Raw genomic sequence first — 57,671 nt, 5'->3', positions numbered from 1 at the left:
TGATTTACGTATTCTTGGAATGTTACCTGTTGCATATTTTCTTCACCAAGTTCAGGCAATACATGGGATACGTAACTATTAAACATAGAATTCGGAGAAAATAGAATGATTTGATCGGCTTTCAATTTATTTCGATACTTATATAGTAAGTAAGCAATTCGCTGTAAGGCAGAGGATGTCTTGCCACTACCAGCAGCACCTTGAACAATAAGTAGTCGACCACGATCGTGTCGAATAATCAAATTTTGCTCCCGTTGAATGGTGGCTACAATACTTTGCATATGTTTGTTTGTACCTTTGCCAAGTACCTGCTGTAAAATCTCATCTCCAATAGTAAGATTCGTATCAAACATTGATTCGATGACTCCACCACGGATGATATATTGCCACTTTTGTTCCAACAAGCCCTGGACGATTCCTCCTGGTGTATCATAAGATGCTGGACCAGGTGAATAATCGTAGTAAACACTTGATATAGGCGCCCGCCAGTCGTAGATTAGAAAATTCTCTCCAGTTGTATCCATAAGCGTAGAGACTCCGATATAGATACTTTCTACTTCAGAAGTTCCTTTTTCGAGAAAATCAATTCTACCAAAATACGGTATTTCTTTCATACGATGCAATACATTTAATTTATCGAAGGAGTGTCTGTGGATACTTTGACTTACGGACAAGTTTTGAGCCTGTTGTCTTAAGCCAATAATTGTCTCGAGATAATCATCAAAAGTATCTGTGTTAACCTTTACTTCATCCCAAAAGTGTTTTCGGATATTTACCACTTCTTTTCGACGACTGCCTGTATCATCTTTTATCTTGATGATTTGCTCCTTGATCGTCTCCATTACACTATCCAATCGTTCCTGCTCCTGACGAAGTTCTGTGTTCATACCAACCACTCCTTAAAAAATGAAAAGTTTGATTTGACAAAAGAGAATATTTATTGTATAATTAAATTGCATAAGATATATCCTCTATAGAAATAAAAGTGTTTCTATACTAATTTAACACTTTTCCTCAATTTAATCAATGTAATTTTCATTTCCCTTCCTTAATTTTATTCTTAAATTGATCTGAATAATATTCCCCTTCAATTGATTAACACCAAATATGACTAAAATTCAAAATAACTTTAACCATTATTCCCTGATAAAAAAAGAAAATCTCTTTAAGGACCTCCAATTTCCATATTCGAAATATGTATTCAATTAACAAAAAAGAAACCACTAACTTAATAGGGTTTCCACGGTTATTAGATAATTTTTTTATTAATTATTATATGATTCAAATTGAAACACTAGCCCTAGCCCGGTATTTACTGAAACTCTAAAATTTCAATATAGTTTCCAAAAGGATCTTTAATAACATTAAATATCCCTGGTGGACATTTTTGAGGCTCTTCGAATAATAATTCAATCCCTTTATCCTTAAGCTTATTCATTTTAGTTAGTAAATCCTTAGCTTTTAATCCCAAAATAATTTGTGAATGATCGTAATAATCTAAGTTATTCAGTTTTGATACTTCTTCTACTATGATTGGTAGACCGTCAATATTAAGCTCAACCAATTGATCCCCATAAGCTTTTTCAAATTGAAAACCTAAATCTTCACAATAAAATCGTTTAGCTTTTTCGATATCATTTACCCTTATAGAAATCATGCACATTGAAAGACTCATATTTTCATTCTCCTATAATATTTTAAATTTTGTTATATCTCATCTTCACTAAAATCTACCTCTTACTTGCTTTGTTTATATTGAAAATCATTCTGATCTATACTAATTACTAAATAAGCATTGTTTTTTGAACAACTAGATACAGAATAGTCTATTTTACGCTGTTCTTTCTTTTCCTCTATAATCATTGCGCATACATCTTTAACTATTTCTTTTGAACCGTATTCATCATTAGAGCTATCGTGGAAATATTTTATATTTTCCCCATCATAATCTAAATCGATAAAGATCGGATCCCCTTCAACGGTATAACTAGTTACTCTTATTTTGTCTGGTTTTTTACCATGATAATTATTTAAAAATTGTTCGAATCGCTCAAAATTGTAAACAGTAATACCAGTTTGAACTACATCCCCTTTCTTAATAGCTTCTTCTGATCTATAGGACTTATCTTGAGAAATATGTTGAGAATTACTCTGGGTGCATCCAAAACAACCCATTATGATGAACAATAAAAAATAGAAAAAATAAGTATTCCTCAAATATTTGCCCCCTCATAATATTCGTCCAATAATAGAATTATAAATAAATTTGGGTTATTATACAAATATTACTATATTTTCAAAAAACAAATTCAGTTTTGTAACTGATCCAAAATTTATTGATATCAATCATGGGGTGAAAAAATGCTTGATTGTGATATTAAACAGATTCCTTATTTAGAACATTGTAAAGAAATCATCAAAATACATAAGGGTTATTCTTCAGATGAAAAATTTTTAGTACGAATCGATGAAACTCAGGATAATTTACTGCTCAAAGTTTTCGATTTAGAATCGATGGGCGCCAAGATTACAGAATTTAAGATATTACAAAAAATGAATAATTTAGAGGTGAAATGTTCGAAACCCATTCATATTGGAGAGTTTAAAGAAAAAGGGGTTATGGTCACTTCATATCTTGATGGTGTGGATGCAGAAGATTATCTACCACAATGCAGCGTAGAAGAACAATATGCTATAGGTGTTGAAGCTGGAAAACAGTTAAAGAAAATGCACCAACTTAATGCCCCCAATAACACGTCTTCATGGTATGAGAGAAAACTTAGAAAACATCAAAATTATATGGATGCCTATTTTAGGAATGGCATTAAAATAGAGAATGATGAAAAGGTAATCCAGTTTATTGAAAAGAATATTCATCTTATGAAAAATCGGCCAAATGTTTTTCAGCATGATGATTTTCATCCAAGCAATTTAATTATTCATCATCACAAACTAGCTGGAGTAATTGATTTCAATCGCTCTGATTGGGGTGATCCAATTCATGAATTTCTAAAGTTAGGTATTTTCAGTCGACAAGTAAGTGTTCCTTTTTCAAATGGTCAAATTCAAGGATACTTTGGAAATGTAAAACCAAATGATGATTTTTGGAGGCTCTATTCGCTTTACTTAGCAATGTGTGTATTTTCTTCTATTGTTTGGACAATAAAAACAGTACCTGATGAATTGGATGGTATGTTAACTAAAATAAACACCTTTTTAGAGGATCATCGCTATTTCAGCGACATAAAACCCAAGTGGTATATTCAAGGTTAATCAAAATACAACAAATATGGGATGAACAAAAAGTACTCTTCTACAGTTTATTGTTCTCTAGTATAATTTGTTTTTTTCTTAGATGCCAATTTTCTTTTTATATATAGACTATCGAGGCTTATAAAATACAATTTTATGCATAAAAACTTCAATTTAACTCAACCTATTTGTATTAAGTTATTATAAAAGGGTGAATCACGATGAAAAAATTAACCATTGCTGTATTTTCTTTTTATTTGTTACTTCTACAAAACATATATATTGCAAATGCTGCAAATAATGATTTTGAGAAGTACTATTACGATATCGGTTATAAGGATATTTCGAATGCTTTATCAGATAGTAGCAAACACTTTAAAAAGAATATTTCTCTGCCTTCACAATTACCGGAGTTAACCTTCACTCATGCGTTTGGAAGACTTAACGATTTAAAAGGTGAAGTAAATGATAACGTAGAATTCGAATTTCTAAATGAAAATTTACCGAACAACCATTTCAAAATAAACATAACCCCGATCGCTTTTAAAATGACCTTTGAAGAAAAAAATATTGAGCAAAAAGTGAAACTCAAAGATGGAAGTGAAGCTATTTTTAGTACCTCAATTATCGGTTTCAATACCTTAGTTTTCGAGAAAAATGATTTGCAATATATCTTAAGTATCGATGAGAAAAGCGAAGAAAAGATTACTTTAGAGAATTTAATTGCCATAGCTAATTCAGTAAAATAAAATTTAAAAAGATATTGTACTTATTTATAAATGAAAAGACTTGACTCTACGCTTGTAGAATCAAGTCTTTGTTGTAATACCTACCCAAAATTGATAAATCGCTAAAAACGTTTGAAATGTTGAAACAATTAAATATATTCTGTTATTAAAAAATCAACAATCTGTTATGTAAATTTGAAATTATTATATCTCTAAACAAAAGTAATCCTTTTGTAAATCGTTAAAAAACCCACTTGTTAATCTTTTAACTGATAATTTCCGGACTAAAAACACCTCAATTATTTTGTAAGTAAATTAGTAGTTACTCTTCATATTTACTTTTCCAATCATTATAAAAATCTTTGATTGTGGAATGCATTGCATTTAGCGTAATTAAAATCAGGTACAACATCATAACTGTTGCAATTTCCCCAGTGAAAAATGCAATAAATGCGATTCCGAATATCCAAAAATAAAACATAAATTTATTCATTTTTATATTTTGTCCTTTACTATTTTATTTTTTATAATAGAAACTATAAACATTTTAAATATACCATAAATTAGATTTCTTGTTATTTTTTTAAAAACCCATTAATTTTGATATTAGAATAGATGATAATATTCCAAATAAATCGTTCTATTATAATAATGTTTAATATTATGCAATCTAAATAATTAGTTATATCCCCCTACTGCATCATTAACCATTTTTTCAGTTGTTCCAACATAAATATCCGCAAACGCATATGGAGCAAGACCTAGTTTCATTAGCTACTCTGATTACAAAAAGCCGATTTCCTATACGCTAAGGAATCGACTTTTTATGTTCTTTCTTTTCTATCTCTTTAATGTAATGTGTATAATCAGTGTATTTTATTTCTTTACAGCATGAATGTAATGAATAGTCTCAAAGGCTGATAGGTAATCTTCTCGATTGTTAAAATACAGTTCATTAATTTTATCAGGTGATAAATGTTCATAAATGAGTAAACCTGATTTCTCTAACATTTTTTCTATTTCAAAGTAAGAAAAACATGATTTCATTGGTTCCCCGCCTATTGAAGCCATTTTCACCATATTTTCAACTCTATTAGACATTCCTTTTTCTTCAAATAGTTTTTCGTCCGCATAATCAAAAACGATCGAACTTCCTGGTGGAACCTTGGTGAATAAGTAATCTATTAATCTTGAAACTTCCTCTTTAGTTAAATAGTATGAAACACCTAAAAGACTAAAGAATGTCTTTTTGTTATCAAATCCTTTATCTATTAGGTTTTCATAAGACAACTTTTTGGTGAAGTCCATAGAAACAAAATGAAGGTTATTTGGGATATTTAAATTTGCCTCGTCCAATCTTTGCTTTTTAAATTTCTGTGTAGTTGGATGATCAATTTCGAATATTTCTAAGCTGTTTTCCAATTCTGGATGTCGGAAACTAAAAGTATCTAATCCAGCGCCAAGTATGACATATTGTCTTAATCCTAACGCTACCTCATTAAGTAATACATTTTCGCAATACGCAGCACGTGATAAGGCTATTGGAGAAAGTTGGACTTGAGTAATCCATCTTAATATTTCTTCTGTATTTCCCTCGAATCTTTGTGCGATATCTTTGTTGAAGAAATGTATGCCTTGAACCATATTCTCTTTGATATCATTGAATTCTTTCTCAGAAATTAAGTCTTTAGCTATATAATCATTAAAGATTTTAGGGGTATCAAATTGACTATGATAGGATCTGCCAAAAGCTGATATTAGCGAGGTTATACTTGACTCATCTTTCTTCATACAAACACACTCCTTCATTTTAGAACAAAAAAATAGGATTCCCCTGGCCAGGAGAATCCTATTATATATCGAAGAAATATAATTGTAAATTATAGCATAAATAAATTATTTTGTCAATTTTTTGATTGATCTGTTTTCGTATAAATATTGACACCTAAGAACTTTTTTTATTTAGATTGAGACAACAATTTATTTTTTTGCTTTAAAAATAGATAGCATCCAACTAATACCCCAATAAAAGATCCTATAACTCCATATCTTAGCACACGAATAATATACTCAAAAGGAGTCAAATAAGTTGTTTCAATAACTCCATTTCCTATAATTCTATTAACTTCGTTTTTAACAAATAATATAGCTATTCCTAACCCAATAATGAAGCCATACATTGCACCTTTTCTTAATAAAATTTCCACAAAATATCCCCTATACTTTTAAATTATGCTCTCTTCTTTTTAGGCCAAATAAAATAAGAGATAGTAAAAATAAAGTCAATACCTAACACTAGAGTCCAAACCTTTAACACATCAAATAACGCTTGAGTTTGTGAAGGATTATTTACTAAAAATATCATTCCCATTAAAAGTCCAGAACCAATCAGATATGAGAGTACGTGTTTTCCCCATCCTTTTAAATAATTCAATGCATATTGCATTCCGTATAATTTAATTGGTTTTGGTCCTTCCTTTTTTACGAAATAAAGAAATCTCTTATCAGCCCAGTTAATCATACTTTTTCCAAATACGATAGAAACACCTAAGTATATGGCTGCAATCGCATGTGCTTGTGTAGCAGTTGCTCCACGATATAAATCAATACTCGTAGTAATCAATAAAATTAAATCAATTACTGGTGTTAAAGCTAATAAAAATAATCCTAAGTTATTCAGCTTAAAAACATATCGTGTCACCAAACCTAAAACAATAACAATCCAAAACATAACTTCACATGCGACAATCATCCATGCAACAAAATTCAAAAAGCCACCCCTTATTACTAATCTTTATATGTATTCTTTTTCTTTGCTTTAAATATTTTCTTGAGTAACACCTCTAATACAAAAAAACATTGCAAAAATTATGTAAATCCTATACTTTCCTTATTTTAAAATTTCCTATATTACATTTTACAATTATTTGCAATAAATGTAAAATGTAATAATAAAGTGGTGTTTGTAATGAATTTGTCTATAATATGAGTTTTTCTTTGTGCAAAAATAAATTTAGAAAGGATATTTCCTTTGAAAAATCTAAGTTTATATTCATTATTGTTTAGCTTTTTAGGTATTCTTTTTTTATTTGTTAGTCAATATCTTGGAAATGTAAATGGGGATTTGAGTAAAGAAAGAGCCATTGCTACGATTATTGTTGCAATATTGGGATTCATTAGTTGGTTTATCAGCTTAATCCTTGGCATTATGGGATTAAAAAATCAGAAGAAGAAAACCATTCTAAGATATTCTGGTATGTTTATTAGTTTGCTTTTTTTATTTGGAATATTCGTATGGGGATTTTTATTGAGCTTTTCATTTTAACATTTATTCATAAATAGCTAATATACCATCCCAGAAGTTACAGATATTCAACCTTGAAGAAATTACAATATTAAAAGCCCGATTTCTCAGTATTAAATTGAGAAATTGGGCTTTTCATTACTACAGAAGAAAACTTTACCAAAATTAAATCATCAAAATTTCTCGAATATCCTCTTCAGTTAATGTTGCTGAAATTTTTTCATCCGAATCAATAATATTTGAGACGAGATCTCTCTTTTTTTCTTGCAACTCATTCATCTTTTCTTCAATCGTGCCACGTGCCATGAGTTTAATCACTTGAACTTCATTTTTCTGCCCAATTCGATGGACTCGGTCAGCAGCTTGTTCCTCAACAGCTGGGTTCCACCAAAGATCATATAAAATAACTGTATCCGCTCCTGTTAAATTCAACCCAGTACCTCCTGCTTTTAAGGAGATAAGAAATATGTCTCGCTCATAATCATTAAATCGATTGCATATTTCCACTCTTTCTTCTGAAGGAGTTTGTCCATCTAGATAGAAGAATGTCTGCCCTCTCATTGTGAGTTCTTTCCCAATTATCTTCAACATTTTCGTAAATTGAGAAAAGATCAGTACTCTTCTTCCAGAAAGTTTAGCTTCCTCTACAATTTTCAGAAGCTGTTCGAATTTTGCCGAGCTTCCCTTGTAGCCTTCTACAAACAATGCTGGGTGGCAACATATTTGTCTTAAACGCGTCAATCCAGCTAAAATTTTAATTCGATTTTTGCGAATGGTTTCCTTATCAAGATGTTTTAAAGTCTTATGTCGGAGCTTTGCTAAATAGGCCGCATAAAGTTTCTTCTGTTCAGGTAATAGTTCTGATGTCTCAAGTGACTCAATTTTTTGGGGCAACTCTGCTAACACGTCTTGTTTTAATCTTCTTAATAGAAACGGTCGTACTCTTCTAGCAACTGCTTTATTGGAAAGGTAGCTATATTCCCTTAGCCCTTGGAAAAGTTGTGGAAAGACAATATGGTATATTGACCAGAGTTCTTCAAGTGAATTTTCAATTGGTGTACCAGTTAAACCGAAAAGATGATCTGCTTTTATTTTTTGGGCTGCACGCGCTGTTTGTGTTGTCGGATTTTTAAAAGCCTGTGCTTCATCAAAGAATACAGTATGGAAGGTTTTGTCTTCATACCACTTAATATCATGTCGTAGTAACGAGTAAGATGTAATAATGACATCTACACCTTTGATATTCTTTTGAAGATGCTCTCGATCCACTTTATTCCCATCCATTACAATGACTTGAACTTCAGGGGCAAATTTCATTATTTCATGTAACCAATTGTAAGTTAGAGATGAAGGACAAACTATGAGAACAGGGAGACTTTTATCACGAATGCTTGAAAGTTCAGAAACAATGTATGTAATACTTTGAACAGTTTTTCCAAGTCCCATATCGTCTGCTAAAATTCCACCAAAACCATAACTAGCAAGTGTCTTCAACCATTTATATCCATCTTTTTGATAGTCTCTTACTACATTACTTAAACTTTGTGGAACTTCTATATCCAATGAACTTGGATGAACTAATTGATCAATAAACTGGCGGAAGGATTCCTCTATAGTGAAGATTTCCCCATCAAGAATATCAAGGAATTTAAGACCTTGAGTAACAGGCAGATTAAGACTTTCTTCAAAACCATCATCCTGAATAGGTACTTCATTTAAAAACGATAAATTTCTTCCATTTCCTTTGTTTCAAGCGATAATAGTGATCCATCACGTAGGCGATAATATTTTCGTTTTTCTTCAAGAGCTTCTAAAATTTCTCGAATCTGATCATCAGCAATACCATTCATCTCAAATTTAAATTCCAACCAATTCATTCGATCTTTTTGATGCTTGACTCTAATTTTAGGGAAGGCATTCTTTGTTACGATTCGATTTCGTACAGCAGTTGTCGCATATATTTGTACCAATTGTTGAAGTTTTGGAAGAACATGATATAAAAATTCATACTCTAGTTCCTCATTTTGCATATAATAGCCGCCCTCTGTTTTAGAAAAGCTGCTGTTCTCCATGAGTTCAAGTATTTTTTCTTCCTTATCTAAATCCCTAACTATCATTGGCCCTGTTGAAAAATTATGGCTTTCTAGTGGTTGAATCATGGCATTTTCATAATGGAACTCTAATCCAGCTAGTAAGCGATTGTGCACTCGATCCAAGTAAAGCTTAGCAATTAATGGCTCTTTCAAGGTCTTCTGAGTAACTTTTTTAGATACTTGTACTTCGCCAATTTTTTTTAAGCCAGGTACTATCTTGTTTAGAAAAAAATCAATCTGTTCATGTGAAATCGAAATGTGGTTTGAATCAATAGATGGTAACATTCTCTTAAGTTCAATTAAACGTTCCGTATCATTATCTTCTAAACAGAATACATTTCCTTCATATAATATACATTTATAAGCATCCATTATGGTCAGTTGCTCAAAACCTTTTATCGTAAGTTGGTAACCATTACTTTTCATTTCTTCTATTGTAAATTGAAGTGGTGGTGGTCCATTCAGTACTTGTAAACTCTCAAAAGATTGCCCATTATATTCAAGTTTGATCGGGGTATATTCGATTGATCTGATGAATCTGTCCCAAATGGATGGTGGAATCAGTAGTGTTTCATTACTACCTCTCCAATCAAAATCGTTTGGAAATGAATTTAAAAAGGTTTTTTCATCCTCTAAAATCTCGATAAGTTGTTGAATAACTTCATCTGATTTGTTTATAAAGCAATGAATGTTTGGATCATAACAAGTTATAGGAGATAACCTACTAGGTTTTCCTTGTTTTACATCTTGCAAGAATGCTCGAATATTTTGTACCTTCAAATGCCCAATATTCAGTTCTATTCCAAACAAATGCTGATCCTTACTAATAGATAATGGTTTAAGTATAAACAGGAGATCCAATACTTCTCTATTTTCAAAATGACGTTGATGTCCGCTAGATCTTTTTGTTGGATGATTAAAGATTTTCATGAAGTCTTCTGTAATTTCACTATTTTTAAATTGTTTTTTATTTGCATCGATCGGACTTGTTCCAAGTCGTTGATATTCACAAATGGCAAATAAAACAGCAGCTATGTGTTGACAACTTTTTTGAAAATTTTCTAACTTAGGACAGCTGCATGCTGTTTTCATTTTGCCCGCTGAATCTTTTTCAATCGTGACTTGAAAATCTTCCGTTCCATTTACTATTGCATCACAGTAATCATTTCTATATTCATTAAACGTAACTTTATTTGATCGATAAAAAGAGTCTCCTCTTTTGAAGGCAACGGTACCGCACATTTCTTTGATCATCTTGTGAGTTACTTTTATGTCCATGTACTCCCGCTCCTTTCTTAAGTCGATGGTAATTTTCTATTCTAACTTTGACTATATTTCTGTAGACGTTCCCATTTTATCATTTATTAAACATTCAAACTAACTATATCAGCTCATAAGAATAAATAAAAAGGTGCCTTCTACAATTTTAGAAAAGCACCAGAAATATTAAACTGTAATAATCCCTTCAAAAACGGTAACTGCTTTTCCTGATAATAAAACGCAATCATCTAAAACTTTAAGTTTTAAAATTCCGCCTCTTTCTGAAGCCTGATAAGCAGTAAACTCCGTTTTTTGTAACTTATTTTTCCAATATGGTCCTAAACAGCAATGTGACGAGCCATTTACATAGTCTTCCATAATTCCTTGAACTGGGGAAAAGAAGCGAGAAACAAAGTCGAATTCATTTGTATTAGATTGACTAGTAACAATCAGACCCCGAACTGGTAATTGAGCGATTAAATCAATATTGGGATTTAAATTTCTTACTATATCCTCAGATTCCACTTCAACGATATAGTCGAGCTTGCTTAAGCCTACATATTTAGGTGTTACTCCTAATGCCCTAACTAATACTTCAGGAGCTATTGTCTTTTTATCAATCATTATAGGAAACTGCAATTGAACCCAATCATCGATTAACTGTGCTTCAAGAACTCCGCTTTTTGTTTTAAAAGTAATATATCTCTCTTTATCTATTAATCCTTTTTCCCATAAAAAATATGCACTTGCAAGTGTACCATGCCCACAAATCGGTATTTCTGTGGTTGGCGTAAACCAGCGGAGATAATTCTCATTATTGAAGGAATGGATAAACGCTGTGGTAGGTAAATTTATCTCTTTTGCAACTTGCTGCAACCAACTACTCTCTTTTTCTTCTCTCAAATAACAAACAGCAGCCGGATTACCTTTAAAGGGCTCCTCCGTAAAAGTATTGATAATTGATAATTCCATGAATACACCTTCTTTCTTTTTTGAAGAACATTGTATGATCAATCACATATAAAATGTAATTTCGTTAAAATCAAATGTATTTAGTTTTACATTTTTATCTGGTATTTCCTCGTTGATGCTAACTAAATCATGTTTATACATTATTTTAAAAATGGAAAGTTCAACAACCTATTTAAATTTATACATATAAAAAAGTCTGTCTACTTTTACTAGAGGAAATTTAGATGGCAGTTCTTCCTGATCAATTTGTATAAAGCCGTTTTTCTCATAAAAACGATGTGCTGATAGAAATTCTGGTGTGGTACCTAAATAAATTTGCTTTACGCCCTTCTCACTCGCATAATCCATTGCTCTTGTTAATAAAGAAGATGCTGTTTTATATAATGAACCTCGGTACTCTTTTTTTACAAACATTTTTCGAAGTGCAACTTGATCGTTTTCTATGTCGAGAAGACTGATTGTACCAATAACTTCATTATTTCTTATCGCAACAAAGAAATTACCATTTCCTTTTTGGTAAAAACTTTCGATTTCAAATAGGTCGGGTTGATCCTCTTTTGTAATTTGAATCCCATATTCTTGTTGTTGAATTTGTAGAATTAATTCTACTATTTCTTGTTGGTACTCTGCTCGATATTCTTCAATACTAATCTTATCCATTTAAATTTCCTCTTTTCATATTTTTGTATTTTCTTCGCTTACATATTTTTTTATTAATGTAAAAGCGTCTCTACATTTTTGTAAAGACGCACTAATAATTTGTTGAAATATCTATAATAGTATTTTAATTAATTTCAGTATAATATTGTGAAAATGATACAAATCCTATAATAATAAATCCAATAAAAATAATCTGAATGCACACTCCTACGATACTGCAAACCATACCTGATATAGCCAAACCTTTTCCATTTTCACTTGAAACTTTTATCTCTTTTAAACTTATATTTGATAAGATAATTCCTATAATACCTAGAATTAGGCCTGCTAAAGGTATGAATATGGATAATACGCCCATTATGAGTGATGCTATCGATTTAATATTTGTATTGCTCATTTTACCCCTCCTTAATAAAAGGATACAATAATTTACCATATTATACATTAACTTTTGTAAATACATTTATACATTTTTAACCAAATTCTAACTTTAACGAATAAATGCCAACTCTTGATCAGCTAGAGCATCCTCTAACCATCGAGGATGCATTTTCAATAAATCTTGAGGAAGATTTTGCTGATCAAAGAATTTTATATCGAGTGATTCATCTGAATTACATTTCAGATCACCACCCGTAATTTCTGCAAGAAAACAAGTTGTTATAAAATGTACTACTTGACCATTTGGATATTCAATCACCTGAGAATTTGGATCAGAGTATACACCAATTAGTTTTTTAATCTTAATATTTAAATCGGTTTCCTCTTTTACTTCCCTAATTGCTGCTTCAGAAACACTTTCCCCAATTTCTATATGACCAGAAGGGATACCCCATTGTCCTACATCTGCTCTTTTCTGTAATAAAACTTGATCCTCCTCATTGAAAATAATAACTGCAACACCAGCGCCTAATTCATCAATTTTCTTCATCTTAATAATCCTCCTTTAAAATAAAAAAGGCCGAGGGGAAAGATTTCAGCGCATAACAAACACGCTGAACCTTTCCCCTCGGACCTTTTATGTCAATAGGTGCCTCTTACTTTCGTAAAAGATGTAGACCTCGGTCACAGACCTTTAAAAATAGCGGAACCCTATCTACAGTTTTCCAGTTCATAAACAATAATTATTATTTTTTAGTACACTTCAACATTATACACAAATAGTTTAAAAATAAAAGGTCGACCTTCACCAAATCTGATGGAAACGACCAATGACGTTTTGCGTTGTAATCACACTGACAAAAGCATGTGGATCAGCTTTCTTTACAATATTTTTTAATTGAGCCAACTCTCCTTTAACAATAACACAAAATAAAACGGTTTTTTCTTTATGGGTATAACCACCACTAGCTTGCCAAGAGGTAATACCACGATGTATATCATGGGTTATTAATTCTGCTACTTCGTCTCCTTTATCTGTAATAATCAATAAAGTAATACGATTAACATGATTTAAAATAAGATCAGATGTTTTCATAGAAAATGTCATCGAAATAATGGTATATAAGGCGATTTCGCTCCCGAATATAAAACCTGAAATCGTCACAATCACGATATTAATAATTAAATTTATTTTTCCAACCGAAATATTTTTATATTTAGCAATGATTCTTGAAGGTATATCTAAACCACCCTGCGAACCACCGAAACGAAGGACAATTGCACTCCCAATCATGTTAATCACACCTCCGAAAATAGCTGAAAGTAAGATATTATTTGTCAAGATGGGCCGAATAGGGATAAAAACAAGGAAAACAGAAACTAATGTAATGGAAAGTATAGTATAAATACTGAATTTTTTCCCTAGAAATTTATATCCCAAAATCATGAGTGGTATATTTAATATAAAATAAAAATACCCTACATTGATGGGAATGAAATGTTTAATAATTTGAGAAATCCCTGTTACTCCACCTGATAGAAGTCCTGCTGGAATAATAATCATATTCAAAGCGAATGCTGAAATTAATGTTCCGAGAATTACGCATACTACCTCAAAATAAATAGGCACATCTTTTTTTTGTGCAATAAATGTCATAATTTTACTCCTTTTAATAGGTCAATATAATAAGATGAATATTATTAAGAAAATATCGTACTCATTAAATACTCCACTTTCAGAAATCTTTTCCCATATAGTGCTTCTATATTCAATCTCTTTATATACATCAACCATAAATCACTTGCTCCATTTTAAAGCTTCTTGATTACCCTACTTTTAAAGGAACATTTCGTATAGTATTTGAAGTTAAGTTTGTAAAAAAACACCTGATTCTGATAGATTCTTATATACCTCTATTACTTAACAAAAAAACGCTTCAAACCCTTTACACTAAAGGATTTGAAGCGTCAAATATACATTTAGTTTTAAATTACGTAATTACACCTTAACAGCCTTTTTCAGATGAATCGTTATCAATTATGATTTTTATAATACGCTTCATCCACATTTTATTGCCTGCTTCTTTCGTATAAGTGTATTTTTTCACATTCTTCATAGCAGCATTAACATTTATATCCAAAAAGAAATCTATAGAAGTGATATGATCTATTTCGTCATAAACTGTCTTGCTCCTACTATACCTGAAACAGTCTTACATATTACCGCATCTTACTTTTAGATGGTTTGTAATCATTGGTCATGCGCTTTGCCTTCTAGTCTCTCTTGGTGTCTAAATCTCGGCTTTAATTCAGCAACAAGTATCGCCACTAAAATTAAAATCCCTCCAATAATCATACGTCCTGTTAAAATTTCATGTAGGATCATGACAGAGAAAATTGTCCCAAAAAGTGCCTCTGTTGATAAAAGAAGCGCTGATTTTGTTGGGTTAGCATACTGCATCCCGATGTTTTGGCAAACATATGCAATGGTAGTACAAAATACGCCTAAGTAAAATATGACAGATATTTCTTCTGTTGATATAGTTGTTGGTACCTCTCCTAATAGTATGACTGCAGTGATACTTAATATCGAAGCCGTTAAAAATTGAACAATTGTTAATGCTAATGCATCTTCCGTTTTCACAAACATATTTGTATAAAAAATATCAAAAGCAAATCCTATTGCACTTACCAGAGATAGGAAATCCCCAACATTAATCGTCATTGAACCTTGTAATGATAAAAAACCAATCCCTACAACAGCTAACACAGCCGCTAGTATTTCAAAACGATCAAATTTTCTTTTATAGATTATATAGGCAATAACAGGTACGATAATTACATTAATTGCCGTTAAAAATGCATTTTTTGACGGTGTTGTATAGACAAGCCCCATTGTTTGCACGGTAAATGCAATAAATAGAATTCCTCCAAGTATTGCTCCTTTCAATAAAACCGATTTGCTTATCAGCTTTAATTTCTTCCAAAAAAATAAACTTAATAAAATGGTCGCAACTATAAAACGCCCCGCCATTATTTGGAATACCGTTAGATGTTCTAGCCCAATTGCCATCCCGATATATCCGCTTCCCCATATAATAGCAGTTATTAACAAAAGTATTTCCCCTATGTACTTCTTCATGATGATCCTTCTTTCTATGTGTTGTGATTTACGGAATTATACTTATACCCCTATTCAATAAATAGCAGCTTTAAAGGAAAAAGGGAACCCTATTATCGGAATTCCCTTGTTTTATTCTTAGAAATAAACTGCTTTATTTCCTACTTGTTAAAAAAGTTGCTGGAGAATCAACACTTTTTATCCAGAGTCGTTCTACTCCATTTTTGCTTTCTTTAACCCATACCTCTCCCTTGTTATGCTTTTCAGTGTTACGATACCAAGTAATTTTATGACCAACAACTTGAGGTGCATCATCCATTTCATTTTTCTTTGGATGAGTAATCTGCGTTTGTTCATTTGATTTTAAATTGATGACATAAAGTGAAGTAAACATAGTTGGAACTGCCCCCAATTTCCACTCCTTATTTTCTTTTGCTCGGGCAACAATTACCTCTTCTGGTGAGAGCCAATCCAAATCAAGATCAACATATCCTTTAGGCGTGTATACCTTTTTTTCGCTCACTGTAGGAATATCGGTAACGGTCGTATTTTTGTTATCAACATAAAATCTACCTTCACCAGATATATACGCTAGCTGATTTTTTGTAGGTGCCCATTTTATCCAATCACCTTTCTCTAGCATCTTACCTATTACTTGAAAGTCACCGCCCACTGATGAAAGGACACACAGGGTATTGCTATCCATTGACCAAGATGCAGTAGGAATTGCCAGAAAACTAAGCCAATTTCCATCACTACTCCATTTAAACGCTACAGCATCAATGGCAAATAAATCATTTGGATTTGTTTGAATCGTATAAAACGGCTTAATTTTGCTTGTATCAAGATTGGCATCTACAGGAACTTTAAAAAGATGAACAGGTTGCCATCCAGTAGGAAGCAGGTTTGCTTGAGACGAAACGATAAAATCTTTTCCGTTCGGAAACCATTCGAAATCACTTACCCCCAGAGAAACATTATCAAAACCTTTTGGTTGACCATTCTTTGTTTTTGTGACGTTTAGAACACCATCGTCAGTGTAAGCAAGTTGATTTGATACCGGTGACCATTTAAAATTTCTTGTCTCAACTATATAAGGCTGATAATTTTCCTTTTTCTTCAAATCATAAATATACAAATATGGCTTTTCATCACCATCTAAATAAGCAATAAACCTTCCGTCGTATGACCACTTAGGATAAGAAACATTTCTGCCTACTGTTAGTTGTCTTTCTATATCTCCTTCTTTTAACCACAACTGATGATTTCTAATAAAAGCTGCTTTAAGTGGGGCTTCAGCTGAAGCTACCATTGAAAAATTCAAACTAATTAGTAAGACCACAATTATAGTTCGAATTACCATTCTTAGACCTCCTTGAAATTAGGATGTCCTTATGAATGATAATAATTCGATTACAAGATAAATCAGTATTAGGGGGAAAAAACTCACTAATACTGATTTATCCCAAACCACTTTCTTTATTTCCAATCTACAAAATTTCTTACTTGAGTAAAACTCCTCAAATACTAATTATTTCACCAATTATCTAATTCGAGGTAAATAAAATTATTCAGCTCTTTTAAGACTCCCAAATCAATCCTTTAAATCAGAATTAGACTTTTGAACTTTTTGTCCAACAGTTTGATCTATATTATGCATTTTTTTCTTTTGTAGTTCAAAATATTTCTCAATGGCTTGTCTTGCAATAATATTATTCGTGTATTCGGTAATTGTACCTGATGTCGTAACCCACGGAATTACAACTGCATATGCAATTTCAGGGTTGTTATATGGTGCAAAACCTATATGTGTAATTGTTAATGTTTTTGTACCATATGCTGATTTTTCTGGACCATAGTATACTACTTCAGCTGTACCGGTTTTCCCAGCTGCATCAAATTTAGTGTTTTTAAAGTTAAACGCTGCAGAACCTTGATTTCCATAATATACATTGTGCATCCCTTTTTTCACATGATCAATTTCTGTTTTTGAATTATTAATTGTATTTAAAACTTTTGGACTTACTTCATCGATAATACTTCCTAACTTTTTACCATCCTCAGAAGGTTTACGAACTTCTTTTAATACGTGGGGTTGTATTCTCTTTCCTCCATTTGCAATGGTTGAAACATATTGTGCCAATTGTAAAGGAGTAAAAGTATCATATTGGCCAATGACTAAATCAAGAAATTTACCTGAAATAGTTTCCTGTCCTTTTACACCTGTTGTCTCGCCAGGTAAATCAATTCCTGTTTCTACACCCAGGCCAAACTGTGCAAATGAATTTCGGACCTTTGTAAAATTATTGGAATCTATACTTAATGCAGCACCAGGTACATAATTAACACCAGCTATCCTAAATGCAGTCTGGAACATATAAACGTTAGATGATCTTTCTAATGCTGTTAAGTCATTTAAATACATAGCACCTGATGGATTAAAAATCGATTTTTTTATCGTACCAGCAATATTAATTGGGGTATCTAATAAAATTTGGTTAGGTGTAATCGCACCTAGAGAGTAACCTGTTAACAATGTAGCAGGTTTAACAACAGAACCAACTTCATAGGCAGAAGTAAATGTTCCAATTGAAAAATCATTAACTGTGACTTTACCATTATTATCTCGATCAAGTTTTTTCCCTACCATAGATAAAACTTCACCAGTATTTGGATTCATCATTACTAAAAATGCACGGTCAAGTAAGCTAGAACCCCATTTAGATTTTGAAGCAAGTAATTGGCTTTCTACAATACCTTCTAATTCTAATTGCAATTCACTGTCAATAGTTAAAACTAAATCATTACCTGGAGTCCCATCAAATACTGTAGTTGTATCAACTACTTGTCCAGTACTATTTGTTTTACTTTTTATAACAGCCTTTTTCCCCTGTAATAGCTCTTCATATTCTTCTTCAATATAACTTTTTCCTACTCGATCATTTCTCGAATAATTTCTAGCTAAATAGTAATCTAACTTATCTTTTGGAATACCTTCTATTGGCGTAGTTGTTGAACCTAAAATACTTAAATCAGACTTTTTCACACGTTCCCAGTCTGTTGTTGTATTTACATTTGGTAATTCATGTAAGTGCTCAGAAACAACAGCAAATTCCTTACGGGTCACATTATCACTTTTAATAATTTGAGGCGTTAAATTGTAACCTGCCACCATTTTGCTGAAAATAGCTAATATTTGTAAATCTTTCTTCGACAAACTATTTAGTTCTGCATCACTTATACGTTCACGTACTAATTCGTCGAGCTTTGATTGTTTTTCTGAAGAAGTTAATTTCCCATTATTATTAATAGCATCCTCTTCTTTTTTAAAAACTTTTTTATATGCTTCTTTTTTATGAAGTAGGATCCAATAATTTTGCTTATCAAGTAACGCTATTTTACTTGTATCCATCTTAATGAGTTTTGATAATTTTTCAGCAGTATCAAGCATTTCTTTAGTCATCGTTGTTGGAAACTTGGTATATGTAATTGCATTTTTAGGTTTATTGTCAACTAAAACACGACCTGATCGATCATAGATTCGTCCACGAGGCACATTCGTATTCACTGTTATTTCTTCAGCTTTTTTCAACTCTCTAACATATACTTCACCTTTCACAATTTGCATATAACCTAGTCGTAAAATTAAGATAGAAAATAGGACAAAAATAGTAAAGAATAGAATATTCATACGAAAGGAAATTTTTTCATTTTTTTTGTTTGTTTGTTTTCTTTGATGCAACCAAAGTCACCTACCTCTTTTTACAAATACAATTTTATGTCGAATTATGTACTTTAAAAAATAAATTTGATGATTGTAACTTTATACAATAATATAGATATAAATTATCACAATTCCATAATTTATACAAATTACCATTTTTGTAATAATTAAATATTTTAATGGTTATTCAAATGTCAGTCTTTTTAATTTGTAAAAGGCTCTGTTAAACGATATTGTTGTTTTTTTGACTAAGAAAAAAGGGACATCTTAATTTAGATGTCCCTTTAAGTTTATTTTAATTCACCAATAAACCATATTTCACCTTCATAGTAGTATCCGTCCTCATCAGTAATTAGTTCTTTAAAACCTAATATTTGCAAGGCATTTGGTACAGATAATCCCCATTCAGTTTGAATGTTTCTATTGTCAGGTAGATAAAGCCACTTTTGATATTCGTCATTCCTGTTAAAGAAATCATTAAAATGGGAGTCACCTTTAAATACAATAATTTGCGAACTCCATAATTCAGGTAAATCAACAGCAACCACAATTCGATATTTTTCTTGGTCATTTGGCTTCAATCCAATTAGAAATTCAGCTCTATCTAATAGTATATGAATACTGAGGCGTTTAATTTTTTTTGGTGTTTTGTAGGAACTTATAAAGTCTTGAGCAACTGGTAGGTGTAGATGCCAATAACCATTGTAAAATTCCGTTGGAAACTCAGTAGTGTTTTCTTCAATTCGTTTAATAAAATTATTAGATTTCCGATTAATTCCTCGAACTTTTTTCTCACGCATACTATGTCTCCTCTTATATTTACCATAAATTAACGTCTAAGTTTTTAATAGGTTGTTTTATTAGAGAATAAACAACTATTAAAGCTACTTTCATTAACAAGGTTATAATTGTTTAATCATAGTTTTAGATGTTCCAACTACTTCATAATCTTTAAAACCTAATTTTTTATAAATATTGATCGCATTACGATTTTCAAGGTCAACACTAAGCGAAATTGAGTTATAGCCATCATTCTTTGCTTGTTGAATTATTTTACGCATAAGCAAAGTTCCTACCCCCATCCCTCTTAACTCGTTTGAAATCGCAATTCCTATTTCAGGAGTATTGCAATCGATATAACCATAACCCTTATTATTTTCGTCGAATAATCTGTACCATGCTGCTCCAACAGGTTGAGGTTGAGTTTCAGTATTAAATGCAATCAATACCCTATCTCCCTTTCTTCCCCAATCTTCATGGTATTTTCGTATATTTGATGAGTTAAGTAATTCTTCTTTTGAGGGCTTATTCTCAGGAATAAATATAGACTCGTATAACATATCTTTAAAAAATTCAAACTCCTTTTCATTTTTTTCAAGATTTCTAATTAATAACATAATCTAATCACTCCAATTATTTTATTGAATACAAATATTCTAAGTAAGCATTTAATATAATTGAAATAAGACTGAATCAATATCGATTCAGTCTTTAATTCGTTTTGATAATTACCTCTTTACCAATTTAAGATGATCTATCTTCCCAATCACGAGTTATTTTAAGTCCATCAACTGTTAATTGACCATTTTTTTCAATTTCTTCAGAGGATTGATCATCATAAAGTTTCAATTTTATTGTGTAATCGTAATCAATTGTTCCATCTTTATTTTCTTTTGACTTCTTAAGCTTTACATTTTCTAATTGGATACTTTTATTTGAGGCTTTAGCTATTTCAGGTGCAATTTGAAAAACTCGATTAGCCATTTGTTTTTCATACTCATCTTCTCTAAAGTAACCTTTTACTTTTTCTCCTATTTCTGTTCCAGATGGCGGGTTCAATGGGTCTTTAATGTTATACTGTACGGTCTTGTAATCTTTTAGAAGCTCCAAAACTTCTTTATCACTTGCTTGATCTTGACCACAAGCAAATAAAGTTAACGCCATGATACATAAAAACAATAAACCAACTATTCTTTTCAAATTATCCCCTCCTCAATCTATATGTATTTGTATTTTATCTACGTATATTTTATTAACAAAGATTCATCTTTCTTACAGTAAATATTTACTCAAGAATTATCAAGATGAATGATAATTGCAGCACACTTTAGATAATCACATTTTCTCTTAAATTTAAAAGCACAGTTTCCAAATTTATGAGGACTGTGCTTTTCATCAAATGTTATTAAAATGGTGTTGTTGGTACAGAACCATGAGCATTCGGGATATTATGTGGTCCAAATGAATGGTTTTCACCATTATCATAAGATGCATCATGCATGTACTGCTGAGATTCTTTGAATTGATTTCTAAGTGATTGTTCAAACTTTTTTGGCGTCATATCTTTTACTTTGTTATATAATTTTTCTTTATTTTTATTTTCTACATAAAAAGTGATTTCAAATTCCTCACTAAGATTATCCAGAACTTTTTGATAAGGTATTAGTAAAAAATCAATATCGTCATTTTTCTTAGCAGTAGAAGTAGATGTCCCAAAAACAAAAAATAATACAATAGACAATGCTAAAATCGAAAATTTCCTTACTTAATCCCTCCATTTAATTATTTTGTATTACGTGTGATGACTATCCAGTTTTATCCTAGATCAACACTCTTAATATAATATAAAGATTTTTTTATCAGAATCTAATGTTATAATACTAAGAAAAGAATGATTGCTATTAATATCCATTTTATCAAAAAAATGATTATTTTCATATCTTTGTTTTGCGTCATAGGGGTTATTTTCCAATTGTATTCTACTGCTGAAAAGAAGAACAATAGCTTAATTTTTCATTCATCAACAATGAATGCCAAGATATTTGAGAAGTATAAGAGTACAGAAGGAAAAAGAACATTTTATTTTAAAGCGGAGAATTTATTCAGTCCATATCAAGAATTTTCTATTAAAGTTGATGATGAAAAGCTATGGAATTTAATCGAGGTAAATAATACTTACTTTATAAATGTTAGTTGGAAGTCCCCTAATTCCGAGAATGTTATAAATTACCAAACTACAAATTTACTTCAAATTGAGAAATTAGATCCCTGATAAATTTTTTTATTTCTATTTACAATTATCTCGATAGAAGGGTTGAGGAAAATGAAGTTTACAACACGTAAAATGAGAGTGGAAGATATCCCCCAAGTTCAAGATGTTGCTAAAGTTAGTTGGCATAGTACATATGATGGGATTATCCCACGTAAAGTTCAGGATAACTTCTTAAATACAGCATATAGTGATGATAATCTGAAAAAACGAGTGGAACGTACTATTCTATTTGTCGCTGAATTTCATGATAAGATTGTTGGATTTGCTAACTACTCTCCTATTAAAGAAGATGGAATAGTTGAATTAGGAGCCATTTATCTTTACCCAGAGTATCAAGGAAATGGTATTGGTACTGCTTTGTTGCAAAAAGGAATAGAATATTTTAATAATGTTAAAGAGATTTATATCAATGTAGAAAATGACAATGTAATTGGAAAAAACTTTTATCATGCAAAAGGATTTAAAGTCGTTTCTGAGTTTGATGATGAATTTGATGGACATATTCTAAAAACAGTTAGGATGGTATTGAAAGTTTAGATTTTTTAACTTAAAAACCTTTATTGTTTAGGCTCTGTTTAACTTTAATGTTGTTTTTTTGATTAAAATTAAGTGAACCTATAAAAACAAGGTTTCCCTCACTAAATACAGTTTTATTTTAGGTACTCATCAAGTTTCACAACATAGTTGATTGCTTTTAATTCATTGTTTAAATCGTATAAATAATTTTTAACAGCTTCCACTAATTTCGCAGTAGTAATGAATTCTTTTGACTCAAAATCCTGCCAAATTGAAAAAATATTCCAATTGTCATCGGATTCATATAGAAAGTTAAGAACTACCTCGTTGTGGTCAATAGTCTCATAGTTCATATTTACTTTAATTCCTTTTTGAACTTTTTGGAGCCACTCTCCTAATTGAATTCCCAGCTCTGCAACGTTGATGTAAGGGTCATAGAAAAATACTCTTTCTTTTAGTAAAATCTTTAACTCGCCTTCAATTAAACCATTGGCATAAGCGGAATACTGTGGTTCAGTTTCTTTTGGCGTATATGTATTTAAAATAAACGAGAATTTAATGTCCAAATAACCACCTATCCTTTTGATATAGATTAAATTACGTTTTTAGAAAAGGAATTAAACAATGAACTTTGAGAGGCGTAAACTATCATAAGTATCCGTCATTTCAAATACAAATGATGTTAATAGAAATTCTTTTAAATGCTGTTTTGTGCTTTCATTACTGCGACTATCGACAATCAAGAACCACGCAAGGTAGTTGTCGAGATACTTTGTTGCTACACCTTTAAAGCGGTCTATCCATTGTTTTAGACGGGAATGGAGACCATTGACATTTTGAATATGATATAACCCTTTAATAACGTGTTTGCCACCGTCTGATTTAATACGGTAATGCTCTAAACCTTTTTCTTTCGCATAGGTTTTGTAAGCCCTCCAAGCATCGGTTACAATCACGTTTTCTTTGGACAGTTTAGAACCAATCAAGGCATCGACTTTCGGTTTTACAATACGCCCCATACAGGCAACTTTGGAGACAGTTGCTTTTGTTCGGTCTCTGGCAAAACGAGGACACAAACCTGTTCGTGGCTGATTCCTCTGTGTTTTGATTTTCCTCCACGTTTGCGGGGTTTACGTTCCGTAATGCCACGTTGCCCCTTTTGAGAGTAAAGGAAATAGGTTTCGTCCATTTCAACGATACCTTCAAAATGTTCAAAGTCCATTTGTTTCAAGGCGTTTAACAGTTTATGTCTCCAATAAAAAAGCGTAACCCAAGTAACCCCTACGATTTCAGCCGATTTTCGCAGGGAATAACCTTTGAACATACAATCAACAAATGTAATCCATTCGTTACCTTTTCGAGAACGGTACAAGACGGTGTTGGTTGTATCAGTAAAGGTTTTACCACAACATTTACATTGATACCGTTGCCGACCATTGTATTTTCCGAACCGAACAACGTGTTCCGATGAACAATGAGGACACTCGAATCCTTCTTTGAAGCGGGTTCCCCTCATTTCATTGATTAATCGACCACCAACAGAGGAAGAAGGTTCAACATAGCGTTTAACCCATTGGTAAACTTGTTCTTTTTTTGTGTGCGGTAATTTGTCGATTTACTTTAACAAGTTACTAAACGCTTTGCTCACCGTTATAACCTCCCCCCCGAATATTTGTTCTTATAATGATTATATCAACAATTTGGGCAGGTCTCAAATATCAACATTTACCTTTAACAGAGCCATTGTTTAAGTAATCCAGCACTATCTGTGTTGATTTTATCAATTCTATATTACCTTTTCTTTTTCGAATTTTTAGAGCTGTGTTTAGATATTTCTTGGCTAACTCTATTTCACCCATCTCCATTAAACATTTACCTTTATGCTGATATATAAAGTCATCATAATTTGTCATATTGAATTCGATTGAAAGCTTTAATGCATGATCGAATAGCTCAAGGGCTTCTTTATGTAAATTCGCGTATTTATACGCTTCTCCTAAACGAATTAACGTTATCATTTTCAATTTAGGATTCCGTTCAGTTAATGTTATACATTCTTGAAAGTAAAAAATAGCTTGTTCTGCTTGATTTATCACCCGATATGCATATCCTAATACACTATACAAAAAATACTTTTCATCATTTTTCAATGAAAATTGAATCATTGGTTCAGTATCTTCTATGAATTTTTTTATTTGTTGAATCGAACTAACTTGTTCACGAAAACATTGATTTTCATCAAAAAATATATAGTCACTTAGCTTATTAAATGCAATTTTTAGTTTTTCAATTTCCAATGACCATCACCTACTTTTTAAGCATGACTCATCATCTATAATTAGGAATTTCTTTAAATATCTAGTGATAATCTAATCATATCCTTACAATGTATACCATTTTCAAAAATTTCTTGTTCATAGTGTCTTATGAAAAAATTTTGGTCAACACCAGTTATCCTGAATCCACACTTTTGATAAAGAGCTAGTTGGCCAATACTTGAATTTCCAGTACCTATTTCAATTGTCTTGTATCCTTTTGATTTTGCTATTTGGATGGCATGAAAAATTAACTGTTTTCCAATCCCTTTTTTGTGGAAAGATTCTTTTACAGCAATATTTACTAATTCTACTGTTTCAGGTCTTGTGGGAAGTAGTACATAGACTCCAATAATTTGATTATTCATTTCCGTTACAAAACAATCTCCCCTATTCAAATATTCTTCAACAAGTGATTCAGATGGATCTGCCAATAGCAATAGATTGATAGGCGGTTTTTCATTAGGATACAATTTTCGAATATTCATTTTAATCTCTCCATTCGGATTCTATATAATAAAATTTCATAATGCATATCAATAATACTTCCTAAATTTGATTGACATGGGAAAAAGTTTAATTTTGTGACTATCAATATGTCAGTATTCTGTTTATGATTGTATAAAAAAACGCGAAAGGAGCACAAATAATGGAAATTCAAATACTAACCTTGGATACAATTGATGATGCAGCATATTTGTTCGATCAATATCGTCAATTTTATGGTAAAACAAGTGACTTAATAGGAGCAAAAGATTTTTTAATTTCTCGATTAAAACAAAAGCAATCTCATTTACTACTTGCTTATATTGATACCATACCAGTTGGTTTTGCTCAGTTGTATCCTACATTTTCATCCGTAGCAATGAAGCAAGCATTTATCTTAAATGATTTATTTGTTTCCAAAGAAGCTCGAAAACAAGGTGTTGCACAAGCCTTAATGGAAGAATGTTATCGCTATTGTAAAACAAATGATGCCCGGTACATAACACTAGAAACAGCACATGATAATCTATCTGCTCAATCACTTTATAAAAAAATGGGCATGGAAAATGAGCAAACAATGCTGCACTTTACAAAGTATTGGTAGAGTGTTGAAATTATGTGAAAAAAGCTTCAGTTATAGATGTAACTGAGGCTTTTTTATGACAAAATGAAATTGGTTGTAAATTCACAATTTAATTGTATTCTATGTCAAAAAAGATTTATTTCCCCATCCATTTAATGTTTTAAGCTCACCATGTTGTTGTTGAATTTACTGATTCTAATGTTTCAAAATATTTACAATGATAATAATTATAATAGTTAAAATAACAATCATTCCCCCGATTGTCGGACTTCCATACAGCGTTCGATTAGAAAGATCATTTGTTTCTATTTTGCTTTTCTTCTCATCTAGCCACTTTTCTCTATCCTTTTCAAAATGATCCATTTTTCCTTTACTCAATTTAAATCCTCCCTTGCATTAATTATTTAACAAACATCCCATACTCTACTTTTTTCTTTGCAGGTTTCCTTAAATTTTTTGAATTTATAGAAAAAATAAGCTAATGAAATCCAATTAATCATCATATTATTGAATACAGACTGAATTACTTCCACTGTCCATTAAGTAATTATCCTAATATGAAATTTCCGTTATTAAGCTAGTTGTATTTATTTTCATGATGTTCGACTGAAAGAAGAGGAAATACAATTAAAATGGGGGAATCCACTTGGATAAAAGGAAGTTTATCAAGATTTCAATCGGTTGTTTTATTGCTTCAATTATCACGTTTGTAAGTTGCTTTATGTTATGGCAGAATGTAAGCAGCTCAAGTAATGAGTATAGTCAAACAGGTTTTTTGGGGTATATATTTTTCATTCTTGCTTTTAGTTCTCCATTAATTGGTCTACTTTTTGCAATTAAAGGAGAACGAGGGTTTTTGAAACCTGTTTTAATAATTGGAAATATAGTTACTTTTTTAACACTTGCATTACCGATTGCGGTTATTGCTTTCCGTGATTATGTTTAACAATGCGTCTATTTAATTATTAATGTATAACACCTTCTTTCGTTTGAAGGTGTTTATTTTTTTGGATGATCTTTTCACTACTCTGCATTTCTTCAATAGTATTTGGAACCGCCTTTGTTATAAAAAAGCACCAAGTAACACTAAAACTTTATATCATTTCCCACAATTCTCCCCTATATTCACCCTAAAATTTCCCTTTACTACATTTTATAGGTTTTAAAAAGCACTGTCTATATAAAATAGCAGTGCCATAAACAAGAGTTTGTTAGAAATAGATTAACTCCACAATATTAAGTTTTATATCAAAAGGTATAGCGTATCAGCCTTTTTAGAAGATTAGAGTAGTAATTTTTGCGACAATCTTATATTTACAAGGAAGTGAATCAATTAATTCATCTAGTATTCTTTAATGTCGATTATATACTAAACTATTATTTGATTTATTTCTGTTTTTCTTCATTTACTAACCATTCTTTTTTTCGACCAAAGAATGCACATAAAAATACGAAGAGATGTAGAAGTAAAAATACATTTTCGTTAAAGTACCAACTGTTTGTATAATAATTGAAAGGCCCTTTTTGATAAATCACGGATTGAGGTTCATTCCAATTACCATGTAAAGCTTCCAATGAGTTATGGACAAGCTGATATTCTCCAGGAATGCTGACTAAAAGAATAAGAGCTGAGACAAATAGTAATAACCATGGTCTCATTAAAGGTTTAATTGCAAAATATTTTCTACCAACTGTCCATGTTATATATATACTTAACATGATAAACGGAGTAAGTATCACGATGGGGATGAAAGCTTCATTTCCATGAGCAGCACTTTTTGTTGGGTCTTGCGTGAAAAAAAATTCAATAATAATACATCCAAAAAACGTAATAGCTAATGATATGTACCATGCTAAATTTCGCAAAAGTATTCTCCTTTCAAAGACTAAAATCTCCAAATTTCGCAAATAGCATAGATTTTATATGAAAATTTATTTCTAAAACATTTTATTTAGAATTTGGGGAATTCCTTCAATAATAGTGTTCGGTGTTACACCGTAATGTGATAGTTCTTTTGCCTGTAATTCTGCAGCTCTTGCATGTAAGAAAGTTGCACAAACTAATGCTTTTTCTATATTAGCACCTTGGCATAATAATGATAGTATCACACCTGTTAAAACATCACCACTTCCACCCTTACCAAGGGCATCATGGCCAAAAGGATTTATCCAAGTATTACCATTAGGGGTTGCTACGATTGAGCGATGCCCTTTTAAAAGAACATAAACATTATATTTTTCTGCAAATTGTTTTGCAATTTCTAATCGATGCTCTTCAACTTCTTTTATGGTTGTATTCAGTAATGTTGCCATTTCACCTGGATGAGGTGTAATTATTACTGGTCCTTGATAATCTTTTACTAATTGCATTTGATTTCTTAAGAAGTAGAGTCCGTCTGCATCAATAATAATTGGTTGACCTTTCAATTGATTAAATAATGCCTGAACTAATTTGTCTCCATCTTCAAATCTACTAATACCTGGACCAAATGAAATCGCATTAAATTTTGAGAAATCATGTTCGAACAAAGCAGTTTGTGTAATATGACCATTCTGATGATTTAACGGTAAAAATAGTGCTTCAGGAAGTTGAACAGCTGACATAGGATAATTACATTCTGGTATTGCAAGTGTAACTAAGCCAATCCCTGTATGAAATGCAGATTTTGCTGAATAGATAGGTGCTCCAACATATGGTTTAGAACCACCAATGACTAAACCATGTCCAAATGTTCCTTTATGTCCATTAGCAGGACGTTTAGGCATTTGTGCAAAAACATCAGAATATGTTATCAGTTTAGGTAATGTTAAATTTAACTGTTTCACATATTCCGTCGGAACAGAAATATCCACTACTTTCAAATCACCTATATAGTTTGGCCCATCTTGTAAATAGAATCCTATTTTTGGCATCACAAAGGTTACTGTTTGATCTGCCTTTATTGCAAATTCTTCAACATGCCCGTCATCTGCTTGAAGTCCTGATGGGATATCAACTGATAACACAAAAGCTGTAGATTGATTGACCATTTGAATAACAGAACGATATGGTTCTCTTATACTTCCCTGTGTACCAGTTCCAAGCATGGCATCCACAATAATCGTTGCACAATTCATTTTTTCTTGTAGTTTATAAAAATTTGTTTCTGTCAATTGGAAGAATGGTAATTGCCGTTTACGATAAATAGTAAAATGTGTTAAAGCATCGCCCTTAATTTTTGATTCATCGACAAGGAGACAAAGTTCAACGTTAAACCCACGGTCACATAACTTTCTAGCAATAACAAAACCATCCCCACCATTATTCCCTGCACCTGCTAAAACGAGGATTTTCGCTTCAACATCTTCATAGTCTTTTAATAATGCTTCTACAACTGCATTTCCGGCGTTTTCCATTAGGACAGTTCCAGGTAGACCTAATGTTTCAATCGTATATTGATCTAATGCATTTAAATCTTTTTTTCCACCTATGTACACTTTTATTCACTCCTAGTTATAGCCAATTTTCAACTAATGTTACTTTTTTCTCTGTTGCATTAAGTTCGACTTGCCGGCCAAAAGGCATTGAATGAAGTGGATGCGTATGACATGAATCAAAATCCGCTAAAATCGGAATATCTCTTCCATCTATTTGTTCTAATAATATCTCATAAGGTTTTCTTCCTGTACCCATATCATCATATTGTTCATGTTTCCCCAATATAATGCCTGATACTTTATCCAAAATCCCATGAAGCTTTAACATCGCAAAGTTTTTTTCAATAACTGCAGCAGACTTTGTGGTATCTTCTATTAATAGAAGATCACCCTCTTCAATTATTGGAAAATATTCTGTGCCAATCGTGCCATATATCGTATTGACATTTCCACCTATAAGTCTACCTTTTGTCTTTCCTTTCTGTACACAAATCCATTCGTTTTTATACAACTTTTTTTCATCAGTTTTTTCTAACCAATTCACCAAATCATCAGACCAAAGATTAGAAATTGGTATATCGTAAGGTGCCTGTAATTCATTCATAAACATCCTTTTAAAATACTTTATCGTATCTTCTACTAATGGTGGGAATTCTCCTAAGGTTGAAGTAACTGATGGTCCATAGAATACAGGAATTCCTGTTTTTCTATATAAAGCAAGCAAAATTGCTGTTACATCCGATAAACCGACTACGATTTTTGGATTTTGTTGAAATGCTTTATAGTCGATATATGGCAAAATGCTATTCGCATTTGTACCACCAATAGATGGCATAATCATCTTCACTTCTGGATCATGCAGAAGTTGATTTAATTCTAAAGCACGTTCTTTTGGTGTACCAGACCTATAATAATCCTCTTTTCCAGTTAACATTCCCTCTTTAACTACTAAACCAAGCGATTCAAGTACTTGCTTCCCTCTAAGATAGCGGGCTTGTGCAGCTACAGAAGCTGGTTTTGAAGGAGAATATACTCCAACAACATCGCCTTTTTTCAATGGTTGAAACATACAACCCCTCATTTCACTAATACTTACATTTGCTACTATTATAGTAGGAAATAATATACATGGCAAAAAAAGTTTTATTATTTCTTGAAGTTTTTAGGTTTTCTGTAAATTAATTATAACTTAAAATAGCTATTTTTCTATTTGAATCAATTTCATAAAGTCATTTTCTGTCATTAAATACAAACATTTCAACACATTAAATTTTCATAATGAAGGTTACGACACAGACGGTGCTTTTCACGGGCTTAGCTTCAATCTCTTGATCAATATGTTGAGGGTACTGAAAAAGTGTTTCAATACAAATATTAATAGTATTAATCTCTTTCTGCATGATGTGGAATTAGCTTCGCTTTCCGCGGGCGAGCGCTGAGCCTCCTCGGAAGCCCGTACCGCGCTTCACTGTGGGGGCTCAACTGTCTCGCTTTCCCTCAGGAGTCTTCGCTAATTCCACATCAACAAAGATAGCTATACCAGATTTTCATTATAAATTTTCATCTTTTTTACTTTTTCATTGACTTCATTACATTCCTGCAGGGCTTTCAACTAAAGCTTTTCCTATAGGACAATGAATAAGCATCAATGAATAAGCATCACTAAATGAACATCACACGAAAGAAATGCGAATGCATTTTCGAGGAGTCGCCGTCATTCTTTAAACTGATTGAGTAAACCATCATTCTGTATGTCCTCTAATACAAGGGGAATTTTACATGCAGATAATTGGTTACGTATAATGAAGACATGGATAATATATTTAACGCTCTTTCAGATTCAAGAAGAGGACATCTCTTAATCCTCCAATCGCAGAGATATATAATCGCTGTATAGGAAAATATGAACAAAATTGGTTTTAAAGCACTACAAAAACTTAAAAATAATCTTGAGGATGATAAAAATGACTAACACATCATTTGTTTATGTGACATACATTGCAACAACTCCTGAAAAACTGTGGGAAGCTTTGACGAACAGTGAATTTACCGAGAAATACTTTTTCGGTTCCAAAATTGATTCCGATTGGCAAACAGGCTCAAAGGTTGCTTATTCGAGAAATGAACAGATTACTGATTACGGGGAAATACTGAAGAGTGAACCGTATCACTTACTTTCTTTTACATGGAACCACGTAAATGATCAAGCCTATCGTGAGAAACCATCATGGGTTACGTTTGAATTAAAACCGATGGAATCGACTGTAAAATTAACGCTTAAACATGATAATCTGTTACCTGGTGACATTGTTGATAAGGAAGATACCTTTGAAGGATTTAACAACGGATGGCCAGCCATTCTAAGCAACTTGAAAAGCTTGCTAGAAACAGGAGAAACCCTGCCTCCTATTTCAATTTAATCAACAGTATCTGACAACAAACAAAACACTACTTCGAATTGACGTAGTGTTTTGTTTCTAATGACACAGACAGACTGAATCTGTTAGATTAGTTAAACTTGAATCTGGAAGAACAAAACTATATCTTCTTATGTAGGGTTTCTAGATGAGGTGTCAAAGAATCATGCTGAATATACATTGTCACTAATAATAAGACAAGATATTGATACATAGTTCATTTATGGAATGAGGTTATTCAAATAAAGTCAACTCTATTTCAATTTATTTTTTTCGATGATATAACCTTTTCTAAACCATTAAATATATGATATTGTTTAAGAATATTTTGATTTTTAAACCAGTTAAAGCTTCTTTCAAGTCCTTCTCTTAAGGTAATAGACGGTGTTGATAAATCAAAGTCATGTAGCTTTTGGATATTTAACAAATAAGTTACATCTCTAAACGGAAAAAAATCTTTACTTGAAATATCTAATCTATCTATTTCATTTTGAGAAATCGGTAACACTGGAACATTCTCTTTCGTAACTGATTTAAATGTTTGAATTAACTCATCCCATGTGAAAATTTCTGGATTAGTTATGTTGAATGCTTCTCCATTAGTCTTTGCAGTTTTAACTGCTTCCATAGAAATCTTGACTAAATCTTCAATATGGATATATTGAGCTTTTCCTTTATTTGTATCTGGATAAGGAATTGGTAAATGATCGTTGAATCTTTGGAAAAAGTAGGATTCTCTATATAAATTATTTCCTTCTCCATAGATATACGTTGGTCTAAAAATTACGATTGGTAAATTTGTTAAAGTATGTTCATTTATTAATTCTAACTCTACATTTCTTTTATCAACGCCATAGTTTCCCCAATTTTTGTTATAACCAATTTCATCTTCTTCGTTCAAAATCGAATCAGATGGTGTATATACTCCCCCTGAGCTCATCAAGAAGTATTTTTTTAATTTCGTTCGATTGAGCACATTAATAATAGGCTTAATATCCTCTACTGTATATGCAGAAATATCAAAAATATAATCATATGAACGATTTTCTAAAAGTTCAGCTAAATTTTTTTCATTTTTCCGATCACATTTAATATGGTCACGATATCCTTTTACGGTAATCGGCTTAATGCCTCTTGTAATGACATCAACTGTATAGCCTTCATTAATTAACTTTTTTAAATAGGCTCTACCAACAAATTCACTTCCACCAAATAGTAATACATCCATCTGTAATCCTCCCTAATGTTCTTTTCTAAAAACGAATCCATGCTACGAGAAATTACCCATCTTGTATACTTTGTTATTAATTAATTTTTCAATTAATTCATTTTCGCTCATTTCCTTAGACAGTAAAATTTTAACTTTAAATACCATAAAAGTATACATTTCTATTCTAACTAAAATCACCATATAAAAAACAACCTAATTTCTCAATATTATTGAGAAATTAAGTTGTAAAAAGTTGAATATAAATATAATTCTTTTAGCTGTTCTTTTTAATATTTTCCATTAATCCGCCATCATCCAAATATGTTATTGCACCAATTTTCCCTTCCTCTGGGATCGTTGCAAGTCCTGTAATCTGGTATTTTTTTTCAGGGCTTCCCACTTTTTTATATTTCACATCGACTACAAAATCATAGTCATCTTTATAATCTTTATTTTTCGTTATAGAAATATTAGCTACTTTAATTTGAACGTCTTTTGAATGCATTGTATATGAGAATGCAGATCCAACAAAAAATTTATCGAATCCAGTGTTGGTAAAGTAAGGCTGATATAGCTCTTCTATATATTGGTATAACTCACTACCATTTGATGCATTTAATACTTTCTTTCCGTCCATATTAATGAGATTTTGTGGATTTTTAAGGATTTCATTGTATTTTTGCTTCGGACTTGTAAATTCTGATTTAAGCACATGTGTAATTGAATTGATACTTTTATTATCTCCCTCAACGTTATATTCTACTTTGACAGTTGTCTCATCCCCAGATTGTTCACTTTGAGAACACCCCACAAGGGTTAGAAGCAGTAGAAAGAAGACTCCAATTGTCATCAAACTTTTAGTTATACTTTGTTCTTTAATAGTCACCATTTTTTTAGGAAAATTCCTATTAATCACTATACATCACCTTTCTTTTCGATTATTTTTTGAAATAGCTGCAACACGAAACCAAATGTTCTATTTTAAATTTTTCAAATTCTTATTCTTTAATTACATTAATATAGCCTAGCTCATCTCTTCTTCATGTGAACTATCAAATTAGCTATTTTTGTTAGTACATCATATTGAGAATTAAGAGACATTATTATTACAGGTATTTTAAAATATCAGATGGATTTGTAACACATTTGTTACACAAATGTAATTTATACCAACAAAGCCCGTTATATAGGGGTTTTAATTCGGAATGCATGGCTTTCGTTACAACAATTAATATTAGGATAAGAAACTAAGACTTTAATAATATCGTTATTATTCAACACAGGACATATGATATAGTTGCTTTTTTAAAGAATGGGAGGTTCCAATTATTAAAACAAATTGAATAATTACACCTGATATGGAGAATCTAATTTATATTACAAAAAAACGAATTATTTAAGGTAGAGGTGTGAGATGAAAGAAGTAAAACCTCCAAAGAAATCACTTTTATATTTCTATGGCATTACGTTACTGGTCATTGTGCTCTTAAATTCCTTTATATTCCCAGCCGTTATTAATTACTCCACAAAAGTAGTTGATTATGGAACATTTTTAAACATGGTTGAACAAGGGAAAGTAAAAAAAGTAAATATTGAAAAAAACGATATTGTTTTTACGCCAAATGATACGTCGAAGGTGAAGCTTTATAAAACTGGTATCGTTGAAGATCCTAAATTAGTTGACCGTTTGCATGAAGCAAATATTGAATTTTCAAAGGAAATTCCTAAGGAAAATTCACCTTTAATGAGTTTTATTTTTGCTTGGATAATACCATTCTTAATCTTCCTCGCTATCGGTCGATGGCTATCAAGAAAAATGCAAAGCAAAATGATGGGTGGAGGAAATTCTTTATCACTTGGTAAAAGTAAGGCCAAAGTTTATGTTGAATCTGAAACAGGTGTTACCTTTGCAGATGTTGCAGGTGAAGATGAAGCAAAAGAGGCATTGCAAGAAATTGTTGAATTTCTTCATAACCCGAAAAAGTATAAAGAAATTGGCGCAAAAATACCAAAAGGTGCTTTATTAGTAGGTCCTCCTGGTACAGGTAAAACACTTCTCGCAAAAGCAGTTGCCGGTGAATCTAAAGTTCCATTCTTCTCGATTTCAGGTTCTGAATTCGTAGAAATGTTTGTAGGAATGGGTGCAGCAAGGGTTCGTGACTTATTTAAACAAGCACAAGAAAAAGCACCCTGCATCGTTTTTATTGACGAAATAGATGCAATTGGGAAAAGTCGTAACACAGGAATCTCTGGTGGAAATGATGAAAGAGAGCAAACTTTAAATCAGCTATTAACTGAAATGGATGGTTTTGATGCAGATAAAGGTGTTGTCATTTTAGCTGCCAGCAATAGACCTGAAACACTAGATAAAGCGCTCCTTAGACCTGGTCGTTTCGATCGAAGAGTACCAGTTGAATTACCGGATTTAGCCGGTCGTGAAGCGATTTTACGCGTCCATGCCAAAAATGTAAAACTTGACGAGAATATTGATTTTAATGTGATTGCTAGAGCTACTTCAGGTGCATCTGGTGCCGATTTAGCAAATATTATCAATGAAGCAGCACTAAGAGCTGTGAAATTGGGCCGTCGTAAAGTAAACCAAACTGATTTGGAAGAATCTGTGGAAGTAGTCATCGCAGGTTATCAACGGAAGCATGCAGTAATCGCGATGAAAGATAAATTAACAATCGCTTATCATGAGATTGGTCATGCCTTAGTTGCTGCTAAGCAAAGTCATTCCTCACCAGTTCATAAAATAACTATTATTCCGAGAACTTCTGGAGCATTAGGTTATACGATGCAAGTTGATGAGGGAGAAACCATACTAATGTCTAAAGAACAGGCATTAGATAAAGTGACCACATTAATGGGTGGCCGCGCTGCAGAGGAAATTATTTTTAAAAGAATCACTTCTGGTGCATCTAATGATATTGAACAAGCAACGAAACTTGCCAGATCTATGGTGACAAGATATGGAATGAGTGATGAGTTCGATATGATGGCTCTAGAAACAGTGAATAATGCCTATTTGGGTGAAGATACTTCCCTTTTAGTTTCTACAGAAACAGCATCTAAAATTGATGATGAGGTTCTTAAAATCATCAAATCATGTCATAAAAATGCTATTGATATTTTAAATGATAATATTGATAAACTACATGAATTAACAAAGTACCTCTTAGAAAAGGAAACAATCACTGGAGAGGAATTCATGGAAATTTTATCTAATGGAGAAAAAAATGAATGATATGGTTTAAAAATTAATTGTTACTAACCTTTGCAGTATCTGGCACAATTAATTAGAAAAAACCCTCACATTGAATGGTTAGCTTCAATGTGAAGGTTTTTTTAATGTAACTCATTTAGATTTTGGAAAAACAAAGGATAAAAATCCCCTTCTCTACTTATTAATCAACAATATTGATACTCCTTATTACAGCGTATCCATTTCTTACTCTGATTTCTGCTTTTAATTTACCTTTTTGAGACTGTTTTTCTAAATGTGTGCCCTTATTATCTTCTACATAGTATCGTTCAATGGGAATATTAACATGAGCTACTTTCGGTGACTTATCGTTATCCCAATCTGCTTGGTCAATTGAGGAATCTAATTCACCTTTGATAAATACTCCTGTTTTTGGCTTAGTTTCCGTCACTTTTATGGCATCGTAAGTATTTGTTTTCTTGTTTTGCTTTAGCTTAATATATACGGTTTTGGCATTATCAAAATTGAAATATTCTTTATCATTGCTTAATTGTTTCTGTAACCCCATATCTAAGAGATTCAGAGGTATAGTTTCGATTTCAAACTCTAAGTCTACATAGTCTCCATAAACTATATCAGATGGGTCAACAGGTGTAGTTTGTAAATAAATTGTTTCACCTGTTAAGACAGTTAAAAGTGGTTTTACAGTCATTGCAATTAATATGATTACAGGAACTAAAAGAGAGAGGAAGAATTGTTTATTCCTTGTCAGTTTTCTCATTCTTCTTTCCTCCTTTACGTGTACGTTCAAACCAATAACCAAGAACAATTAGGAGAATACCCCCTAAGATGAAAGCAATTGATTTACTCATAAATTGAAGTGATAAATCAACATAGAATCTGAAAACAAAGATACTTATGATGAATACCCCTAGTAGATTGTTCTTCGCTACTAAAATCAGTGCATAGATACAGTACGCTACGCCAAGTACTAGACAAATAACTGCGGGAATAGATGAACCTGATAGACTAGGATAACTGGATTCCCATAAATCTGGGAAGCTTAAGGCTAAAGCAGAACTGAAGTGTATGATTGCACCCATAATTTTCGAAGCTGGATCGTACTCTCTGAAAGGTTGGTAGTATAAAATCATACCTAAAACAAACAAAATAGCTAAAAGAAATACTGAATTATTTGAGTGGACAAAATAAGTGTAAATGGTGATAACGGATATTAATAAAGCTAAAGTGTTCGTCGTAAATAAGATGATGGACTTCTCATAGTAACGGTGAGTTACATAATACAGTGTTGGAAGAACCACAATGAAGGTGATTAAACCAAATGCTATTTCCATTGTGTTACTGATATTTGAGTCTTCGGAATACAAAGAAGTAATAGCCTCAATAACTAATGCAGTATTAATGATAAATAGTATAAGTGATTTATTATAGAAACGATGCCCTATGAAGAATAATATTGGGATACTAATTAAGAATATCCACGGGAAGTGATGATCTCCTATAGGGATGTAATAGAACTGGAATTGAATATATTGATAAACAAAGAATAAATTTACCCATTTCAATATGTACTGATATTCCTTTAACATATAATGTCCAGCTAGGAACAGAAGTGGTATTACGATAATTGCCCCATATGGATATGGACTGTCGATTACAATAAATTTCATTTCTACAAAAATGTAGACTAAAGCTAAACTGAATCCCTTTAAATACTTATCCTTCAAGTAATACGCAAGTGGCAAGGTACCAATCCCCCATGCTAGGAACATATCTGATGCGTGAATGCCTAAGTGAAATAACTGGCCTATATAGAATAGTTCTCCCCCAAAAGCGAAAACACCAATGTAATAAGAGGTTTTTGAAAGTGTAGGTTTCTTTACTTCTAGCAACTTACCTACTATGAAGAAGATGATTAAGATTGCTAATAAAATAATATATTTCGTGATACTTGTTAGGTGTGACCAGTTACTCGCAACAAATGTAAGGATGCCTAAACCAATGAGAATCGAACCAATTGTGAGTAGAACATGAATAATATTAATATTAATATCATTTTTTGACTGGCTTTTGTTCGGATTATCATATAACTGCATCAAATCGTTTGCTTGACCTTTTTGTAGTTTTCCAACCGACTCTAGATACTTTAACTCTTCAGATAAAAAATTATAAAATGACTGCGGGATTATTCTTTTCAAGTGGTACACCTCCAATTTTTTTTACAATTAAAACGAATGATAACAAACGTTTCGGTTGCACATAAAAATGTAATTTTTCCAATCACTCTTCTTTTTTTGCCCTAAGTCAATACCTAACACAAGTGACCCACGTTTTATAAAACTAATTTATGCTTCCTTTTGTGAGGGAATTATTGCACTCTCTTTTCTACAAATAGTAATATAAATGTAGCTAGTGGACCTAAAAATAAAGATAAGCAAAACCAATTGAATCCAGTTCGATTCTTTCCTTGGGCAATTCCAGCGTTAATTAGCGCTAAAGTTCCCCAGCCAATATAATAATCTTCTTTCATTTTTACACCTCTCTAAATTTATACGCTTTTCTTCGAATGCATATATTTTTGAGTTAGTAATCCACTATTAAATATGTTTAAAATCAAAGCAAAGAAGAAAATGATTTGTACAAATCGATTTCCATCATTTAACTCGAATCTAGAAAAAATTAAATAAATAGAACATCCTGATACGAATAACGATAAAATTAGCTGTCCCTTCAAAGATTTAATCAATTTATTCCCTCCTCATAAAGAGTTATTCCCCTTTATTTTTACGGTTTAATTTTTCTTCAATTGATTTCAAAATTGTATTATTCTCTTTTTGTAAATTCACCATATTAACCATAAACCAAATTACAAATATAATTGGAATAATATAAATAAACAAGATAAGCAAAGGCGCAAATGAAGCAATCATAGTCATTTCTCTTAATCTTCCTTTCTATTTCATAGGTAGGCTTATATACATTTAATCCATCTTTTTATTTTACTCATATCATCTTTAGTAAATTATAACTTAATTCAAATCTTAATATCCACATATTCCCTATTATTCAATTTGCTAATCAACAATCACCTTAATTTGGAAAATTATCTCCTTTTTGCTTTTCTAAAATTTCTTTAAGTAGAATACAATGTAATAGATAATTTTGGATTGAATATTTACGACAAAAAGGATGTGAAAGATTGTATAGCAAAATACTACGATTTATATTCTTTTGTATCCTACTATTTTGTTTTTGGTATTCATTCGATATTACTAGATTTAAAGATTCTGTGTTTCAAAAAAGAATTGAAAATAGAACTGTATTTAGTGTAGATTCATTCGATTCATTACCTACTAAAGAAATTACGATACAGCAAGCTATCGATCTTGGAATTCAACAAGCGAAAGAATATGACAAAAATCCTCTATTGATTAATATGGCAAGTGTTGATGATGGGAAAATAAGTGGTCTTGATGGAAAGAAAGCTAATTGGAATGGAATGTTTAGTTTACCTAATGCAAAGTATCGAATGGCTACTGAAATAAAAAATGGAAAATTAAAAAAATATATTATATTGGATACCTCGAGTGACATTCCATTTAAAAGATCAGATATTACTATCAATAGCAATGACATTGTCAATTTAGCTGTTAAAAGATTTGCTCTTAGACCTAGCTTTAAAAAACCACCTTTTAAACTAGGCTATCATTTTCAAATTTTACGTGACGATGAGCAAAGACCTTTTTTTATAATAGAAGGACAAACTAAATCCGGAAAGTATATGGAAATTTATTACGATCCATCTGCTGGTGAATATTTAGGGAAAGGCGTTCAAGAAAACGATAATAATTGAAATTAAAAGTAATATTAGAAACTTTTCTATCGTTTTTAGATTAAAAAGACAAATATGATGAACACAACAAAAATCATTGTAAATAGCAAGACAAATGATGATTGTATTCGAATAAATCTGCTTTTAGTACTTTGCTGTTTAATCTCTGCAACTTTTTTCGCTACTTTTATATTGAAGGGAACAAAGTATAAAGAAAGTAGGATACCAACACTAAGTGATACGACAATCAACTGGATATACACAGGGAATTCTAACTTGAACATCCAACCACTTATTATAAAAACAGGTACGCCAAACCAAATGAAAGATGTAAAAAATATTAATACAAACACAATAATCAGTAGCATAAAGTCTTTTTTCAGTATGAATTTGTATGCATTTCCGTATAACTTCATCATATCTCCTTTATCCCCGTATTATTTCAATAAGAAATTCTTTATTATTTCATTTGCTTTTATGTAAGACTCCCTATTAAACTCCTTTGAGTAAGGATTCGCAAAACCATGAGTACCTGTTAGGAGCTGCGTTTCAACATCCTTCTTTTCTAATTGATTAACTAGTAACGAAACATCAAATGATTTTTCGGTCTCACCATACATACATAAAACTGGGCAAGCTGGTGACATTTCTAAATAAATACGAATACGTGATCCATAAACGCAAACGATTCGATCAACTTCCTTCATTTCACTGCATAACCAAGCAACAGTAGCCCCGATACTAAAACCCACGATATGTACTTTTTCATATTCTGAACTCAATTCTTCAATTAATTTCTTAGTTTCTGTCGCAGCTTCTTCAAATCCAATTTTTTCTGTGAAAAATTGATATGCTAATTGTTCACTATCATAAGTAAATGGACCATCCTTCTTAAGCAAATCAGGACATACTACATCGTAACACCCCAATTCACAAAAAAGATTAGCATAATACTTTATATGATCATTTATTCCATAAATTTCATGTAATAATACAATGACATTCTTTCGATTATGTTTAATTTCAAATATATTCATGCACCTCATTTATAAATGAATTTTCCCTTTTATTATATTAATACTATTCTAAATATTCCCTTGCTAATTCTTCATTTTGATAAATTGCCATTCCAGTCTTTAACTTTTTAAAACCGAATTTTTTGTAAAAAGTATCATTTCCAGTTGTTGCAATTAGTTGAATACAAGAAACATGTTCTAATTGTTTAAGTAAATCTTCTACTACAATTTTTGCAACACCTTTATTTTGAAAATCTTTATGTACGACAACATCATAGATTGTTGCATTAAATACACCATCTGAAAGAGCTCTAGCAAACCCTATAATTTTTTCACCTTCCATCACAAACACTTTATGAGTACTCGCATCAAAGACCTTTTGGATGACCTCTTCATCATGTTTCATCCAGCCTACTGATTGATAAATATTCTTTAAAATAGGCAAATCATCGGATTCTAATTTATACTTAATTGAAATCACTGTATCTCCCCTCTCCTACCATTATTACTATATATTATAATTAATTTCCATAATTATTGTAAAAAAATATATTCTAGATTTACCACTCAAAATATTGAAGGATAACAAACCTTAAAATCTAAATATTACTATGAGAATCAATTTCTTAAATCCATTTTCGGTTATTCAGATTTGTTTGTTCCGCTTCAGACGGCGCTTTCTACGGGCTTGGCTTCAATCTATTTTACCTACGTTTAGGGTATTTAAAAGTGTTTAAATATAAATATTAATAGAATTAATCTGTTTCTACTTGATGTGGAATTAGCTTCGCTTTCCGCGGGCGATCGTTGAGCCTCCTCGGCAGCGCTCCTCGCTGCCTGCGGGGTCTCACCTGTCTCGCTTTCCCGCAGGCAAAGATTGCTCCTGCATCGCTTCGCTAGCTTCGTCGCAGAAAATTCTTCTTGCTCTTACAGATCAAAAAGAATTTTCGCTAATTCCACATCAACAAAGATAGCTTTACAAGATTTTTATTATAAATGTTACCTTTTTTTACTTTTCAGAACTTACTATGTTCCTGAGGGCTTTCATTCACGCTTTTCCCTTAGAACTATGAATGAGCTTCATTGAATTAACATCGCACGAAGGAAATGCGAATTCATTTTCGAGGAGTCGCCGTTTTTCGCTCCACAATGAACAAAATTGGATATCATTTAATGTTCAAAGATTAAAGATTGACGGAAAAACTGAATATCTTGATAGAGTACAAGGTCTTTTTAATGATAATTATTTTAATGCTGTATTTTTTGGGGAATTGATTAGTTATTCTTTATGAGTCTTCCAATACTCTTCCATCAAGGTGATAGACCATTTTGGTTGAATAACTTCTTCCTTAGGCAAAAATTCTTTCATTACAGGTTTTATATCAATGATTGGTGTACCGTCAATTGCATCCAAACCTTTTACAACGATTTGATTTTCTTTAACTTGTAAAAGCTTAACAATTGTTACGCCTAATTTATTGGGCCTATTTTTACCTCTTTGGGCAAAGATGCCAACTTCAGGGAATTCTTTATTATTTCGTGGATGTCTAGCTTCATATTGGATTTTATCATCAGATACTTTATCAAAATAAAATATGATTTCTATATGAGAAAAATCATCTAGCCCCATAATGGCTGCTGGACTAATACTCGGATCCAGTTGAATGGTTGAAATAATGGATCCCCAATCATCATCTTCTAAGTTAATTCGAGTATTATGAACAAATGCAATTGGACTTATTGTAAACTGCATAATGATCCCCTTTCTTATGAATATTGTTCTTGTGTACATTTTATAGAATAATCATCATTAAGAAAATTAATATTATTATTAACATTTCCATAAGTAATTCTTATGGGAATGTTAAGTTAAGGAGCTATTTATATATGTAATCATAGGGTAATTGTTTATATTGGAATGATGTGTTTTATTCCTACTCAAGAGTAAGAATTAAACACAAATCTCAAATCGCAATTTCAAATTAGTTCTATATGTAAATATTCTCCCCTATCACTAACATTAGTATATTCATATTAGTTGTTATAATATTAAAAGGCTTTAACAATTTTAAAACCTTTCCCACATTTTATTGTAGGAAAGGTTTTACATTTTTGAGATAGAATTTGATTTACATTTTTTGTATTAAATATGAACGGAATATCTAAATTTCAGGTATTCTGCACAATTTAGAATTTCATATTTATTAATTGTGATCATGGTGATGCTCATGATCACAGCCACATTGTTCAGGAATAATATATCCATCTAAAACAAGTTCGACTTCATCACCAGTATCATCAATTCCAATTGTGACATCCTTTAAATCATCCACTACAGCCGGTTCAATTGCAATTTTCACATTGTCGACGATTTCAATTTTATCATCAGCTTGAGCTGGTTCAAACTCAGCAGTCAAAACTGGTTGACAACACCCTGCCAAATTATAAAAACGCAATGTATCTTCATTCTTTTCTGCCATTTCCTTTTTAAAAAATGCAGCAGCTTGTTCTGTCATTTGCATCTTCATCGCCTCCAAATATTGAAAGTCTATTTACAATAGAACTAGTGTAGCCACTACCATTTCCCTTCATACATCAAAATAAAGACCGCTTAGTAAATTTAATACACTTAATATTCTTCAAATTCTTAACCGATTATTTATAAATTTTAGACATCAAAAAGTGAACTTAGCCAACGAATAACTTAAATCAAACTAGTTAAGACTAAAATTAAAGTGATACATTGTTCTTTTAGTGGCCTTTTTTAAAGGAGGAAGAAATATTGAAAAAGAAATTAATGTGTGTAGTTTCTATAATTTTAGCCATTTTCCTTACAGCTTGTGGAGATACTCGAGTAAAAAAAGCAGAAGGTGATTCAACTACAAAAGTTGAACAAAAAGCAGACAAAAAAGAGAAAAATAAAATTCACACAGTTGGTGAAACAGTAAAAGTAAATGGTGTTGAAATTACTATTACTAAAGCAAAAATTGTAAAACCTGACAAAAACAATAGTCCACATAACGGAAAAGTACTTCAGGTAAACATAAAAGTTAAAAACGGTAGCAAAAATAAAATATATGTAGATTCAAGTCATTTTAGTTTATATAAGGGTGATAAAGCTCAAGATGAATACTATGGTAAAAAAACACCTATTTCTGGAGATATAAACAAGGGCAAAAAACTTTCTGGTTTCATCAAATATGACGTAGCTAAAACGGGTACCTATAAATTAATTTTTACTCCTGCATTTAGTTTAGATCATAAAGAAATAAAATGGAAAATTGACGTTAAAAAATAGTCAGAGAAAGGTCACCAACAACATGATTATCTAAAATGGTATTATCAATGGAGTTCATAAAAATAGTGATAGGTATTTCCTACCTATCACATCTTAATGTTTCAAAATAATAAGTCGTATAGATGAGCATTCTCTCGACTCATGCTTATTACAGTAATTACGTTAAATTTTTTCCATTTTAATTTTCACATTCCAACCACACTTACAAGTCCGTTCAAATGTTCCTAATTTTCCATCAAAATCCATTGAACCAACATTTTTGTTACTTCCTATACTACTATTTCCACATTCTAGGCAGGCTCCATAATCTTTTACAAGCTCTTGGACTAAATTCATACTGTTAAAAATGTCATCCTTATATTTAAAACTCAATTTTTCTCTCCTTCTCATTTTGGATTTCCACTTTCAGCATATTCCAACAACCATACATTTTGTGCTTGTTTAATGTATAAATACTTTATGTACAACCTTTTTCATGTATAATCACTTAAGCGTCATTCCTTTTAGAATGCTACTAATACTTCTCAAACAATAAAAAAATGTATTTGTAAGATCTAAATACATTTTCACCTTCACCTTCTTTTTTAATCTTTCCTATCAAAGAATAATTACTTTTTTATACTGATGCACATCATATTCTGAATACGACATAAAAAACATACTTACAATTGAGGTGCAGATAAAACTATCAATGCTTTTTAATTTTTTTAAGTTTTATTAAATCTTTCATCCAATGACTTTCCTGTTCAAAAATATTTTCTGTTCGAACTAACCCAACATTAGGTGCATAATACTCATCATACCAATCTTCATACCCTAAATTTGCAGATTGATACAGTCTTACTTTTATTACATGTTTAAAGGTGCCAGCTTTTGTTTTAACAGTTAAATTTGTTGCTATTATTTTCTTTTTATAGGTATCTATATATCCCCATGTTTTTCCTACTTTTATTGGATAAGAAATTTCTTTAAGCGGTTTAGTTTCTACTGAACAGGGAGGGGCTTCTGGGGCATCTGTACAGAAAGAATGAAATAGTCCATTTTTTGTCTCTTTATATGCATCGTAATTATGCGAAAATACAAGATATCCATTAACCTTTTTTATATATTTGTCAGTAAATGTTGAGTTAAATTCTTGGCTATCTTCGTCAGTAAATTTAAATTCATAAGTATAGATATTATTTTTACTTAGCATATAACTTGTTTTTGCGTTTGCATCATATCTATTAAATATTAATATAGAAGTAAAAATAACAATTATAGAAAAGACTAATTTAATTATTCTTCCCATTTATTAACATTCTCCAATCGTTTTTTATTTATAATTTTATAACATTTGTACCAATTCTAACACAAACCATAGTTCAATAACCTTATAATTATTCCTTTTTTTAAATTTTTACTAATACACATACATTCCTTTTAGATACAAATAAAAAAGAGACCAATCATTTTTGATTGATCCATGTTCAAAAGTGGAACTAATATCTGTAATATAATCTGCAAACTATCACATATCAGTTTAATCGTTACTTATATTTAAGCTAGGTAATTGTTATCTAGTTACCGCATAGTAAATTACGTATATCCAGCTTAAAATACCATGAAATATCGCCCATAAGATTGATTTGTTTACGCTCCAAGAAATTGTAATCGCTAAAGCTGAACCGAATCCAATACCTGTTTTCACAGTTTCTTTCTTCTTCATCCAAATACCTCCCTTATTTTTCAAATACATATTACACGTTCATCTTTTGTGGACTTGTTATATTTATGCCCTGACGTATAACCTCAAGCGTCTTTTCATTTACATGCTATTTATAGTATATTATATTCAATAAATCAAAGTTGATGAAATAACAAGTAATCTAAGCAAGGACAAGCTTAAATTAGCAATCTTAGATCTTAATGAAGATTTAGTTAAAAAAGGATTAGCCCGAGTTGCTGATGTAACGTTGAGTGTAATGTGTAACAAAAATTTGTAACATCCCTCAAAAACAACCATAGTCCTATATACACTCAAGATAACTTTGACAAAACAAAAATCCTTACAAACGATGATATAAATCAACATTCATAAGGATATTAATATTTATAAGTAATACTATATTTGATATTAATGCCGACTAAGAGAATCGAACTCTTATCAATGGATTACGAGACCACCGTTCTACCATTTAACTAAATCGGCAATGAGATGATAAAGTATATATCAAGTACAAGAGTCATTGTAGCACTTCTCAGGGAAACTTTCTAGGTATTAGAATAAAAAATTTAACCAATATATTAATTTTCAATTCTTCATCATCTCTAGTTATTCTTAATGAGTAGCTTTTTTTAATTTGTATCGCAATTGATTTATTTGGAAAAAGATAAAGCAACCAATACAAAATCCTAAGATTGCGATGCCTGATGCCGCTGCAACCATAATGGTAAAGGTATAGCCTATTATTGATTTATCTAATTCAAAGCCTATAAATCCAAGGAATAAAAACGCGATCGCTATACATGAATTGAATTTTTGTTGTACGACATCTTCAGGAATGTAATCTGAAGGCTTTTTTTTCAAAAACAATCTTGCAAATTTCATAAATGGGTTAAAATTGAAAAAAAGCCCTAGTAAATTTGCAATAAGCGGAATTAATAAAATAAATGGTTGATGAAAAAACCACGTAGCTGTTGTGCTTAATAAAATAGTCCATTGATTAACTCGTACTAAAGGTCTAGGTATAGATACTATTTTATCCACTTCAAAACCCACCTTTCATATAAGAATAATTATAATAATACTCTAATATATGAAAAATCTAAAGGGTTTTGTTCATATTATTTTCATTTCAATTTATCGAATTTTGGTTAACAAATTCTTTCCATACTATCAACTTTGTAGCAAATACGTTATGATTAAGAAAAATAGTTTGTGAAAGAAGGTACTGACATGAAAAAATGGAAGCTCTTATGTTCAATCGGATTAGCAGCTTCTTTAATGGTTGCTTGTAGCAATGATTCTGCAAAAACATCAAAGGAACCGGCAAAAACAGAAGCATTTACTACTGAAAAGCATTCGACTGATCAATCAAACAATACAAATGAAAATTCTACATCAACATCTACAAAGCAACAAACAGAAACTTCTTCTAACAATATCGTGGTTTCTGGACAAAAGATGACAGATGCAGAACAACAAAAACTTTCTGATTTTATTGCAATGTATCCAGTTGTATATGCGAAAGCAATTGAAACTGGAGATTTTTCTCCTTTAGCTAACGAATATATCATGCATGATACAAAATTATACGAAGATCTTTTAGCAGAAATCCCTGAAAAACATAAACAAGGGTTTATTGAAGAAGTAAGTAAATTAGAAATCAACTCCATTAAACGTGATTCAGATACTGATTTCACTGTTAATACAAAAGAAGTCATTGCCGAAACACAAAATGGCAAGAAGGATACAAAAGTATACCATCGCAAATATAAGGTCTATTACAATTATGTTGAAGGCAATGATGCACAAAGTTTCTTCCAAATCTCTGAAATTACAGATGTAAAATAAACTTATTATACAAAAAAGGAATAAGCAAATAGCTTACTCCTTTTTTATTACTCTATTTATAGCTTCCTAAAATCTTTACAGCCTCTTCAGTAACAGACGTATCAACGGCTTTATTAAAGTCGAATTCACCTTGCGTTGCGCCATTAGCTTTGTACATTTCATATTGGTTTTTAATATCATCTACACGCATTTTGCCATCTGGATCAAGCCCAGTTACATTTACTTTATCCCATAAAGCAGGATCCTTTAACGCAGTGTATTTCGTCATAATATTAACAATTTCTGCTTTTCCCTCACCTTTTGTGAAAGCATCGTTATAATCACGAACACCTTTTAAATATGCGAGCATGAAGCGTAGTGATATATTCTTTTCCTCTTTCATAAACTTTGGAGAAGCTAATACTAATGCAATCTGTGAATCTGGAGCAAAATCAGTTGCATCCCCAAAACGAGTTAAAATCCCTTTACTTACTCCTTGGGCAATTAATGGCTCGATGCTAAGTGCTGCATCTATTGATCCATTTTCTAATGCACCAAGCATGCTACCGAAATCATTCATGATCACTGTTTTTACATCTTTTTCAGTTAATCCAGCATGTTTTAACATTAGCTGATAAATGTAACCGTCAATTGAATTCTTAGATGAGATGGCTATTTTCTTACCTTTGAAGTCCGAGTAATTTTTAATAACATCTTTCATCTTGTTGCTAATTACGAAAGTAAAATAGGATTTTCCTGGCATATTATGCCCCTTATCTCCTACTATCTTTACATCGATACCTTGGGCAATCGCATTAAAGAAAGATGCTGTAGAAATACCTCCTGCAATATCAACCTCACCAGCAGCAAGTGCCGGAAGCATATCGTCGCTATTTGCAAATTGGGCAAACTCTACTTCTATATTGTAATCAGCAAAATAGCCTTTTTCATTTGCAATATAAAACCCAGCCCCTGAAGCTGCCCCGTCTTCAGCAATTACTACCTTTGCTTTCTTGTCTAATGGTGCTAAATCACCTGATTTATTATCCTTACTTACTTCATTGTCTACCTTACTGTTATTTGAAGATGAGGTACCATTATTTGTACATCCCATGATGACCATCGCAAGTAATAGTAATGGCATCATAAGACCGCGTTTCAACCATTTCCCCATTAAAATCCCCCTTTACATAACACAACTACTTCCTAGACTTTTGAACTTCTTCATGCAAGTGCTTTAATATTTCAATAAAACTTTCTGTTGTTTGTTGATTTGCACGAATTTGTTCGATATTTCGTGGTCTTGGCAAATCATTTCTAATCTCTTTGATTATCTTTCCTGGCTGAGCACTCATCAGTAAGATACGGTCACTTAATAGTAACGCCTCATCAATACTATGCGTGATGAACAATACTGTTTTCTTTGTTTCTTCCCAGACAGAAAGTAATTCTTCTTGAAGGATAAATTTGTTTTGCTCATCAAGTGCTGCAAAAGGTTCATCCATCAACAATATTTCCGGATCATTTGCAAATGCACGTGCAATACTTACACGTTGTTTCATTCCACCAGATAGCTCTTTTGGATAAAGCTTTGAAAACTTTTCAAGTCCAACTTTTTTTATATAGTAATCTGTTCTTTCTTTAATAATGTCATGAGGTAAATGTCTCATTTTCAAACCAAAAGCCACGTTATCTTCTACTGTTAACCAAGGAATAATACCTCTTTCTTGAAAAACCATTGATTGAAGAGGTCTATCTTCCTTGCCCTGCTTAATCTCAAAATCACCTACACTTGTTGTTTCTAATCCCGCCAAAATTCTTAACAATGTCGTTTTTCCACAACCACTCGGGCCTATAAGACAAACAAACTCACCTTCTGAAATATCTAATGACACTTGATCTAAAGCTGTAACACTACTATTTTTCTTAAAGAATACTTTAGTCATATCTTTAATAGATATTTTCATTTGATCCACCATAGCCTCACCTCCAAGGCAGAATTTTCTTCTGAAGATATCGCAGTAATAGAGAAAATAGATAGCCAAAAAACGAGATGAGAATGAGCCCAACAAACATTTCCTTCAATAAAAAGGCTTTGTAGGAGGTCCAGATTAGATAGCCTATACCTGAAGTAGCTCCCATCATTTCAGCTGCAACAATCGTTAAAAGCGCAATTGCCTGCCCCATTTGAATTCCTTCCATCATGACAGGAAGTGAACCTGGAAGTGCAATTTTAAAGAAGAAATCCTTAGAATTAGCCCCATAGTTTTTTGCAACATCTAAGTAAATGGAATCGATATTGATAACACCTGCAGTTGTATTTATCACTACTGGAAAAAATACACTACCTGCGATCGTGACTACTTTTGAAAAATCACCGATACCAAATAATATGATAATGATTGGTAATAAGGCTAATGTTGGAATAGGCATAAGCGACATCACTATTGGCGATATAAAATGCCTAATTGGAGAATATAATCCCATCAATAATCCGATGACTACACCAGGTATTACGCCTAGTAAAAATCCAGCAAATATTCGGTATAAAGAGATCCAAATATGATGAAATAATTCTCCAGTTACAGCCATATTAAAGAAAGTACGAAGAATTTCTGTTGGCGGCGGGAAGAAACGTACATCAATTAAATCTGTTCGGGATAAAAACTCCCACAAAAGTAAGAGAAAAATAGGTGAAGCGATTGTAAGCATCTGCTTCATGCGTTCATTTAACCGTCTTTTTTTCCATTCCTGCTGTTCAATTTCGACAGGATTATGGGTTTTAGTGATTTTATCGTCTCTCATACTTCACCACCTCTTCCATAAATGATATGTCTATGTGCTTCAAAGTGTGTCGATTGCCTACAAAGAAGGAAAAATGAGGTGGTAAATTTACATTATTATAGCTTTAAAACAAATACTGGAAACCTCTATAAGATAATATGTAAATAAAATATATATTTTTTATATAACTTATTTACTTAGTTCATAAGTAGCTATATAATACGATTGTTATATGTCTTTTATCATATAAATACAGACTTTTTAGGAGTAAAAAGAATGAAATTAGATAGAGATATTGTATTTTTAGAAAAAAGTATTGCAAAAAGTGATTTCTCATCAGCACGTAAATTAATTGAGCACAATATAGAGAAACTATCGAATCCCCGCGTTCGATCAAAACTAAGTATGGAAGCTTTAACCTTTTATAATTGTGTAATTCAATTAAATAGTGAAAGCGATCATGACTTGTATTCAAGAGAAACACAACTGATTATCAGACATATTAATTCTTTAGCATATGGTTGCAAGTTTGCAGAGCTTAAATCTTATGCATTTTTACAAAAAGATTTGTTATCTAATCCAAAAATTTATAATGCACTTTGTGAAGATGCGAAGATATTTCTTTCGAAACCCCAAAATACTGAACTTGAAGTTAAAGATAGTACTTGTATGTAATTAAAAGAAGTCACATCAGTGTTTTAACACTAATGTGACTTCTAAATTGATTACACCTTATCCTACACGATGATTAAAATTGTCGCGCTTTCGCTTCACTTTTCAAAATACGGTTATGGAGAGTCAACTGCGACTGTCCCTTCACCTGCGATTTCGAATGTTTTAACCTAGTCCAGAGTTGATGAACTTTTTGAGATTTTGGGTCTAAGTAGTCCGGCTTTCCCATTGTCTTCACCCTCCTGATCATGTTGGATTTCAAAAGTGAAATCTAAAATAGTATGGCTTGAGGATTAATTTTTATACTCAATCTAAAATAAGATTTAGTAATATTAAATCCATAATATAAAGAGAATTGTCATCTGATATTTTCTCACTACTTCATTTTCACACTATCGATCATGATATATCCAAAAATAATTCCAGTAATAGTAGTTAATGTTGTAGTCGTCTCCCCTAATAACATCGCTTCTTCAGCAAAGAATAATTTTTCACCATATGATGTGTAAATTAAATAAGGTAATAAGGCAACATAAAGAGCTGGACATGCAATGATTATTAGTTTTAACCAATCAAAACTCCATTTCTTTTTTCCTTTATTTTCATCTAAAAATTTTGGTATTCGCAGTAATATACCAATGATCATAGGAAATAAAATTGTAAAAATCATTATCGGAAAGGAATTATATGTAGTTTCAGCTTCATTTCCTAAATAGACACGAAATCGTAATCCTAAATATATGGCTATTGCAAGAATTATTACCCAAATAAAATAACTAAGGAAGCGTTTCATAACAATTCCTCCAATTTTTGTTAAGTCTTTTTATACTAATAACTTTCTCTATAGAAACCTAATTTTCCTATAATGAATTCATAAAAATATACTTTTTATATACTTTTTATGTTCAAAAAGCGAAACTAAAATTACCATGGTTATTTCGTGTATTATTTTTTCTATTTTATGTAGTTTTTTACTAATGTAATGAGGATATAGGACTCAAAGTATCGAATCTCTATTTTATTCCTACAAATAAAAAACCCGGAAAATTAATTCCGGGTCTGATTTCACTTTATCCTTCATGTTGATTAAATTGTTAAAGCTTTGCAGTACTCACAGACTCATGCCTCAAAAGGCTTTCACCTGAGATTTAACTTTTTAATTGGTTGCACACAGTAGATGAACATTCATGAGAATTAAGAAACGAGTTCTGGTTACTCATTGTTATTCAACATCCTGATCATAAAAGTTTATATCCTTTTATGATGATTAAAACGTTAAGCTTTCGCTTCTTACTCAGACCTGATCCACGGGACTTCACTCCGTTTCTTAAGCTTGAGAATTTAACTTTTTAATCTTGCCCAGAGTAGATGAACTCTCTGAGTAATTAACGCTTTTTTGGCGGATCACCCATTGAATTCTCCCTCCCAAATCATGGAAGATTTACGAATCCTTCATGTTGATTAAAATGTTTTGCATTCGCTTTATTACTCAGACCTGATCCACGGGACTTCACTCCGTTTCTTAAGCTTGAGAATTATTAACGCTTTAATCTACTTTGAGCTATAGTGCTCACCTGGACTTGGTTCCCCCATCGGTTAACCCCTCCTGTGTCATGAAAGGATTTCTTAAGTGAAATCTTTTATAGTATAGCTCGTACAACTTCTTTTATACATCTACTTAAAAACTATTTAAATTTAATCAAACATGCGGCTTAAATTAGCCATTTCAATTGCTGAAACTGCTGAATCATATCCTTTGTTTCCTGCTTTTGTGCCAGAGCGTTCGATAGCTTGTTCAATATTTTCTGTTGTAACAATACCAAACATAATTGGAACACCAGTTGTTAATCCTACATTGGCAATACCTTTTGCTGCTTCATTACAAACATAATCATAATGAGAAGTTGCGCCTCGAATAACAGTGCCTAAACCAATAATTGCATCATATTTTTTTGTTTCAGCCATTTTTTTTGTAATAAATGGTACTTCAAATGCACCTGGGACCCAAGCGATATCAACATCTTCTTCAGACACACCATGACGTTTTAAACCGTCCATAGCACCACTTAATAATTTTGCTGTTAAAAATTCATTAAATCTTCCAACTACAATCCCAATTTTTAAACCTGTACCGATTAATTGTGCTTCAAATGTTTTTGCCATTTCCATTCACTCCTATGCTAATATATGTCTCATTTTAATTTTTTTTGTTTCTAAATATTTTTCATTTTCCGGCTCTGGCTTAATTTCTACTGAAACACGCTCCATCACTTCAATACCATATTTCGCTAAACCCTCAATTTTAGCAGGATTATTTGTCATTAATCGAATTTTAGTAATACCAAGATCTCGAAGCATTTGAGCACTTAATCCATAATCACGCATTTCAGCAGGGAAACCTAAATGAACATTGGCTTCCACTGTGTCATATCCTTGTTCTTGTAACTCGTAAGCTTTTAGTTTGTTGAGCAGGCCAATTCCTCTGCCCTCTTGACGCATGTATAATATAACGCCTGAACCTGCTTCTTCAATCATTTCTAATGATTTATGAAGTTGAGGTCCACAATCACAGCGTTTTGAGTGGAAAATATCACCTGTTAAACATTCTGAATGAATACGAACAAGTGGTGCTTCATCAATTTTGGGATTTCCTTTAACAATTGCAAGATGTTCTTTATTATTTAATCGATTTGAATAGCCAACCATTTGAAATTCACCAAATGAAGTAGGTAATTTTACAGATGCTACACGATCAACCAATTGTTCATTTTCATAGCGATAGTTTATTAAATCAGCGATTGTAATGAATTTCAAATTATGCTCTTTAGCAATTTCGTGCAACTGTGGTACTCTTGCCATTTTTCCGTTATCAAGCATGATTTCACAAATCACACCTGCGGGTTCTGAACCACAAATTTTAGCCAAATCCACTGCGGCTTCTGTATGTCCCTGTCTTTCCAATACACCATTATCTTTTGCTACTAACGGAAATACATGACCTGGCCGGCGAAAATCAGAACCTTTAGCAGTAGCACTAATCAATTGTAAAATTGTTTCAGAGCGTTCAAATGCACTAATTCCAGTTTCCGTCGTTTTGTAATCAACACTTACAGTAAATGCAGTTTGATGATTATCAGTATTATTTTCAACCATCGGATTTAGTTGAAGACGATGGGCTAATGTTTTAGACATTGGCGTACAAATTAAGCCACGTCCGTACTTCGCCATAAAGTTAATGTTTTCAGGTGTTGCATATTCTGCTAACACAAGAAAATCTCCTTCATTTTCACGGTCTTCATCATCTACAACGATGATCATTTTACCGTTTTTTAAATCCTCAATTGCTTCTTCGATTGAATTAAACATTTAAATACACCCACCTTATATCAATGATAACTCGGTATTTTAGTCCAGATATTGATTTTTATTTGCACAGTTTTCTTTACAAAATATTTGATGTACGCCGGGGGCCAATACTTTTTACAACAAGTGTTTATTCACTCACTGAAAGTAGCCAAAATCTATTTTCAAATTACACTAACAAAGTTAGTAGAAATGTACTGAAAGAACTTAGAATCCATTTTCTTTTAGGAAGTCCAAAGTTATCGTTGAATTTTCTTGTTTTTGTTCTAAATGATTGATCACATATTTTCCGAGTAAATCATTTTCGATATTTACCATATCATTTTCTTTTTTAATACCTAATATTGTTTGATCAAATGTATGAGGAATAAGCGATACGGTTAGTTGACTTGGCTTCACATCGAAAAGAGTCAGGCTTATTCCATCAATTGCAACTGAGCCTTTCAACATGCAAAACTTACTTAGCTCTTTGCTTATTCCTATATCCACATAAACGGCGTTTGCAAATTTTCTTTTTCTTAGAATGACACCTGTACCATCAACGTGCCCTGATACAAAATGTCCTCCGAATCGTCCGTTTGCAGGCATTGCTCTTTCTAGGTTCACATATTCTCCACTTTGTAGTGATTGAATATTTGTCGCTTTTACAGTTTCAGGCATGACTTCTACTGTGAATTGGTTGTTTGAAAACGAAATAACAGTTAAGCAAACACCATTAACTGCAATACTGTCACCTAAATGGACATCTTCTACGATTTTTTGGGATTCAATCGTTAATTGCATACTATTTGGTGCATTTTTGATAGCTTTTACATTTCCTAAATCTTCTACAATTCCAGTAAACACTTGTTTCACCTCATTTCGAAACAGAAGGTATCTTGATATCTTTGCCAATCATTAGAACCTCTTCCTTGCAATCTTCAACGTAAAGATTCATAACATTTTTTCCATTTCATTTATTACTTCTTCTATAGATATAGTTGGTTTAGAAAATTTGAAAATCAAAACATGATCTTGTTGGAAACTTTAATCTCACCTACAAGCTTTGACCTCCGCGACTTGTGCAAGGTTAACTGCCAGATTCATAAAATAATCATCCGATAAGTAAAACCTTCTAACTGGATAAAATTTTTACCAAAAAGAAAACTCCATAAGGAACAAAACCTTTAGGAGTTTGTGGGAGAATATGTAGTAAATGGTATCACTAAATAAGCCTATTGAAATCTATTGTTCAAAAGCTCATACCATTGCTCATTGTCCTTCTCCCATCCAGACTATACTGTCGGCTTTGGAATTGCACCAAATCCTGCCTATAAAAGGCTCACGGGCTTAGAATTTCTTCATCACCGTCGATTGGGATTTTCACCCGACCCCGAAGGACTACGAATATTAAATTATTTATGGTTTTCTAAATAAAAGAAAACCCCATAGATTTTTATCTACGGGGTGGGTTGGAAGGTTGATTTTAATATCATCAAATAAACCTACGGAATATTATCGTATCCCATAAGTAAATAAGCGTTCCATACATCCTTCTCTCATCCAGACTATACTGTCGGCTTTGGAATTGCACCAAATCCTGCCAAAAAGGCTCACGGGCTTAGAATTTCTTCATCACCGTCGATTGGGATTTTCACCCGACCCCGAAGGAATTATTTATCTATGGGCAAAGTATAACACTCTTTTAATGAAAAATCATTAATATTTTATAATTTGTCTTCTCTTTATCAGAAACAGTGTAATTCACTATAAAATCAATAAGTTTAGTTAAAAGAACTATACAACTTTATTCGAATTTTCATAACGCTTAATTACGACTTTATTTAAATTATCATGGCGTTTTATTAATACACTGATCATTTGATGCCATTTTTTACATAGCTTAGCAGCTTCTTTATATTCATCGGAATCTTTTGCAACAGGTTCTTCAGGCTCTAAAAATACATATTCTATTATCGGATTAGATAAATCATCTACTACCACTTTCAAGCTTAGTTTTGAAACTCCTTGTTCTTCACTCTTATCTGATTTTTCTTCAGTATCCTCATCTTCATCATTTTTTTCAGCCTTTTCTGGTTCCATTAAATAAACCAAGGAATTTCCTCCCCCATCAAGCAAGGATCCCCCTAGTAGACCACCCCTTGAGATTAATGCTATTTGATTTCCATCTTCTTCAATCGACGTTTCGTAAATCTCGTTAAATAAATATTCCTTTACTTCAAAATCAGAATCTATGTCTTCTCTCTTCGCAACAAAGAAAGTTTGCGATGCCTCACCTAACATTAACGCATTTAAATAGTCTGCAGAAATCGTCGATTGGCTATGAGGATAAACTTCTAGCATTTCTTCCACTTCACTTTTAATTTCTTTGTCTCTTTGCATCTCTATCAACTTTAACTGATGAGAACCCCATTTATACACTAAAAAAGAAAGTAATAAACAAAATAATTTAGT

The 57,671-nt window shown here is 31.8% G+C and carries 63 protein-coding genes, 1 tRNA gene, 2 pseudogenes and 2 riboswitches (2 of these 68 cut by a window edge); of the genes and pseudogenes, 13 read left to right on the top strand and 53 right to left on the bottom strand.

What is annotated here, in order from left to right; genetic code table 11:
• From helD to ABE048_RS04660, 3 genes are all read right to left on the bottom strand, one after another.
• Positions 1–887, bottom strand: the 5' end (the start) of a protein-coding gene (helD, locus tag ABE048_RS04670; RefSeq protein ID WP_430309487.1) for an RNA polymerase recycling motor HelD. Its footprint begins 1,453 nt before the window's first position; the window shows 887 of its 2,340 coding nt (coding positions 1–887); the start codon lies at positions 885–887; the stop codon falls past the left edge of the window.
• 425 nt (positions 888–1,312) lie between these two features.
• Positions 1,313–1,675 (bottom strand): VOC family protein, encoded by a 363-nt coding sequence (locus ABE048_RS04665; protein ID WP_430309486.1) that lies wholly within the window; start codon positions 1,673–1,675, stop codon positions 1,313–1,315.
• Between the two features lie 62 nt (positions 1,676–1,737).
• On the bottom strand, positions 1,738–2,217 hold the full coding sequence (locus ABE048_RS04660) for a DUF4362 domain-containing protein (protein WP_430309484.1): 480 nt from the start codon (positions 2,215–2,217) through the stop codon (positions 1,738–1,740).
• Positions 2,218–2,361: 144 nt separating this feature from the next.
• Between ABE048_RS04660 and ABE048_RS04655 the strand changes: the two genes are divergently transcribed.
• The gene (locus tag ABE048_RS04655) at positions 2,362–3,273 is read left to right on the top strand and encodes an aminoglycoside phosphotransferase family protein (protein ID WP_430309483.1); all 912 of its coding nucleotides are present in this window, start codon (positions 2,362–2,364) and stop codon (positions 3,271–3,273) included.
• Between the two features lie 200 nt (positions 3,274–3,473).
• Entirely contained in the window at positions 3,474–4,001 is a 528-nt protein-coding gene (locus ABE048_RS04650) for a hypothetical protein (RefSeq protein ID WP_430309482.1), read from the top strand.
• Between the two features lie 855 nt (positions 4,002–4,856).
• Here ABE048_RS04650 and ABE048_RS04645 read toward each other — a convergent pair.
• From ABE048_RS04645 to ABE048_RS04635, 3 genes are all read right to left on the bottom strand, one after another.
• Positions 4,857–5,771 (bottom strand): class I SAM-dependent methyltransferase, encoded by a 915-nt coding sequence (locus ABE048_RS04645; RefSeq protein ID WP_430309481.1) that lies wholly within the window; start codon positions 5,769–5,771, stop codon positions 4,857–4,859.
• A gap of 167 nt (positions 5,772–5,938) precedes the next feature.
• Positions 5,939–6,187, bottom strand: coding sequence for a hypothetical protein (locus ABE048_RS04640; RefSeq protein ID WP_430309480.1), 249 nt, complete (start codon positions 6,185–6,187; stop codon positions 5,939–5,941).
• Between the two features lie 23 nt (positions 6,188–6,210).
• The gene (locus ABE048_RS04635) at positions 6,211–6,750 is read right to left on the bottom strand and encodes a hypothetical protein (protein WP_430309478.1); all 540 of its coding nucleotides are present in this window, start codon (positions 6,748–6,750) and stop codon (positions 6,211–6,213) included.
• A gap of 261 nt (positions 6,751–7,011) precedes the next feature.
• On the opposite strand from ABE048_RS04635, the gene ABE048_RS04630 reads away from it, so the two are divergent.
• Positions 7,012–7,305 carry a hypothetical protein gene (locus ABE048_RS04630; protein ID WP_430309476.1) on the top strand — a complete coding sequence of 98 codons (294 nt, stop codon included), beginning with the start codon at positions 7,012–7,014 and terminating at the stop codon, positions 7,303–7,305.
• A 144-nt stretch (positions 7,306–7,449) separates the two neighbouring features.
• Here the strand turns inward: ABE048_RS04630 and ABE048_RS04625 are convergent.
• The 13 genes and pseudogenes from ABE048_RS04625 to ABE048_RS04565 form a co-directional block, all read right to left on the bottom strand.
• A pseudogene (locus ABE048_RS04625) lies at positions 7,450–10,655 on the bottom strand (SNF2 helicase associated domain-containing protein).
• Positions 10,656–10,823: 168 nt separating this feature from the next.
• The gene (locus tag ABE048_RS04620) at positions 10,824–11,609 is read right to left on the bottom strand and encodes a PhzF family phenazine biosynthesis protein (RefSeq protein WP_430309474.1); all 786 of its coding nucleotides are present in this window, start codon (positions 11,607–11,609) and stop codon (positions 10,824–10,826) included.
• A gap of 168 nt (positions 11,610–11,777) precedes the next feature.
• Complete coding sequence (locus ABE048_RS04615) at positions 11,778–12,269, bottom strand: GNAT family N-acetyltransferase (RefSeq protein ID WP_430309472.1); 492 nt, start codon at positions 12,267–12,269, stop codon at positions 11,778–11,780.
• Between the two features lie 124 nt (positions 12,270–12,393).
• Positions 12,394–12,666 carry a DUF4190 domain-containing protein gene (locus ABE048_RS04610; protein ID WP_430309471.1) on the bottom strand — a complete coding sequence of 91 codons (273 nt, stop codon included), beginning with the start codon at positions 12,664–12,666 and terminating at the stop codon, positions 12,394–12,396.
• Positions 12,667–12,759: 93 nt separating this feature from the next.
• On the bottom strand, positions 12,760–13,200 hold the full coding sequence (locus ABE048_RS04605) for an NUDIX domain-containing protein (protein ID WP_430309469.1): 441 nt from the start codon (positions 13,198–13,200) through the stop codon (positions 12,760–12,762).
• A gap of 255 nt (positions 13,201–13,455) precedes the next feature.
• Complete coding sequence (locus tag ABE048_RS04600) at positions 13,456–14,307, bottom strand: YitT family protein (protein ID WP_430309467.1); 852 nt, start codon at positions 14,305–14,307, stop codon at positions 13,456–13,458.
• Positions 14,308–14,901: 594 nt separating this feature from the next.
• Positions 14,902–15,792 (bottom strand): DMT family transporter, encoded by an 891-nt coding sequence (locus ABE048_RS04595; protein ID WP_430309465.1) that lies wholly within the window; start codon positions 15,790–15,792, stop codon positions 14,902–14,904.
• Between the two features lie 133 nt (positions 15,793–15,925).
• The gene (locus ABE048_RS04590) at positions 15,926–17,134 is read right to left on the bottom strand and encodes a translocation protein TolB (RefSeq protein ID WP_430309463.1); all 1,209 of its coding nucleotides are present in this window, start codon (positions 17,132–17,134) and stop codon (positions 15,926–15,928) included.
• Between the two features lie 231 nt (positions 17,135–17,365).
• Positions 17,366–19,513, bottom strand: a complete 2,148-nt coding sequence (locus tag ABE048_RS04585; protein ID WP_430309461.1) for a peptidoglycan D,D-transpeptidase FtsI family protein — start codon at positions 19,511–19,513, stop codon at positions 17,366–17,368.
• A 272-nt stretch (positions 19,514–19,785) separates the two neighbouring features.
• The gene (locus tag ABE048_RS04580; RefSeq protein WP_430309460.1) at positions 19,786–20,295 is read right to left on the bottom strand and encodes a DUF3916 domain-containing protein; all 510 of its coding nucleotides are present in this window, start codon (positions 20,293–20,295) and stop codon (positions 19,786–19,788) included.
• Between the two features lie 102 nt (positions 20,296–20,397).
• Positions 20,398–20,892 carry an N-acetyltransferase family protein gene (locus tag ABE048_RS04575; RefSeq protein WP_430309458.1) on the bottom strand — a complete coding sequence of 165 codons (495 nt, stop codon included), beginning with the start codon at positions 20,890–20,892 and terminating at the stop codon, positions 20,398–20,400.
• Between the two features lie 127 nt (positions 20,893–21,019).
• The gene (locus tag ABE048_RS04570; RefSeq protein WP_430309457.1) at positions 21,020–21,475 is read right to left on the bottom strand and encodes an LptM family lipoprotein; all 456 of its coding nucleotides are present in this window, start codon (positions 21,473–21,475) and stop codon (positions 21,020–21,022) included.
• Between the two features lie 205 nt (positions 21,476–21,680).
• Positions 21,681–22,016, bottom strand: a complete 336-nt coding sequence (locus tag ABE048_RS04565) for a hypothetical protein (RefSeq protein WP_430309455.1) — start codon at positions 22,014–22,016, stop codon at positions 21,681–21,683.
• A 231-nt stretch (positions 22,017–22,247) separates the two neighbouring features.
• On the opposite strand from ABE048_RS04565, the gene ABE048_RS04560 reads away from it, so the two are divergent.
• Together ABE048_RS04560 and ABE048_RS04555 are read left to right on the top strand one after the other, a co-directional pair.
• Positions 22,248–22,547, top strand: a complete 300-nt coding sequence (locus tag ABE048_RS04560; protein WP_430309453.1) for a hypothetical protein — start codon at positions 22,248–22,250, stop codon at positions 22,545–22,547.
• 51 nt (positions 22,548–22,598) lie between these two features.
• The gene (locus tag ABE048_RS04555) at positions 22,599–23,084 is read left to right on the top strand and encodes an N-acetyltransferase family protein (protein ID WP_430309451.1); all 486 of its coding nucleotides are present in this window, start codon (positions 22,599–22,601) and stop codon (positions 23,082–23,084) included.
• 113 nt (positions 23,085–23,197) lie between these two features.
• On the opposite strand, the gene ABE048_RS04550 is transcribed toward ABE048_RS04555, so the two are convergent.
• From ABE048_RS04550 to ABE048_RS04535, 4 genes and pseudogenes are all read right to left on the bottom strand, one after another.
• On the bottom strand, positions 23,198–23,629 hold the full coding sequence (locus ABE048_RS04550) for a hypothetical protein (protein ID WP_430309449.1): 432 nt from the start codon (positions 23,627–23,629) through the stop codon (positions 23,198–23,200).
• 51 nt (positions 23,630–23,680) lie between these two features.
• Positions 23,681–24,678: pseudogene (locus ABE048_RS04545) on the bottom strand (IS1595 family transposase).
• Positions 24,679–24,781: 103 nt separating this feature from the next.
• A complete protein-coding gene (locus tag ABE048_RS04540; protein ID WP_430309447.1) occupies positions 24,782–25,360 on the bottom strand; it encodes a tetratricopeptide repeat protein in 579 nt (192 codons plus the stop codon).
• Between the two features lie 53 nt (positions 25,361–25,413).
• Positions 25,414–25,866: a GNAT family N-acetyltransferase gene (locus tag ABE048_RS04535; protein WP_430309446.1), complete on the bottom strand. Its 453-nt coding sequence runs from the start codon at positions 25,864–25,866 to the stop codon at positions 25,414–25,416.
• Positions 25,867–26,027: 161 nt separating this feature from the next.
• Here ABE048_RS04535 and ABE048_RS04530 point away from each other — a divergent pair, with 161 nt between their 5' ends.
• Positions 26,028–26,468 carry a GNAT family N-acetyltransferase gene (locus ABE048_RS04530; RefSeq protein ID WP_430309445.1) on the top strand — a complete coding sequence of 147 codons (441 nt, stop codon included), beginning with the start codon at positions 26,028–26,030 and terminating at the stop codon, positions 26,466–26,468.
• 174 nt (positions 26,469–26,642) lie between these two features.
• Here ABE048_RS04530 and ABE048_RS04525 read toward each other — a convergent pair whose 3' ends face one another.
• Positions 26,643–26,825 carry a hypothetical protein gene (locus ABE048_RS04525; protein ID WP_430309444.1) on the bottom strand — a complete coding sequence of 61 codons (183 nt, stop codon included), beginning with the start codon at positions 26,823–26,825 and terminating at the stop codon, positions 26,643–26,645.
• A 268-nt stretch (positions 26,826–27,093) separates the two neighbouring features.
• On the opposite strand from ABE048_RS04525, the gene ABE048_RS04520 reads away from it, so the two are divergent.
• A complete protein-coding gene (locus ABE048_RS04520; protein ID WP_430309443.1) occupies positions 27,094–27,393 on the top strand; it encodes a hypothetical protein in 300 nt (99 codons plus the stop codon).
• Positions 27,394–27,833: 440 nt separating this feature from the next.
• Here ABE048_RS04520 and ABE048_RS04515 read toward each other — a convergent pair whose 3' ends face one another.
• The 3 genes from ABE048_RS04515 to ABE048_RS04505 all read right to left on the bottom strand — a co-directional run bounded on the left by ABE048_RS04515 (position 27,834) and on the right by ABE048_RS04505 (position 30,933).
• Complete coding sequence (locus ABE048_RS04515) at positions 27,834–28,313, bottom strand: hypothetical protein (RefSeq protein WP_430309442.1); 480 nt, start codon at positions 28,311–28,313, stop codon at positions 27,834–27,836.
• Positions 28,314–28,385: 72 nt separating this feature from the next.
• Positions 28,386–29,924: an NAD(P)H-hydrate dehydratase gene (locus ABE048_RS04510; RefSeq protein WP_430309440.1), complete on the bottom strand. Its 1,539-nt coding sequence runs from the start codon at positions 29,922–29,924 to the stop codon at positions 28,386–28,388.
• A gap of 16 nt (positions 29,925–29,940) precedes the next feature.
• Positions 29,941–30,933: a S66 family peptidase gene (locus ABE048_RS04505; protein ID WP_430309438.1), complete on the bottom strand. Its 993-nt coding sequence runs from the start codon at positions 30,931–30,933 to the stop codon at positions 29,941–29,943.
• 895 nt (positions 30,934–31,828) lie between these two features.
• Between ABE048_RS04505 and ABE048_RS04500 the strand changes: the two genes are divergently transcribed.
• Positions 31,829–32,284, top strand: coding sequence for an SRPBCC family protein (locus tag ABE048_RS04500; protein WP_430309436.1), 456 nt, complete (start codon positions 31,829–31,831; stop codon positions 32,282–32,284).
• A gap of 256 nt (positions 32,285–32,540) precedes the next feature.
• Here ABE048_RS04500 and ABE048_RS04495 read toward each other — a convergent pair whose 3' ends face one another.
• Both ABE048_RS04495 and ABE048_RS04490 read right to left on the bottom strand, forming a co-directional pair.
• Positions 32,541–33,509, bottom strand: a complete 969-nt coding sequence (locus ABE048_RS04495; protein WP_430309434.1) for an NAD-dependent epimerase/dehydratase family protein — start codon at positions 33,507–33,509, stop codon at positions 32,541–32,543.
• A 256-nt stretch (positions 33,510–33,765) separates the two neighbouring features.
• Complete coding sequence (locus tag ABE048_RS04490; protein WP_430309432.1) at positions 33,766–34,380, bottom strand: hypothetical protein; 615 nt, start codon at positions 34,378–34,380, stop codon at positions 33,766–33,768.
• A 525-nt stretch (positions 34,381–34,905) separates the two neighbouring features.
• On the opposite strand from ABE048_RS04490, the gene ftsH reads away from it, so the two are divergent.
• Positions 34,906–36,738 (top strand): ATP-dependent zinc metalloprotease FtsH, encoded by a 1,833-nt coding sequence (gene ftsH, locus ABE048_RS04485; RefSeq protein WP_430309430.1) that lies wholly within the window; start codon positions 34,906–34,908, stop codon positions 36,736–36,738.
• A gap of 160 nt (positions 36,739–36,898) precedes the next feature.
• On the opposite strand, the gene ABE048_RS04480 is transcribed toward ftsH, so the two are convergent.
• From ABE048_RS04480 to ABE048_RS04460, 5 genes are all read right to left on the bottom strand, one after another.
• On the bottom strand, positions 36,899–37,477 hold the full coding sequence (locus ABE048_RS04480) for a GDYXXLXY domain-containing protein (RefSeq protein ID WP_430309428.1): 579 nt from the start codon (positions 37,475–37,477) through the stop codon (positions 36,899–36,901).
• Positions 37,455–38,915 carry a DUF2157 domain-containing protein gene (locus ABE048_RS04475; RefSeq protein WP_430309426.1) on the bottom strand — a complete coding sequence of 487 codons (1,461 nt, stop codon included), beginning with the start codon at positions 38,913–38,915 and terminating at the stop codon, positions 37,455–37,457. The genes ABE048_RS04480 and ABE048_RS04475 overlap by 23 nt, the downstream gene beginning before the upstream one ends.
• Positions 38,916–39,085: 170 nt before the next feature.
• Positions 39,086–39,247 (bottom strand): hypothetical protein, encoded by a 162-nt coding sequence (locus tag ABE048_RS04470; RefSeq protein WP_430309424.1) that lies wholly within the window; start codon positions 39,245–39,247, stop codon positions 39,086–39,088.
• A gap of 18 nt (positions 39,248–39,265) precedes the next feature.
• Positions 39,266–39,463 carry a hypothetical protein gene (locus ABE048_RS04465; protein ID WP_430309423.1) on the bottom strand — a complete coding sequence of 66 codons (198 nt, stop codon included), beginning with the start codon at positions 39,461–39,463 and terminating at the stop codon, positions 39,266–39,268.
• A 22-nt stretch (positions 39,464–39,485) separates the two neighbouring features.
• Positions 39,486–39,653: a hypothetical protein gene (locus ABE048_RS04460; protein ID WP_430309421.1), complete on the bottom strand. Its 168-nt coding sequence runs from the start codon at positions 39,651–39,653 to the stop codon at positions 39,486–39,488.
• A gap of 263 nt (positions 39,654–39,916) precedes the next feature.
• On the opposite strand from ABE048_RS04460, the gene ABE048_RS04455 reads away from it, so the two are divergent.
• On the top strand, positions 39,917–40,570 hold the full coding sequence (locus tag ABE048_RS04455; RefSeq protein WP_430309419.1) for a hypothetical protein: 654 nt from the start codon (positions 39,917–39,919) through the stop codon (positions 40,568–40,570).
• 35 nt (positions 40,571–40,605) lie between these two features.
• Here the strand turns inward: ABE048_RS04455 and ABE048_RS04450 are convergent, their stop codons facing one another.
• The 5 genes from ABE048_RS04450 to ABE048_RS04430 form a co-directional block, all read right to left on the bottom strand.
• On the bottom strand, positions 40,606–40,968 hold the full coding sequence (locus tag ABE048_RS04450) for a hypothetical protein (RefSeq protein WP_430309417.1): 363 nt from the start codon (positions 40,966–40,968) through the stop codon (positions 40,606–40,608).
• Between the two features lie 18 nt (positions 40,969–40,986).
• Positions 40,987–41,586, bottom strand: a complete 600-nt coding sequence (locus ABE048_RS04445; protein WP_430309415.1) for a dienelactone hydrolase family protein — start codon at positions 41,584–41,586, stop codon at positions 40,987–40,989.
• Positions 41,587–41,629: 43 nt separating this feature from the next.
• A complete protein-coding gene (locus ABE048_RS04440) occupies positions 41,630–42,046 on the bottom strand; it encodes a GNAT family N-acetyltransferase (RefSeq protein WP_430309414.1) in 417 nt (138 codons plus the stop codon).
• A 798-nt stretch (positions 42,047–42,844) separates the two neighbouring features.
• Positions 42,845–43,318, bottom strand: coding sequence for an SAM-dependent methyltransferase (locus tag ABE048_RS04435; RefSeq protein ID WP_430309413.1), 474 nt, complete (start codon positions 43,316–43,318; stop codon positions 42,845–42,847).
• 451 nt (positions 43,319–43,769) lie between these two features.
• Positions 43,770–44,087: a hypothetical protein gene (locus ABE048_RS04430; RefSeq protein WP_430309412.1), complete on the bottom strand. Its 318-nt coding sequence runs from the start codon at positions 44,085–44,087 to the stop codon at positions 43,770–43,772.
• 260 nt (positions 44,088–44,347) lie between these two features.
• On the opposite strand from ABE048_RS04430, the gene ABE048_RS04425 reads away from it, so the two are divergent.
• A complete protein-coding gene (locus ABE048_RS04425; protein ID WP_430309410.1) occupies positions 44,348–44,863 on the top strand; it encodes a DUF4352 domain-containing protein in 516 nt (171 codons plus the stop codon).
• A 162-nt stretch (positions 44,864–45,025) separates the two neighbouring features.
• Here the strand turns inward: ABE048_RS04425 and ABE048_RS04420 are convergent, their stop codons facing one another.
• From ABE048_RS04420 to ABE048_RS04400, 5 genes are all read right to left on the bottom strand, one after another.
• A complete protein-coding gene (locus ABE048_RS04420) occupies positions 45,026–45,235 on the bottom strand; it encodes a DUF3797 domain-containing protein (RefSeq protein WP_430309409.1) in 210 nt (69 codons plus the stop codon).
• 316 nt (positions 45,236–45,551) lie between these two features.
• On the bottom strand, positions 45,552–46,154 hold the full coding sequence (locus ABE048_RS04415; protein WP_430309407.1) for a hypothetical protein: 603 nt from the start codon (positions 46,152–46,154) through the stop codon (positions 45,552–45,554).
• Positions 46,155–46,418: 264 nt separating this feature from the next.
• Positions 46,419–46,571, bottom strand: coding sequence for a hypothetical protein (locus tag ABE048_RS04410; protein ID WP_430309406.1), 153 nt, complete (start codon positions 46,569–46,571; stop codon positions 46,419–46,421).
• Positions 46,572–46,983: 412 nt separating this feature from the next.
• Positions 46,984–47,054: transfer RNA gene (locus ABE048_RS04405), tRNA-Thr, on the bottom strand.
• A gap of 129 nt (positions 47,055–47,183) precedes the next feature.
• Positions 47,184–47,612, bottom strand: a complete 429-nt coding sequence (locus ABE048_RS04400) for a DUF4395 domain-containing protein (RefSeq protein ID WP_430309405.1) — start codon at positions 47,610–47,612, stop codon at positions 47,184–47,186.
• Between the two features lie 189 nt (positions 47,613–47,801).
• On the opposite strand from ABE048_RS04400, the gene ABE048_RS04395 reads away from it, so the two are divergent.
• On the top strand, positions 47,802–48,419 hold the full coding sequence (locus ABE048_RS04395; RefSeq protein WP_430309404.1) for a TcaA NTF2-like domain-containing protein: 618 nt from the start codon (positions 47,802–47,804) through the stop codon (positions 48,417–48,419).
• 52 nt (positions 48,420–48,471) lie between these two features.
• On the opposite strand, the gene ABE048_RS04390 is transcribed toward ABE048_RS04395, so the two are convergent.
• The 3 genes from ABE048_RS04390 to ABE048_RS04380 are packed head-to-tail and all read right to left on the bottom strand — an operon-like array spanning position 48,472 to position 51,203.
• Complete coding sequence (locus tag ABE048_RS04390) at positions 48,472–49,572, bottom strand: ABC transporter substrate-binding protein (protein ID WP_430309403.1); 1,101 nt, start codon at positions 49,570–49,572, stop codon at positions 48,472–48,474.
• A gap of 25 nt (positions 49,573–49,597) precedes the next feature.
• Entirely contained in the window at positions 49,598–50,377 is a 780-nt protein-coding gene (locus ABE048_RS04385; RefSeq protein ID WP_430309402.1) for an ABC transporter ATP-binding protein, read from the bottom strand.
• A 4-nt stretch (positions 50,378–50,381) separates the two neighbouring features.
• Positions 50,382–51,203 carry an ABC transporter permease gene (locus ABE048_RS04380; protein ID WP_430309401.1) on the bottom strand — a complete coding sequence of 274 codons (822 nt, stop codon included), beginning with the start codon at positions 51,201–51,203 and terminating at the stop codon, positions 50,382–50,384.
• A gap of 255 nt (positions 51,204–51,458) precedes the next feature.
• Here ABE048_RS04380 and ABE048_RS04375 point away from each other — a divergent pair, with 255 nt between their 5' ends.
• On the top strand, positions 51,459–51,857 hold the full coding sequence (locus tag ABE048_RS04375) for a hypothetical protein (RefSeq protein WP_430309400.1): 399 nt from the start codon (positions 51,459–51,461) through the stop codon (positions 51,855–51,857).
• A 73-nt stretch (positions 51,858–51,930) separates the two neighbouring features.
• On the opposite strand, the gene ABE048_RS04370 is transcribed toward ABE048_RS04375, so the two are convergent.
• The 6 genes from ABE048_RS04370 to ABE048_RS04345 all read right to left on the bottom strand — a co-directional run.
• A complete protein-coding gene (locus ABE048_RS04370; protein ID WP_430309399.1) occupies positions 51,931–52,083 on the bottom strand; it encodes a YpzG family protein in 153 nt (50 codons plus the stop codon).
• Between the two features lie 147 nt (positions 52,084–52,230).
• Positions 52,231–52,647: a hypothetical protein gene (locus ABE048_RS04365; RefSeq protein WP_430309397.1), complete on the bottom strand. Its 417-nt coding sequence runs from the start codon at positions 52,645–52,647 to the stop codon at positions 52,231–52,233.
• 902 nt (positions 52,648–53,549) lie between these two features.
• Positions 53,550–54,017, bottom strand: a complete 468-nt coding sequence (gene ribH / locus ABE048_RS04360) for a 6,7-dimethyl-8-ribityllumazine synthase (protein ID WP_430309396.1) — start codon at positions 54,015–54,017, stop codon at positions 53,550–53,552.
• Between the two features lie 12 nt (positions 54,018–54,029).
• The gene (locus ABE048_RS04355; RefSeq protein WP_430309395.1) at positions 54,030–55,220 is read right to left on the bottom strand and encodes a bifunctional 3,4-dihydroxy-2-butanone-4-phosphate synthase/GTP cyclohydrolase II; all 1,191 of its coding nucleotides are present in this window, start codon (positions 55,218–55,220) and stop codon (positions 54,030–54,032) included.
• Positions 55,221–55,424: 204 nt separating this feature from the next.
• Positions 55,425–56,063, bottom strand: coding sequence for a riboflavin synthase (gene ribE / locus ABE048_RS04350; RefSeq protein ID WP_430309576.1), 639 nt, complete (start codon positions 56,061–56,063; stop codon positions 55,425–55,427).
• Positions 56,064–56,470: 407 nt separating this feature from the next.
• Positions 56,471–56,601, bottom strand: a riboswitch (FMN riboswitch).
• A 142-nt stretch (positions 56,602–56,743) separates the two neighbouring features.
• Positions 56,744–56,872, bottom strand: a riboswitch (FMN riboswitch).
• A 121-nt stretch (positions 56,873–56,993) separates the two neighbouring features.
• Positions 56,994–57,671, bottom strand: partial view of a hypothetical protein gene (locus tag ABE048_RS04345; RefSeq protein WP_430309394.1) — the 3' portion only. Its footprint extends 72 nt past the window's final position; only the last 678 of its 750 coding nucleotides appear in the window; its start codon lies off the right edge, out of view — the gene reads right to left on this strand; the stop codon is at positions 56,994–56,996.

It is taken from the genome of Rummeliibacillus pycnus (assembly GCF_050459865.1).
GTDB lineage: Bacteria > Bacillota > Bacilli > Bacillales_A > Planococcaceae > Rummeliibacillus > Rummeliibacillus pycnus_B.
Note: the sequence above shows the minus strand (reverse complement) of the source record. Positions and strands in the feature narration are given on the sequence as shown.

Coding starts and splice junctions, on each gene's coding strand:
- ABE048_RS04450 (WP_430309417.1), bottom strand. CDS start 40,968: ATGATGAAGTTATACGGAAATGCATACAAATTCATACTGAAAAAAGAC.
- ABE048_RS04620 (WP_430309474.1), bottom strand. CDS start 11,609: ATGGAATTATCAATTATCAATACTTTTACGGAGGAGCCCTTTAAAGGT.
- ABE048_RS04495 (WP_430309434.1), bottom strand. CDS start 33,509: ATGGATGTATTACTATTTGGTGGAAGTGAATTTGTTGGTAGAGCCTAT.
- ABE048_RS04500 (WP_430309436.1), top strand. CDS start 31,829: ATGACTAACACATCATTTGTTTATGTGACATACATTGCAACAACTCCT.
- ABE048_RS04370 (WP_430309399.1), bottom strand. CDS start 52,083: ATGGGAAAGCCGGACTACTTAGACCCAAAATCTCAAAAAGTTCATCAA.
- ABE048_RS04605 (WP_430309469.1), bottom strand. CDS start 13,200: ATGAAGAAAATTGATGAATTAGGCGCTGGTGTTGCAGTTATTATTTTC.
- ABE048_RS04385 (WP_430309402.1), bottom strand. CDS start 50,377: ATGGTGGATCAAATGAAAATATCTATTAAAGATATGACTAAAGTATTC.
- ABE048_RS04595 (WP_430309465.1), bottom strand. CDS start 15,792: ATGAAGAAGTACATAGGGGAAATACTTTTGTTAATAACTGCTATTATA.
- ABE048_RS04365 (WP_430309397.1), bottom strand. CDS start 52,647: ATGAAACGCTTCCTTAGTTATTTTATTTGGGTAATAATTCTTGCAATA.
- ABE048_RS04460 (WP_430309421.1), bottom strand. CDS start 39,653: ATGACTATGATTGCTTCATTTGCGCCTTTGCTTATCTTGTTTATTTAT.
- ABE048_RS04505 (WP_430309438.1), bottom strand. CDS start 30,933: ATGTTTCAACCATTGAAAAAAGGCGATGTTGTTGGAGTATATTCTCCT.
- ABE048_RS04395 (WP_430309404.1), top strand. CDS start 47,802: ATGAAAAAATGGAAGCTCTTATGTTCAATCGGATTAGCAGCTTCTTTA.
- ABE048_RS04435 (WP_430309413.1), bottom strand. CDS start 43,318: ATGCAGTTTACAATAAGTCCAATTGCATTTGTTCATAATACTCGAATT.
- ABE048_RS04415 (WP_430309407.1), bottom strand. CDS start 46,154: ATGGGAAGAATAATTAAATTAGTCTTTTCTATAATTGTTATTTTTACT.
- ribH (WP_430309396.1), bottom strand. CDS start 54,017: ATGGCAAAAACATTTGAAGCACAATTAATCGGTACAGGTTTAAAAATT.
- ABE048_RS04655 (WP_430309483.1), top strand. CDS start 2,362: ATGCTTGATTGTGATATTAAACAGATTCCTTATTTAGAACATTGTAAA.
- ABE048_RS04490 (WP_430309432.1), bottom strand. CDS start 34,380: ATGGTGACTATTAAAGAACAAAGTATAACTAAAAGTTTGATGACAATT.
- ABE048_RS04645 (WP_430309481.1), bottom strand. CDS start 5,771: ATGAAGAAAGATGAGTCAAGTATAACCTCGCTAATATCAGCTTTTGGC.
- ABE048_RS04610 (WP_430309471.1), bottom strand. CDS start 12,666: ATGAGCAATACAAATATTAAATCGATAGCATCACTCATAATGGGCGTA.
- ABE048_RS04380 (WP_430309401.1), bottom strand. CDS start 51,203: ATGAGAGACGATAAAATCACTAAAACCCATAATCCTGTCGAAATTGAA.
- ABE048_RS04390 (WP_430309403.1), bottom strand. CDS start 49,572: ATGGGGAAATGGTTGAAACGCGGTCTTATGATGCCATTACTATTACTT.
- ABE048_RS04615 (WP_430309472.1), bottom strand. CDS start 12,269: ATGGATAAGATTAGTATTGAAGAATATCGAGCAGAGTACCAACAAGAA.
- ABE048_RS04445 (WP_430309415.1), bottom strand. CDS start 41,586: ATGAATATATTTGAAATTAAACATAATCGAAAGAATGTCATTGTATTA.
- ABE048_RS04535 (WP_430309446.1), bottom strand. CDS start 25,866: ATGAATATTCGAAAATTGTATCCTAATGAAAAACCGCCTATCAATCTA.
- ABE048_RS04600 (WP_430309467.1), bottom strand. CDS start 14,307: ATGACATTTATTGCACAAAAAAAAGATGTGCCTATTTATTTTGAGGTA.
- ABE048_RS04430 (WP_430309412.1), bottom strand. CDS start 44,087: ATGCAAATGACAGAACAAGCTGCTGCATTTTTTAAAAAGGAAATGGCA.
- ABE048_RS04410 (WP_430309406.1), bottom strand. CDS start 46,571: ATGAAGAAGAAAGAAACTGTGAAAACAGGTATTGGATTCGGTTCAGCT.
- ABE048_RS04575 (WP_430309458.1), bottom strand. CDS start 20,892: ATGTTATTAATTAGAAATCTTGAAAAAAATGAAAAGGAGTTTGAATTT.
- ABE048_RS04580 (WP_430309460.1), bottom strand. CDS start 20,295: ATGCGTGAGAAAAAAGTTCGAGGAATTAATCGGAAATCTAATAATTTT.
- ABE048_RS04590 (WP_430309463.1), bottom strand. CDS start 17,134: ATGGTAATTCGAACTATAATTGTGGTCTTACTAATTAGTTTGAATTTT.
- ABE048_RS04355 (WP_430309395.1), bottom strand. CDS start 55,220: ATGTTTAATTCAATCGAAGAAGCAATTGAGGATTTAAAAAACGGTAAA.
- ABE048_RS04375 (WP_430309400.1), top strand. CDS start 51,459: ATGAAATTAGATAGAGATATTGTATTTTTAGAAAAAAGTATTGCAAAA.
- ABE048_RS04665 (WP_430309486.1), bottom strand. CDS start 1,675: ATGAGTCTTTCAATGTGCATGATTTCTATAAGGGTAAATGATATCGAA.
- ABE048_RS04555 (WP_430309451.1), top strand. CDS start 22,599: ATGAAGTTTACAACACGTAAAATGAGAGTGGAAGATATCCCCCAAGTT.
- ABE048_RS04480 (WP_430309428.1), bottom strand. CDS start 37,477: ATGAGAAAACTGACAAGGAATAAACAATTCTTCCTCTCTCTTTTAGTT.
- ABE048_RS04650 (WP_430309482.1), top strand. CDS start 3,474: ATGAAAAAATTAACCATTGCTGTATTTTCTTTTTATTTGTTACTTCTA.
- ABE048_RS04470 (WP_430309424.1), bottom strand. CDS start 39,247: ATGAAAGAAGATTATTATATTGGCTGGGGAACTTTAGCGCTAATTAAC.
- ABE048_RS04530 (WP_430309445.1), top strand. CDS start 26,028: ATGGAAATTCAAATACTAACCTTGGATACAATTGATGATGCAGCATAT.
- ftsH (WP_430309430.1), top strand. CDS start 34,906: ATGAAAGAAGTAAAACCTCCAAAGAAATCACTTTTATATTTCTATGGC.